Below are 57,261 nucleotides of genomic sequence, written 5' to 3'. Positions count from 1 at the left end.
CGGCGCCTTCCTCGCCCCACACGCGCGGCAGCCACTCGGCCGGCATGATGGATTCCGGGCCGATCGCGATGGCGGTCAGGTAGCCGTGCAGGGTGTCCATCGTCATCGCGCCTTCCGGGCTGCGGTCGGACAGCAGGAAGTTGTCGAGATCGTCGAATTCTTTGTCGGTGAGGGGCTGTTCGAGTTGCATGTGTGGTCCAGGGTGATTCTGTTTCGTTGAAGCCGCCAGTGTAACGCCTGCGGCCCCGGACCGGCGGAAAAAAGCGCCGGACAGCTGCTCATGCCGTCCGGCGCAAACGGAAAACCAGGTCCATGTTGCCCGCTATTGTCGAGCGCAGGCTTAATGCCCGCTTAGCCCATGGTAAGCCTGACCGATCAGGGGCTCGGTGCATCCACACACACATTGCGATGATCATCATTCATAAAGTCGGCAAATTTTCATGGGATTCGATTCTCTGCAGAAAAGATTTGCTGTCATGAAGCGTGCTGGTGCATAAATTCGGCAAAATCATGGGCGAGGGGTGCGCCGGTGTGCTGCCGGCCTTACAATGGCGGCATGGAATATGAATCGGAAACTCACCCCTTCTCGCGGCTCGATCCGCTGATGGTGCTGGACGCGGTCGAGAGCGTCGGCCTGCACGGCGACGGCCGCCTGCTGGCCCTGAACAGCTACGAAAACCGGGTCTACCGCGTCGGCCTGGAAGAGGGCCAGCCGGTGGTGGTCAAGTTCTACCGGCCGGAGCGCTGGAGCGATGCCGCCATCCTCGAAGAGCACGCTTTTACCGAGGAACTCGCCGAACAGGAAGTACCGGTGGTGCCGGCGACCGTGCTGGACGGGCGCACGCTGCACCACTTCGGCGGCTTCCGTTTTGCCGTCTTCCCCAGCCGCGGCGGCCGCGCGCCCGAGCTGTCGGACCCCAAGGTGCTTGAGTGGATCGGCCGCTTCATCGGGCGCATCCATGCGGTGGGTGCGCGCAAGCCCTTCATGGAGCGTCCGGCGCTGAACCTCGACACCTTCGGACGCGAACCGCGCGCCTGGCTGATTGGACACGGCTTCATTCCGGACGAGCTGCTGACCGCCTACGCCAGCGTGATCGACCAGGCGCTGGACGGCGTCGCGCGCTGCTTCGACCGGGCCGGCGAGGTCGCGACGGTCCGCCTGCACGGCGATTGCCACGCCGGCAACGTGCTGTGGACCGCCGACGGTCCCCATTTCGTCGACTTCGACGACAGCCGCATGGGCCCGCCCGTGCAGGACCTGTGGATGCTGCTGTCGGGAGAGCGCCAGGAGATGGTGGGGCAGCTCGCCGACGTGCTGGCCGGCTACGAAGACTTCTGCGAATTCGACCCGCGCCAGCTCTACCTGGTGGAAGCCTTGCGCACCCTGCGCCTGATCCATTATTCGGCCTGGCTGGCGATGCGCTGGGACGACCCCGCCTTTCCCGCCGCCTTCCCCTGGTTCAATACCCAGCGCTACTGGCAGGACCGCATCCTCGAGCTGCGCGAGCAGGTTGCGCTGATGGACGAGCCGCCGCTCTGGCCTGTTTGAAACAATCCGCTGAATTGCAGCGGTTTCACGCTTCAGTTCGGCGTGACGCGTTTTCCAGCCATGACGCATAATCACGCTGAGCCCCAGTCCGCCCGCACCGATGAGCAGCCCATGACCGATCACCCCGACCACCACGACGATGCCGATTTCACGATCGACCTGATGCCCGCGTCCCAGGAGCACGCCGCACCCGGCGTCGAGCCGCAGCGCGAACAGCTCGAGAAGCGCGCCATCCAGGAGGGCATCGCGCGGGTCGAGGCCGAGGCCAAGGCGGCGGTGGCGGCCGAGAACCGCGCCCATGCCGAAGCCCGCGCCCGCAGCCTGGCCGAGGAGCGCGCCGCGATCGACGCCGAAGCCGCCGCCGCCGCACTGGCGAATGTCCAGGCCTCGGAAGAGGCGATCGAGGCCAACCGCGACCGCATCGACACCCTGCGCGCCGCCGCCAGGGCCGCCGCCGAGCGCCTCGACGCGATGCGCCAGGAAACCGCCGAGCTGCGCGCCCGCGTCGAAGCCGATACCCAGATCCGCCTCGACGCCGAGTCGCGCGCGCGGGCCCAGGAAGAGGCACGCCGCCGCGCCGAGGAACAGGCCCGGGCCGACGCCGAGATCGCCGAGCGCGTGGCGCGTCAAGCCGAAGAGCTGGCGCTGCAGTCCGAACAGGCGCGCCTGCAGGCCGCCGAGCGGGTCGCCGCCGTGCACGCCGCGCGCGAAGAAGTCAGCCACAGCGCCAGCGCCGATGCGCGCGTGGCGATCCTGGCGCGCGAACGCGAGCGCGCCGAGAAGGCCGCGCGCCAGACCGCGGAAAAGCTGGCCGAAGCCGAAGCCGAGGCGCTCGAGCTGGCCCTGCAGCGCGAGCGCGCCGACCAGGTCGCGCTGGCGTCCAGCTTCGCGCGCGCCGCCGCCGAGGCGAGGGCACTGGAAGAAGCGCGCGCCCTGGCCCACATCGAACAGGAGCGCGAGGCTATCGCCCAGGCCCAGGCCGAGTACGAGCGCACCGCCGCGCAGTCGCTGCGCATGCGCCTGCAGACCGAGAAGGAATTGCGCGACGCCGCCGTGCACCGCGAGCGCATGGAAGAGATGGCGCTGGCCGCGCTGGCGGCGCGGCGCGATGCGGAAAGCCGGATCCTGGCCGCCACCGAAGCGCGCATCGAAGCCGACCGCAAGCTGCGCGAGACGGCGCTCGCGCGCGCCCAGGCCGAGGAGGACGAAGCAACCCAGGCCCAGGCCCGCCTGGATGCCGAACGCGCGGCCGCCGAACAGGCGCGCTTGCGGGCCGAGGTCGACCGCCGGGCGGTCGAGGCGGCCGCACTGGAAGCCGAACAGCAGGAACGCGAACGCGCGCTGCTGGATGAGCGCGCAGCGGCATCGCGCGCCGCGGCCGAGGCGCGCGCGGCGGAAAACGGCGCCGAACAGGCCCGCCTGGCGCATGAAGCCGAACAGGCCGCGCTGCAGCGCGAAGCGGCCCGCCTGGCCGAGCGCCGCGCCCTGGAAGCCGAGGCGCTGGCCGGCGCCGAGCGCGAACGCCTGCGGGTCGAGGAAGAAGCGCTGGCCGCCCTGAACGAGCGCCAGGAAGCGGAACGCGCACTGGCCGCCGCCGCCCAGGCGCGCATTGCCGCCGAACAGGAAGAAGCGGCGCTGCTGCGCGCCCAGCTTGAATCCGAACAAGGTACGCTGGCGGCCCGCCAGGCGGCGGTGGAAGCCCAGCGCCAGGCGGCACTCCATGCCGAACAGCAGGCCGCGCATGAGGAAGCGGCCGCCGCTGCCGAGCACCTGCGGATGGAGCGCGCCGCCGAGCTGGCACGGGCCCAGGCCGAACGCGCCGAACACGAAGCCCGCCAGCAGGCCCTGGCCGAGGAGCTGCTGGCCGCCGAGCAGGCGGGGGCCGACGCCGCCCGCGAAGCCCTGCTGCTGCTGGAACAGAAGCTGTCGGCCCAGCGCCAGCAGGCCGCTGCCGACGCCCGCGCCAACGAGGCCGCCGCGGCCCGCCTGGCGTCCGAACACGCGGCCGTGCTTGCTGCCGAGGCGCGCGCCAAGGCCGAGGAAGAACGGGCCCAACTGGCGCAGACCCGCGAGCAGGCCGAGCAGGCCGCCGCCCGCGCCGCGATGGACAAGCGCGACGCCCAGCGCGCATTGCTGGAACACGCCCAGCAGGCCGCCGACATGCAGCGCAAGTCGCTGCAGGCGACCCAGGAAATGGCCGATGCCAAGCGCCGCCTGGTGGAACTGGAATCGGTGCGCCAGGAAGAGCAGGTGGCGGAACTGGGCGCGCTGCGCGAACAGATCGACGCCCGCCAGGCCGAGGCCAAGCAGCGCGCCGAATCGGCCGACCTGGCGCGCGAAGTGCTGGGACGCTTCTCGCAACTGCCGTCGGCCCAGCAGGCGGCGGCGCGGCTGGCCGAGGCGGTCGCCAAGCAGCGCGGCGAGAGCTGAGTGCGCGTAGGGTGGGCACGGGGTGCCCCTACCTACCTGTCGGATCTTCCAGTTCAGGCGGAACAGGTCCTGACCTAGAATCGCGGTTTTCACACGAACGAGGAGAACCGGAATGGACGTCGCCATCGTCACCCTGCCGCCGGTGCGGATCGCCACCCTGCGCAAGATCGGCCCCTACGGCCCGGAGATCGGCCGCTTCTGGGGCGAGACCGTCACCCCTTGGCTGGAGCGCCAGGGCCTGCTGGGCGAGCCCACCTATGGCATCGCCCTCGACGATCCCACTACCACCCCGCCGCAGGACTGCCGCTACGATGCCGGCGTCGAGGTCGGCGAGGACTATGCGGCCCCGGCCGGGACCGCGCTCACGGTGCTGCCGGGCGGGACCTATGCGGTGGCGCAGTTCGCCGGCCAGGCCTGGGAGATCCCGGCCGCCTGGCAGACCCTGTTGCGCGAATGGCTGCCGGCCAGCGGCTATACCTGCGACACAAGGCCCTGCGTGGAATACTATCCGCGCAACTGGCGCATGGAGGCCGACGGCAGCTTCGCCTGCGAGCTGAGGATGCCGGTCAGCGGGGGCCGTTGACCCGTTTGTCCTTGAAGAAGTTCCAGGCCTCTTCGGCCGTATCGACGTCGTGGTTCATATTGCCGACGATCTTGCGCAGGATCCACGGCAGTTCCTCGACCTTGGACGAAGCCGTGTGGCCGCCGCCGTCGATACGCATGAACTGGATCTGCAAGCGCGCCGGATCGTTGCCCCAGACATAGCGCGTGGCCGAGGTCGGGTCGGACGATTGCAGGTGCGGCATGCGGAAGCTGAGCGGCGTCTCCGGCAGGCCGGCCAGGCGGCGCCACACGGCCACCGATTCCTCGGCGCTGATGCCGCTGCCGCGGTCGCGCAGCAGCCAGTGGCCGACCCGGCCGCCATTGTAGGGCGCGATCTCGTCGGCGGTGCCGTGCGAGGCGAACACCGAGATCGGATGCGCGGGCGCCCGGCAGCGCGTCTGCATCGCCATCAGGGCGCTCTGCACGCCGATCGCCGCCAGCCGCGGCGCCAGTTCGATGCCGAGGCGGTAGGCCATGCCGCCGCCGTTCGAGCTGCCGTACACGTAGATGCGCTCGGGATCGGCGCCGAGCTCGTTGACCGCGGTGTCGATCAGGGCGGCGATGAAGCCGACGTCGTCGCTGGTGGCGTTGCTGGCGGCATCGAGGCGGCAATCGTTCCAGGCCTGCTTGCCGTCGCTGCCCTTGATGCCGTCCGGCGCGATCAGCATCACGCGCTCGCGTTCGGCGAGCCGGATCCAGTCCTGGGAGCGATAGGTGCCGAAGGAAGCGAGGCCGACCATGAAGGCGGCCGAGGCGCCATGTCCGTGCAGCAGGATGACGGTGGGGCGGTTGTCGCGCGCCAGCCGGTCGGGTTCGACCACGAGGTAGTGGCGCCGTCCTTCTGGACGCAGCAGCGCGTAGTCGACGATGGTGGAGGCCTGCGCCGCATCCATCGCCGCCCATGCCAGCGCCATTCCCGCAGCCCACTCTTTCATCCTGCGCCCTCTTGCTTGCCGCGTTGCCACAGATATATCGAAAAGCTTGGGAAGATGGCTCTGTGATTCTTTTTTCGTATCAGCTGCCGGGGTTCGGCGATACCGGATTTTGGCCGCCGACCACGGCTTTCTCGACGAAATAGCTGGTTTCGCCGAAGCAGCTGGTCGGGAGGCCGACGTGCTGGGCATAGCTGAGCTGGACGCGCTGGCCCATGGCCGCCTGCAACTGCTTGACCACGTTTTCGTCGCGCACCGTGAAGGCGAAACGCTCGGGGATGGCGCCCGGCATGCTGGACAGCAGGATCTCGCCCTCCCAGGTCTTGCACAGCCAGCCCTTGCGCGACAGTTTCTGCAGGTAGCCGGCGCGTTCGCCTTCGGAATACGACCAGTGCAGCACGATCGCCATGTAGAGCGCGAACAGCACGATGGCGGCAACGACGACGGAGGCGAGGAGGACGCTGGTGCGGCGCGGGAAGGTCGATGGCATGGTCGCGAGGGTAAGTGAATCCGGCGCCCATTCTGACGATGAGCGCGCGAATTGTCAAAAGCTCATGTCCGGCAGGCGTGCCGGACGGTGTTTCAGACCCTGAAGCTCAGACGTTGACGCCGAAGGAGCGTGCCAGCGGACCCAGGCCGCCGTTATAGCCCTGGCCGACGGCGCGGAACTTCCATTCGCTGCCGTAGCGGTAGAGTTCGCCAAAGATCATCGCGGTCTCGGTCGAGCTGTCTTCGGACAGGTCGTAACGCGCGATCTCGCGCTCGCCCTCGGCGTTCAGGCAGCGGATGAAGGCGCGCCCCACCTGGCCGAAGTTCTGGCGGCGCTGGTCGGCTTCGTGGATGGTCACGGAGAAGGCGATCTTCTCGATCTCCGGCGGCACCCGGGTCAGGTCGACCAGCAGGCGTTCGTCGTCGCCTTCGCCCTGGCCGGTGCGGTTGTCGCCGGTGTGCTTGACCGAGCCGTCGGTGGACTGCAGGTTGTTGTAGAAGATGAAGTCGGCATCGCCGCGCACCTTGCCGTCGCCGCGCAGCAGGAAGGCGCTGCCGTCGAGGTCGAAGGTGGCGCCGTCGCTGGCGCGCGGATCCCAGCCCAGGCCGATGATGACTTTCTTGAGGGTCGGGTCTTCCTTGGACAGGTTGACGTTGCCGCCTTTTTGCAGACTGATCGCCATATGGTTTCCTTTCGTTTTGGGTTGAATGTGGGTTGAACTCAGGCCGATCCGAGTTCCTCGCGCCGCTTGTAGCGGATCGAGGACCACAGCGAGACCAGGATGAAGGCGATGCCGGACAGTCCGGTGAACCATTCCGGAATCTCGTATTCGACGCTGGCGAACATGATCAGGGCCAGGATGCCGATCGCGTAGTGGGCGCCGTGCTCGAGGTAGACGAATTCTTCCAGCGTGCCCTTGTGCACCAGGAACACGGTGAGCGAACGCACGAACATCGCGCCGATGGCCAGGCCCAGCATGATGATGACGACGTCGTTGGTGATGGCGAAGGCGCCGATCACGCCGTCGAAGCTGAACGAGGCATCCAGCACCTCGAGGTAGAGGAAGCCGCCGATGCTGCCCTGCGAAATCAGCTTGCCCACCGCCGGGTCCGATTCCTCCTCTTCGAGCAGGCCGCTGAACCAGTTCACGCCCACGTAGACGATGACGCCGACCACGCCGGCGATCAGCACCGGCAGCTTGGCTTGCTGGGGCATCAGGCTCATGCAGCCGAACACGGCCAGCAGGGTCAGCAGGACGGCCAGGCCTTCGCTGCCGAACTGGCCGACTTTTTCTTCGATCCAGCCCAGCCAGTGGAGTTCCTTTTCCTCGTCGAACAGGAAGTTGAGGAAGACCAGCAGCAGGAAGGCGCCGCCGAAGGCCGCCACCTCGGCGTGCTGGGCGGTCAGGATGCGCGCGTACTCGTCGGGTGTTCTGGTGGCCATGTGCCAGACGTCGATCAGGCCGAGGCCGGTCGCCACCGAGACGATCAGCAGCGGGAACAGCAGGCGCATGCCGAATACGGCCACCAGGATGCCGGCCGTCAGGAAAAGTTTTTGCCAGAATGCGTTCCAGTTGCGCAGCACGGAGGCATTCACCACCGCGTTGTCGAAGGAAAGCGAGACTTCAAGCACGCCCAGCACCGCCGCGATCCACAAGGCCTGCAGCAGACCGCCGGTGCCGCCGTGGCTGTAGCCCCACCAGGCGGCCAGCGCCAGCAGGACGACCGTCACCACGAATGACAGCTTGAAATGTTGCATCGACTTCTCCCTGTATGCTGCGTTGTCTGATAAACCACACTGGACAGGATATTACAAGTTTCTCACTGTGGCAGGCGCATAGCTTCTGCGATAATGTTGCCCGGCATTATTTTTGTACTAACCTTCGGAACTCACATGGATTTCACTTACCTGCTGACCCCGCTGTTGACCTGGCTGGTGGTCGGACCGATCAAATTCCTGATCAATAGCGCGCGCCAGCGGCGCTGGGCCTTCAACCTGGTCGGCAACGGCGGCTTCCCGAGCAACCACAGCGCCACCGTGACCAGCATGGCGACCCTGATCGCCCTGCGCGAGGGCATCGGCCACCCGGCCTTCGGCGTGGCGGTCACCCTGTGCTTCATCGTGATGATCGACGCCAACAGCCTGCGCCAGCACGTCGGCCGCCAGGCCGCCGCCATCAACCGCCTGGCCGCAGGGAGCGGGGACAGCGGCCACCGTACGCTTCGCGAGCGCATGGGGCATACCCTGGTCGAGATCGGGGGCGGGATCGTTACCGGGGTTTTGATGGGGAATGTGGTTTATCACTTGTTTGTGAAATAAAAGCTTAGAGTCAACTTGGCGGAAGAGTGCCGGGGACACTCTTCCGCCTTCGCGGGGACGACAATGCTCGAGCCGTCGTCCCCGCGAAGGCGGGGACCCAAGTTCGTCGAGCTTCCGCAACGTTTCACCCGGACGTCCGCCTGTCCGCCCACTGTCCACTTCCGGACGCATTTCATCTCTGCCAACTGCAGTTCGTCGCACGAATACGCAGTTCATCCCACGAAAACCACGCTCTGCCGATCCCCGATTGACGGCCCAAACCGCCTCACGGATACTGCGCGCTGGTTTTTCATATTCTTATATTTACAGCGTACGAGTCCACCCGGGAGATCCACGAAATGCTGCGCAAAACCCTACTCGTCCTTGCCATTGCCTCGGCGCTCGCCGCCTGCGGTAAAGGTCCCAAGGAACCCGCCAAGCCGGAAACCGCGACTGCGCAGGCCGATGCCAAGAAGGATGGCAAGGCCGTGCAGCTGCTGGTGTCGCCGGAAGACGTGCTGACGGTGCAGAGCAATGCGCTCGCTTCGGGACCCGTGATCACCGGCTCGATCCAGCCGGAACGCAAGGCCGACCTGCGCGCGGAAGTCTCGGCCGTCGTGCTGCAGGTGCTGAAGGAAAACGGCGAGCCGGTCAAGCGCGGCGACGTACTGGTCAAGCTCGACGAGACCTCGATCCGCGACACCCTGATGTCGGCCGAAGCCTCCGCACGCGCGGCCGACCAGGCTTTCGAGCAGTCGACCCGCGCACTGGACCGCCTGAAGACCCTGCGCGCCTCCGGCATGACCTCGGCCCAGGCCCTGGACGACGCCGAAGTGCGCCGCAACACCGCCCAGAGCGAAGTCTCGGCCGCGCGCGCGCGCGTGGCGACGGCCCGCCAGCAGGTCGGCCGCACCGTGGTCCGCGCACCCTTCGACGGCATCGTGTCCGACCGCAAGGTGTCGGCCGGCGACACGGCCGCCATCGGCAAGGAACTGCTGAAAGTCATCGACCCGACCTCGATGCGCTTCGAAGGCCGCGTCTCGGCCGACAAGATCGCCGCCGTGAAAGTCGGCCAGCCGGTCATGTTCCGCGTCAACGGCTATGGTGAGCAACAGTTCAGCGGCATCGTCAAGCGCATCGACCCGTCCGCCAACGACGTCACCCGCCAGGTCGAGGTGCTGGTCGGCTTCAACGGCGGCAAGCAGCCGAGCGTGGCCGGCCTGTACGCCGAAGGCCGCGTCGACGCCGAAATGAGCGACGCCCTGACCCTGCCGGAATCGGCGATGGTCAAGGCCGGCGACAAGACCTATGCCTGGAAGCTCAAGGGCAATGCCCTGGCCAGGGCCGACCTGACGGTGGGCACGCGCGATCCGCGCACCGGCGACTTCGAGATCAAGGGCGGCCTGGCGGCCGGCGATGCCGTGCTGCGCCACCCGAGCGCCAGCCTGAAGGACGGCCAGAAGATCGAGCTGGCGGCCGCCAAGGCGCAAGCGCTTGCGAGCGCCGGCAACGGCCAGGCCCAAGGGAAACAATAAGGATAAGCCTCCATGTTCCTTTCCAATTTCAGCGTCAAGAAGCCGGTTGCCACGATCGTGCTCATCATCGCGATGATGTGCATGGGCCTGTACGCCCTGTCCAAGCTGCGCGTGAACAACGAGCCGGACGTGCAGATTCCGATCCTGGTCGTGACCGTCCCGTATCCGGGCGCCTCGCCCGAGACCAGCGAACGCGAGATCGTCAACCGCCTCGAGAAGCAGATGCAGGCCGTCAGCGGCGTGACCGAAGCGCGCGCCTACGCCAACGAGGGCAGCGCCACCATCGTGCTGCAGTTCGACTTCAAGCGTAACCTGATCGAGGCGGCGGACGACGTGCGCAACGCGATCGCCGCGGTGCGCTACAAGCTGCCGATCGAGATGCGCGAGCCGGTGCTGCGCCGGGTCGATCCCTCGGCCCAGCCGATCATGAACCTGTCGCTGACCTCGACCACCCAGAGCCACGCCGAACTGTCGCGCCTGGCCGAGGACGTGCTGGCCGACCGCTTCCGCGGCATCGACGGCGTGGCCGACGTGCAGGTCGGCGGTTCGCTCAAGCGCGAACTGTCGGTGCTGCTGCATGCGCAAAAGCTGCGTGAATTCAATGTTTCGGTGACCGATGTCACGAATGCGCTGGGACGCCAGAACACCAATGCGCCGGTCGGCAAGGTGCGCGGTCCGCTGGACGAGAAGGGCATCCGCCTGGTCGGCCGCATCGACCGGCCCGAGGACTTCTCGCAGGTCGTGGTCAAGCGCAACGGCGATACCGTGGTGCGCCTGAACCAGGTGGCCGACATCAAGGACGGCTTCGCCGACGTCGACAATCTGTCGATCCGCAGCGGCAAGCCCGACGTCGGCATCTACATCGTGCGCTCCCGCGAAGCGTCCACGGTGACCATCGCCAAGAAGGTCAACGCGATGATCGAAGAGGTGCAGAAGGAGTTGCCGCCCGGCACTAAGCTGGAAGTCACCTGGGACGGCGGCAAGTCGGCCCAGGACAGCCTGAACAACGTCATCGAGTCGCTGGTATTCGGCGCCGTGCTGACCATCTTCGTGGTGTACGCTTTCCTGAACTCCTGGCGCTCGACCCTGATCACCGCGCTGTCGCTGCCGACCTCGGTGCTGGCGGCCTTCATCGCGGTCTGGCTGTGCGGCTTCACGCTCAACTTCATGACCCTGCTCGGGCTGTCGCTGGCGATCGGCGTGCTGATCGACGACGCGATCGTGGTGCGGGAAAACATCGTGCGGCACATGGAGAACGGTGAGGACCGCCGTACCGCGGCCCTGAACGGCACCGCCGAGATCGGCATGGCCGTGGCCTCGACCACCTTCTCGATCATGGCCGTGTTCATTCCGGTCGCCTTCATGGGCGGCATCGCCGGCGAATGGTTCCGTCCCTTCGCCCTGACCGTGACCTGCTCGGTTGCCGTGTCGCTGCTGATCTCGTTCACGCTGGACCCGATGATGTCGGCCTTCTGGGGCGACCCGCCGGGCCACCACCATGCGCCGAAGCGCGGCCTGGAAAAATACCTGGCGAAATTCAATACCTGGTTCGACCACCAGGCTGACCGCTACGGCAACGTCATCGCCTGGGCCCTGCATCACCGCCGCTCGATGGCCGTGATCGCGCTGCTGTCGCTGGCGGCCGCCATCGGTTTGCACATGTGGAAGGGCGGCGTGGCCTTCCAGCCGAAGATGGACCAGGGCCAGATCAAGATCGAAGTCCGCACCCCGGCCTCGTCCTCGGTCGAGTATGCGCGCCTGAAGATGGAAGAGGCGGCCGCGATCGCCCGCACCCTGCCGGAAACCAAGGATACCAACAGCTCGATCAACGTGAACGGCGGCTCGATCTACGTCGACATCGGCAAGCGCCGCGAACGCAAGCGCAGCGCGTCCGAGGTTGCGACGGCCCTGCGCGACAAGGTCAGCCGCCTGGTGGGCGCCGAGTATGTCGTGATGGACGACCTGTCCGGCAACGGCAAGCCGGTGTCGCTCGACTTCACCGGTCCCGATTCGCGCAAGCTGATGGAACTGACCTCCCGCTACATGGAGAAGCTGCGCCAGATACCGGGTGCGGTCGACGTCACCCTGTCCCAGCAGGATCCGAAGGACGAGCTGCAGATCGAAATGGACCGCGGCCTGGCCAACTCGATGGGCATCTCGGTGGGCGACGCCGCCAGCGCACTGCGCGTGGCCTTCGCCGGCATCGAGGTCGGCGACTGGGTCGACCCGACCGGCCAGAGCCGCGACGTGGCGGTGCGCCTGCACCCGAGCGACCGCGTCGGCACCGACAACATCGAGCGCCTGCCGATCCCGGTGGCCGGCACGAATATGATGGTGCCGCTCGACCAGATCGCGAAGATCACGATGGGCAAGGGTCCGGCCTCGATCTCGCACCGTGACGGCAAGCGCGTGGTCACGGTCACCGCCAACGCCCAGGGCCGCTCGAATGGCGAAGTGATGCAGGACGCGATGAAGCTGGCCAAGACCATGGACTTCCCGCCGGGCTACGGCCTGGCGGTGGGCGGCCAGAGCAAGATCATGAACGAGGTGTTCACCAACCTGGGCATCGGCCTGATCTCCGGCATCGGCCTCATGTACCTGATCCTGGTGATGCAGTTCGGCTCCTTCACCGCGCCGCTGGGCGTGATGATGTCGCTGCCGCTGTCGCTGATCGGGGTGGTCCTGGCGCTGATCCTGACCGGCGGCACCCTGAACATGATGAGCTTCATCGGCATCATCATGCTGATGGGACTGGTGGCCAAGAACGCGATCCTGCTGCTGGATGCGGCGCGTTCCCGTGAAGCCGAAGGCATGGACCGCGAGGAGGCCCTGATGGCCGCCGGCCGCGCCCGCCTGCGGCCGATCCTGATGACCACCTTCGCGCTGATCGCCGGCATGCTGCCGGTGGCGCTCGCCCTCGGCGACTCGGGCGAGTTCTACCAGCCGCTGGCGATCTCCATCATCGGCGGCACCATCACCTCGACGATGCTGACCCTGCTGGTCGTGCCGACCTTCTACGACAGCATCGAGATCGCCCGCGACCGCATGGGCGCCAAGTTCCACCGCCGCGTGGCGCGCTTCTCGGCGCTGCCGGCCTTCGTGATGACCTTCGTCGAAGCGATCCTGACCATCGTGCTGGTGCGCTTCGTGTTCCGCATGATCGTCAAGGTGGGACGCTTCGCGACCGGCCGCCGCGGTCCGGTGGCTGCCTGATCCGCTGCGCCGGTTCGCCGGCGCAAGCGTCGTGTCTCAATGCAAAAGGCCTGCTCGCGCAGGCCTTTTTTCGTCGTGTCCGGCGGACGGCTGGCACTCGAGCCGCTTTGCCTCCGCCGCCTGGGTGGCCGCTCAATGGCCGATTAGTGGCCGCTGGTGCCGGTGCCCGTCGTACCGGTGCCGGTGGTGCCGGTGCCCGTGGTGCCCGTGCCGGTTGTGCCCGTGCCGGTGCCGGTGCTGTCGACCGGCGGCGTGGTGCCGGTGCCGGTGGTGCCGGTGCCGGTTGCGCCGGTGCCGGTATCGCCCATGGTGCCGGTTGCGCCGGTGCTGCCGGTGCTGCCTGCGCCGGTGCCGGTGCTACCCGCTGCGCCGGTGCTGCCGGTGCCGCTGGTGCCCGAAGTGCTGCTCGGCGCGGTGGCCGACGTGTCGCCGGTGCCGGTCGTGCTGGTGGTGTCGTTTTTCTTGCAAGCCGCCAGGCTTGCCATCAGGGCTGCGGCAAACAGAATCTTCGATGCGTTGCTAAGAGCTTTCATTTGTTTTACTCCTCGTTCACGTCTACTTTTTTTGCCGCCGTCTCCAGGGTGAGGCGCTGGAGGGTCGACGACGCCAGTTTGGTTTCCAGCGGAACTTTTAGTCCCGTCAGGGAACCTCAGGGAGCCGACGCAATACGCGGCCCCGTGTGGTGTACGAATTCGACTCCGGCTTCCCTGCATGGTTCTGCCGGTGCGCCGAATTGCACACTTCTTTCAGATAAGAGCCGAACCGTCAGGGTTCAGCCCTTCCCCCCGGCGAAACTGCCGGATGGCCGTGATGCCGCGTCGGCAGCATCGCCGGCGGCTTGTTCGAGCAGCGCGGGGACTTCGTCCGCCAGTTCCCGCGCCAGATAACCGAGCCTGCCCAGGCGCGCCGCGAGCCGGTTGCCGGCGCGCGCATGCAGGACCACGCCCCAGCCCGCCGCCTGGGCGAGCTCGGCGCCGCGTGCCGCCAGTCCGGCGATGATGCCGGCCAGGACGTCGCCCGAGCCCGAGGTGCCGAGCCCGGCGTTGCCGCCTTCGTGCTGCCAGCGCTCGCCCTGCGGCGTGGCGATCACGGTGCGCGCACCCTTCAGCGTGACCACCGCGTTCCAGCGCAGCGCCATCTCCAGGGCGAGCCGGTCGTCGCCGTCGGCGATTCTTTCCTTCGGGATGCCGGTCAGGTGCGCCATCTCGCCCGCGTGCGGCGTCACCAGGACAGGAACGCCGAAGCGGAAGGGCGGGTTGGCGCCGGACGGCGGATGCAGGATCGCGCCCATCGCATCGGCGTCGAGGATGATGCTGGTTTCCGTGCCTTGCAGGCGCGGCAGCAGGGCATGCACCAGGCGCGCGGTGGCGGCCTCGTCCTGCATGCCGGGACCGATCAGGATGGCGTTGATGCGGTCGGCCAGCGGATCGAGGGCGGCCACGGCTTCGACCGTGAAGCCGCCGGCTTCGTTCTCGGCCAGCCCCAGCACGCGGGATTCGGGAATCGCCAGCGCGACCAGCTGGGCCACGCTGTTGCCGGTGGCGACCGTCAGCTTGCCGGCGCCGGCGCGCAGGGCGGCGACGGCGGCCAGGATGACGGCGCCCGGCATCTCGCGCGAGCCGCCGAGGATCAGCACGTGGCCGCGCTCCTCCTTGTCGGCATCGAAAGACGGCATCGGCAGCGGCCAGCTGCGCAGCAGGCTTGCATCGAGGTCGCGCGGCCGGGCATGGGTGTGCAGCGTCATGGTGGAGGTCGCCTCAAGCCTTGGCCGCCGTCGGCACATCCTTGCCGGTGGTGACGGGGGTTCCGGTAGCTTCGAGCGGCGCGACAAAATTGACCAGCCGCACGGCGAGCTTGCCGCGCTTGCCCAGCGACGGGTCGAAGGAATAGGAGGTGACCGAGCAGTTCGGCACGTCGCCGGCGCGATCCTGTTCGAGGATGGCGGCTTCGTCCATGCGCTCCAGCAGATAGCGGAAGCAGTTGACGATGACCTGGTGGCCGACGATCAGCACGCGCTCGCGGCAGTATTCGCGGGTGAGGGTGTCGAGCACGCTGCGCAGGCGCAGGATGACGTCGCACCAGCTCTCGCCGCCGGGCGGTCGGAAATAGAACTTGCCGACGTGGCGGCGCTGTTCATACAGGTCGGGATATTGCTCCTTGATGCCGAGCACGGTCAGGCGGTCGAGGATGCCGAATTCCTTTTCGCGCAGGCGTTCGTCGGCGTGCACCGCGAGCAGTTCGTCGCGGTCCAGGCGCTGCATCAGGATGGCGGCCGTCTGCACCGCGCGCACATAGGGCGAGTGCAGCACGACGCTGGGCTGCTCGTGCGGAGGCAGGGCCGCGAACCAGGCGCCCAGCGCTTCCGACTGCTGCCGGCCGAGCTCGGAGAGCGGCACGTCGACATCGCGCTCGGCGATGTCGATGTGCAGTCCGGCCGCGGCTTCGGCGGCATCGCGCGCGACGTTGCCCGCACTCTGCCCATGCCTGACCAGCCAGATTTCCTGAGGCCACTTTTGGTCCATCACCAACCTATTTGTGATTTTGACATGTGGGCATCATAGACGGATTCGTCGGGACCTTCGCGCACGATTCCGCCCGAAAACGTCGCGTGCGGAGGCCCGTCGACAGGAGGTTTGCTGTCAACAAGTGCACGCCAGGAAAACGGTTTTGCTTCGGGAAAGCCGAGGCCGCGCATGCCGGCGGCCGGCCGGCATGCGGGGGAGGCAGGGTCAGGCGACCTGTTCGTCGCCGTCGAGATTGACCGCGGCGTCGCTGTTGAAGACGCGCATGTCGGTCTGGCCGAGCACGCGGCTGGCCAGGGTGCCGGCCGTGATGGAGCCGCTCACGTTGAGGGCGGTGCGGCCCATGTCGATCAGCGGCTCGATCGAGATCAGCAGGCCGGCCAGCGCCACCGGCAGGTTCATCGCCGACAGCACGATCAGCGCGGCGAAGGTGGCGCCGCCGCCGACCCCGGCAACGCCCACCGAGCCGATGGTGACGATGCCGATCAGCGGCAGGAGGAAGCTGCTGGTGAACGGGTCGATGCCGACGGTCGGCGCGATCATCACCGCCAGCATGGCCGGGTAGATGCCGGCGCAGCCGTTCTGGCCCATCATCGAGCCGAAGGAGGCGGCGAAGTTGGCGATGCCCTCGGGCGTGCCGAGGCGCGCGGTCTGGGTCTGCACGCTCATCGGGATGCTGCCGGCCGAGGTGCGCGAGGTGAAGGCGAAGGCCAGCACCGGGAAGATCTTCTTCACGTAGCGCACCGGGTTCAGGCCGACGCCGCCGACGATCAGCAGATGCACGCAGAACATCAGGATCAGGGCGCTGTACGAGGCCATCACGAAGCCGATCAGGTTGAGGATGTCCTGCAGGCTGGAGCTGGCCAGCACCTGGGTGATCAGGGCGAACACGCCGAAGGGCGTCAGGCGCAGCACCAGGGTCACCATGCGCATCACGATCACGTGGGCGACGTGCACGAAGTGGCTGAAGGACTCGAACACGTCCGGCTTCTTGCCTGCGATGCCGGTGCTTGATACGCCGATGAAGATCGAGAACAGGACCACGGCGATGGTCGAGGTCTTGCGCGCGCCGGTCATGTCGAGGAAGGGGTTCTCCGGCAGGAAGGAGAGGATGGTATTCGGCACCGACAGCTGCTGGGCGGTGGCCAGCTTGCCTTCGAGGTAGGCGCCGCGCGCGACTTCGGCCGCGCTCGAGGTCAGGCCGACCGCGGACAGGCCGAACAGCTTGGCCATCAGGATGCCGATGCCGGCGGCGATGGCGGTGGTGATCATCAGGGTGCCGATCGTCAGCGCGCTGATCTTGCCGAGCGAGGAGGCGTCGCGCAGCTTCAGGATGGCCTGGATGATGGAGACCATGATCAGCGGGATGATGATCATCTGCAGCAACTTGACGTAGCCGGTGCCGAGCACGTCGAGCCAGGCATCGGTATCGGCGATGACCGGCGAACCTAGCCCGTACACGGCCTGGAAGCCTGCGCCCAGCACGATGCCGAGGCCGAGGCCGGTGAACACCCGCTTGGTGAAGGAGACATGGCGCTGCTGCATGAAGAACAGCAGGGCGCAGACGGCGAGGGCAATGGCCAGGTTCAGGATCAATTGGATGTGCATGGTGTCTTCGGTGGATGCCTGTCGTCGTATATGCGTACAGGAAATATAACAGACGCATTTTATAGCCATTCATGCATAGCGTGCATAGGCTGTCTTTTTTTACGGTTGTAAATGTTGTTGACAGGGTTAGCCTTTATGGCAAGATCGGCTGGCTTCGGACAGGAGGAAAAAGATGCGCGGCGTGAGCTTGCTGAGGGGGCTGTACCTGGGGGTGCTGTGCTGGTGGCCCGCCACCGCCGCGCTGGCGCAGACGGCGCCGCCCGGCATCGAGATGTTTTCTCCGGAAGGGACCGTCAGCCAGGTGCGCCAGGCCACGGCGCGCTTCTCCGTCCCCATGGTGCCCTTCGGCGACCTGCGCGCGCCGGCGCCTTTCGAGGTCGACTGTCCGGTGCCCGGCAAGGGACGCTGGGTCGACGACCGCACCTGGGCCTACGACTTCGAACGCGACCTGCCCGGCGCCGTGCGCTGCCGCTTCCAGCTGCGCGCCGACCTGCGCGACCTGGCTGGGCAGGCGCTGGCGGGCCGGCGCGAATTCGTGCTCGCCACCGGCGGGCCGGCCGTCCTCCACGCCGCGCCCTACGACGGCAGCAGCGCGATCGACGAGCACCAGGCTTTCGTGCTGGCGCTGTCGGCCCCCGCCACGGCGCCGTCCGTCAGCGGCCACGCCTGGTGCCAGGCCGACGGCATCGCCGAGAAGATCGGCGTGCGCATCCTGGGCGGCGAGGCGCGCGAACAGGCGCTGCTGGCGAGCCGCTGGATGGTCCAGAACACCCTGCGCGGCGATGGCGATGGCGGGCAGGAACGCGGCAAGCCCTATACGCCGGCCCGGCTGCGCGCCGACGAACGCGCGGGCAAGCTCGATCGCCTGCTGGTGCTGCAATGCCAGCGCACCCTGCCGGCCGATACCAAGGTGGCCCTGGTCTGGGGCAAGGGCATCGCCGCCGCCAACGGCGCCGCCACCAGCGCCGACCACATGCTGGCCTACAAGACCCGGCCCGACTTCAGCGCCAGGCTGCGCTGCGACCGGGTCAGCGCGCGGGCCCAGTGCATTCCCTTCCTGCCGATGCGCCTGGAATTCAGCGCGCCGATCGCCGTGGCCGATGCGCGCGGCATCTACCTGGAAGAGGCGAACGGCAAGCGCCATCCGGTGGCCTTCGGCAAGGACGAAGAGCGCGGCGCCACGGTGAGCATGGTCAGCCTGCCCGGGCCCTTCCCGGAACAGGCGCGCCTGAGCCTGCACCTTCCGGACGGCCTGAAGGACGATGCCGGCCGGCCGCTGGTGAACCGTGCGCGCTTCCCGCTGCCGATCCGCACCGGCGAGGCGCCGCCGCTGGTGAAGTTCGCGGCGCCTTTCGGCATCCTCGAAGCGAAAGGGGACCGCATGCTGCCGGTCACGGTGCGCAACGTCGAACCCAGGCTGGCGGGCAAGCTGCACGGCAGTGGCGCCACCCTGCAGCTGAAGGGCGGCCGCGAGCAGGACATCATCGCCTGGCTGCGCAAGCTGTCCCGGCCGGGCACCGGCTGGACGCCGGACCAGCCCTCCGGCAAGCAGCTCGAGACGTCGGTATTTGCCGGGGCCAGGCCGGATACCCTGCAGCGCTTCATCCTGCCCAAACCGAACGGACGGCGCGCCTTCGAAGTCATCGGCATTCCGCTGCGCGAGCCGGGCTTTTATGTGGTGGAGCTGGAAAGCCCGCGCCTGGGTGCGGCCCTGAATCCGAAAGGGCGCAGCGCCTGGGTCCGCAGCAGCGCCCTGGTCACGAATATGGCGGCCCACTTCAAGCTGGGCGCGCAATCCTCGCTGGTATGGGTGACCTCGCTCGACCAGGGCAGGCCGGTGGGCGGCGCCCGGGTCGAGGTGCGCGATTGCGCGGCGCGCCTGCTGTGGAGCGGGACCAGCGATGCGCAGGGCATCGCCCGCATCCGCAAGGAACTGCCGGCATCGCGCTGCAAGGGCATGGACGGCTACTTCGTCAGCGCGCGCCGCGGCGAGGACTTCAGCTTCACGCTGTCGGACTGGCATGAGGGCATCGAGAACTGGCGTTTCAACCTGCCGACCGGCGGCCGCTTCGAGGACAGCCGCATCGCCGCCACCGTTTTCGACCGCACCCTGCTGCGCGCCGGCGAGACCGTGCACATGAAGCACTTCCTGCGCCGCCACACGAGCGCCGGCTTCGCCATGGTCAAGGTGAATGACAGGCCGCCGGCTTCGAACCAGGACTGGCGCGCCCAGGAACTCGGCGTCGACAAGACCGCCTACCCGGTCCGCGGTTTCATCGTCCACCAGGGCAGCGGCGAGAAGACCGGATTCGCGCTCGACTGGGATGCCGCCGGCGCGGCCCAGGGCGAGTGGAAGATCCCGCAGGACGCCAAACTGGGCGTGTACGAAGTGCTGGTCGGCGGCCAGGTGTCGGGCTCCTTCCGCGTCGAGCAGTTCCGCGTACCGACCATGAAAGCGGTGCTGAAATCGCCGGACCAGGCCCAGGTGGCGCCGAACGCGGTCACCTTCGATGCCCAGGTGGGTTATCTGTCCGGCGGTCCGGCGGCCCAGGTCCCGGTCAAGCTGCGCAGCGTGGTGCAGGAGACCGGCGTGCAGTTCCCCGATTATGAGGAATTCGGCCTGGGGCTGGGCGACGTCAAGGAAGGCGTGGTGGCGATGGGCGGCGGCGACGAGGAGGAGGACGCCGGCAGCGAGGAAGGAGACGGGCAGCTCGAAGCCGCGCGCACCCAGTCGCTGACCCTGGACCGTGCCGGCGGCGCGCGGATCGCTGTGGACAGGCTGCCGCCGCTCGACAAGCCGAAAAGCCTGCTGGCGGAACTGTCCTTCCAGGATCCGAACGGCGAGACCTCGACCGTGGCGGCGCGGGTGCCGCTGTGGCCCTCGGCCTACGTGGTCGGCATCAGGCCGAACGGCTGGATGCAGACCAAAGATGCGGTCAAGTTCCAGGCCGTGGTGCTGGACGCCGCCGGCAAGCCCGTGCCCGGCGTCGCGGTCGGCGTCGACTTCTTCGTGCGCCGGACCACCTCGCACCGCCGGCGCCTGGTCGGCGGCTTCTACGCGTATGAGCACAGCAGCGAGATCAAACGCCTGGGCGAGGCCTGCGGCGGCAAGACCGATGCGCAGGGCCTGCTGGCCTGCGAGGTGTCCGCTCCGGCCGAGGGCGACCTGATCCTGCGTGCCCGCGCCAGCGACCCGCAGGGAAGGGTGGCCGCGACCCGGCGCGAGATCTGGATCGGCGGCGCCGAGGAACAGTGGTTTGCCGCCGGCGACCATGACCGCATCGACCTGCTGCCGTCGAAGAAGCGCTACGAACCCGGCGAGACCGCGACCCTGCAGGTGCGCAGCCCCTTCCGCAAGGCCAGCGTGCTGGTGACGGTGGAGCGCGAAGGCATCCTCGACGCCTATGTGCGCCAGCTGTCCGGCCGCGACCAGTCGGTCGGCATCCCGGTCAAGGACAGCTATGCGCCGAACGTCTTCGTGTCGGCCCTGGTGGTGCGCGGACGCGTGGGCGGCGTGCAGCCCACCGCGCTGGTCGATCTCGGCAAGCCGGCCTACAAGCTCGGTTACGCGCCGCTGCGCGTCGGCTGGGCCGCGCACGAGCTGAAGGTGAAGGTGACGCCGGAACGCAGCGTCTACAAGGTGCGCGAGCAGGCGAAGGTGACGCTGAAGGTCGAGGCGCCCGGCGGCGGCAGGCTGCCGGCCGGGACCGAGGTGGCGCTGGCGGCGGTCGACGCCGGCCTGCTGGAGCTGATGCCGAACACCAGCTGGAACCTGCTGGAGACCATGATGCGCGAACGGAACCTGCAGGTCGAGACGGCGACCGCGCAGATGCAGGTGATCGGCAAGCGCCACTTCGGCCGCAAGGCCTTCCCGCACGGCGGCGGCGGCGGGCGCAGCGCGACCCGCGAATTGTTCGAGACCCTGCTGCTGTGGAAGGGCAAGGTGGCGGTCGACGCCAACGGCGAAGCCAGCGTGCAGGTGCCGCTCAACGACACCCTGGGCAGCTTCCGCATCGTCGCCGTGGCCAGCGGCGGGGCCGGCCTGTTCGGCACCGGCTCGGCCGACATCCGCACCACCCAGGACCTGATGCTGCTGTCGGGGCTCCCCGCCAGCGTGCGCGAGGGCGACAGCTTCCGCGCCGGCTTCACGGTGCGCAATGCCTCGCAGCGCGAGCTGACGGTGCGCCTGGCGGCGAGCGTGGGCGCGGATGCGGGCAAGGGCCAGTCGCTGGCGCCCCTGAGCGTGACCCTGGCGCCGGGCGAGGCCCGCGAGCTGGGCTGGAACTGGAGCGTGCAGGCCGGCGCCAAAGCCCTGCAGTGGGAGGTCGACGCCAACGGCGGAGAAGGGGCGCAGGACCGCATCCGCATCCGCCAGCAGGTGGGCGTGGCGGTGCCGGTGCGCACCCTGCAGGCAACCCTGCTCCAGCTCGACGGCGAGAAGACCCTGCCGGTGCAGCGCCCGGCGGACGCGCTGCCAGGACGCGGCGGCGTCGAGACCATGCTGAGCGCGCGCCTGGGCGGCGACCTGCCGGGCGTGCGCGACTACATGCGCGCCTATCCCTACACCTGCTTCGAGCAGCGCACCTCGCGCTCGGTGGCGCTGCGCGACAAGACCATGTGGGAAGCCACGGTGGCGACCTTGCCGGCCCACCTGGATGCGGATGGCCTGGTCAAGTACTTCGCGCCGATGGAACTGGGCAGCGACACCCTGACGGCCTATGTGCTGTCCCTGACAGGCGAAGCCGGCTACGCTATCCCCGAAGACCTGAAGCAGCGCATGGAAGCCGGACTCACCGCCTTCGTCGACGGCAAGATCGCCCGCCCGCCCTACCTGGCCAGCGGCGAACTCACGGTGCGCAAGCTGGCCGCGCTGGAGGCCTTGTCGAGGAGCGGGATGGTGAAGCCGGCGATGCTGGAATCGATCACGGTCGAACCGAACCAGTGGCCGACCTCCGCCGTGCTGGACTGGTACCAGGTGCTCACCCGCACCCGCGACCTGCCGCAGCGCGAGCAGCAGCTCGCGCAGGCGCGCCAGGTGCTGCGCGGGCGCCTGAACCTGCAGGGCACGACCCTCGGCTTCTCGACCGAGCGCCGCGACGACTGGTGGTGGTTGATGGCCTCCGCCGACGTCAATGCCAACCGCCTGCTGCTGGCCGCCACCGGCGACCCGTTCTGGCAGGCCGACATCGGCCGCCTGGCGCGCGGCGCGCTGGGCCGCCAGAAGCAGGGACGCTGGAACACGACCACCGCCAACGCCTGGGGCGTGGTGGCGCTGGATGCCTTCTCGCGCAAGGTCGAGGCCGAGCCGGTGAGCGGCAATGCGCAGTTGACGCTGGGCGCCGCATCCTGGACCGGCACGGTGCCGTCGACGGTGCTGCAGGCCTGGCCGGAACGGCCGGCGACCCTGAAGCTGCGCCAGCTTGGCAGCGGCAAGCCATGGGCGACCGTGCGCAGCCTGGCCGCGGTGCCGCTCAAGGCGGCGCTGTCCTCGGGCTACCGGATCGTGCGCAGCATCACGCCAGTGGAACAGAAGACCAAGGGCCAGTGGTCGCGCGGCGACGTCTACCGCGTGCGGATCGACGTCGAGGCCCAGGCCGACATGACCTGGGTGGTGGTCGACGATCCGATCCCGGCCGGCGCCAGCATCCTCGGCACGGGACTCGGGCGCGACAGCCAGATCGCCACCGCCGGCGAGCGCTTCCGCGGCTGGGTCTTCCCGGCCTTCCAGGAACGCACCCAGGCCGCCTTCCGTTCCTACTATGAGTTCGTCCCGAAGGGCAGCTTCAGCGTCGAGTACACGGTGCGCCTGAATAACGAGGGCCGTTTCGCCATGCCCGTCACGCGGGTCGAGGCCCTCTACAACCCGGAGATGTTCGGCGAGCTGCCGAATGCCGGGGTGGTGGTGGGACCGTGATGCGTGCCTTGCTGCTGGCCCTGGCGATCGCCGTTCCGGCTGCGGCCGCAGTGCCGGCGCCCGAACAGGTAAAGGCCGCCTGGAAGCCTTCGGACGCCCAGCTGCTGGACCGCCACGGCGAGCCGCTGGAGAGCGTGCGCATCGACATGGCGGCGCGCCGCCAGCCCTGGGTGGCGCTGGCCGACATCTCGCCCAGCCTGGGCCGCGCGGTGATGCAGGCCGAGGACCAGCGCTTCATGGAACATGGCGGCATCGACTTCAAGGCGGTCGGCCAGGCGGCCTGGGACAACCTGTTGCGGGTCGGGCGCGGCGGCCCGTCGCGCCTGCGCGGAGCGTCAACCATCACGATGCAGCTGGCCGGCCTGCTCGACCCGGGGCTGGCGGCCCGCGCGGCCGGCCGCAGCTGGAGCCAGAAGTGGGACCAGGCCCTCGCCGCGCGCGAGCTGGAGGCCGGCTGGAGCAAGCAGCAGATCCTGGAGGCCTACCTGAACCTGGCAAGCTTCCGCGGCGAGCTGCAGGGCGTCGGCGCGGCATCGCGTGGCTTGTTCGGCAAGGCACCAATCAGCCTGGACATCGGCGAATCGGCGATCCTGGCGAGCCTGCTGCGCGCACCGGGCGCCCCCGGCCGCGAGGTCGCGCGCCGCGCCTGTGCACTGGCCGCGGAACTGAAGGCGGCGTCGAACTGCGCCACCATCGAGTGGCAGGTCGAGGTGGCCCTGAGCCGTCCGGGCGCGGCCTTCCAGCAGCCGCCGGCCCAGGTGGCGCGCCAGCTGCTGGACGGCGGCAGCGGCCAGCGCGCGGCCCGCAGCACCCTGGATGCGAAGCTGCAGCGCTTCGCCGCCGCAACCCTGCGCCGCCACCTGGCCGAACTGGCCGAGCGCAACGTCGGCGACGGCGCCGTGGTGGTGCTGGACAACGCCAGCGGCGAGATCCTCGCCTATGTCGCCAACACGGGCAGCAAAGAAGTGGACGGCGTGGCCGCCCTGCGCCAGGCCGGATCGACCTTGAAACCCTTCCTGTACGAGCTGGCGATCGAACGCGGCGTGCTGCATGCGGCGTCTCTGCTGGACGATACCCCGGTCGACATCCCGACCGTCGGCGGCCTTTACGTACCGCAGAACTACGACCGCCGCTACCACGAGGTGGCGAGCGTGCGCACCAGCCTGGCCGGCTCGCTGAACATCCCGGCGGTGCGCACCCTGATGCTGACGGGACTGGAACGCTTCCATGAGCGGCTGCGCGAAGTCGGCATCGCCAGCCTGACGGAGGCGGCCGATTTCTACGGCTATTCGCTGGCGCTGGGCTCCGCCGACGTCAGCCTGCTGGACCTCAGCAACGCCTACCGCACGCTGGCCAATGGCGGCCTGCAGGGCAGCGTCACGCTCAGGGCGCGCGCACCGGAGAAGCAGCGCCGCGTGCTGGACGAACGCGGCGCCTTCATCGTCGCCGACATCCTGTCCGACCGCGGCGCGCGCAGCGTCACCTTCGGCCTGCGCAACGAGCTCGCCACCAGCTTCTGGAGCGCGGTGAAGACCGGCACCAGCAAGGACATGCGCGACAACTGGTGCGTCGGCTTCACGGACCGCTACACGGTCGGGGTCTGGGTCGGCAATTTCGACGGTAGCCCGATGTGGGACGTGTCCGGCGTCTCGGGCGCGGCGCCGGTGTGGCGCGATGTGATGGACTACCTGCACCGCGACCGGCCAGGCCGCGCGCCGGCGCCGCCGTCAGGCGTGGTGCGACAGACGGTCGCCTTCACGCCCGCGGTGGAAGCGCCGCGCAGCGAGTGGTTCGTGCGCGGCACCGAGACCGCATCGGTGGAGCTGCTGGCGCCCTCGCAGCGCCAGCCGAAGATCGTGTATCCGGCCGATTCCAGCCTGATCGCACTCGACCCCGACATCCCCGAACGCCTGCAGCGGCTGCGTTTCGAGGCCCAGGGCGAGGGCGGCCTGGCCTGGGTGCTGGACGGTAAAGAAGTGGGCGCGGCCGAGCTGGAAGCCGGCTGGGCGCCGGTACCGGGCAAGCATGAACTGAAGCTGGTGGGGCGGGACGGGCGCACTTTGGCGAGCGCCCGTTTCGAGGTGCGCGGCGGTTCTCAGCTGGTTTCGAGCTTCTCGACCAGCAGCGGCGGATCGTCGGCCAGCTCTACCCCGGCCAGAGGCGAAAACAGCGGCGAGTCCGAGCGGTAGGGCACGCGGCCGGAAGGCACGTGCTTGGCGGCGGGATCGAGGTGCAGGTCCTGGTCGTCGAAGAAGATGTGGGCGCGGAAGGCCTTCACGACCTTCGACTTCGGCACGCCGCCCAGGAAGAAGATCTCGTTCACGTAGACCCCCCAGTGGCGCAGGGTATTGATGACCCGCATCTCGGCCGGCGCGCTGCGCGCGGTGACGATGGCGATGCGCACCGGGGACGCATCCGCGCCGAAGGGCAGGCGTTCCTGCAGCCTGGCCAGCTTGCGCAGCAGGATCGCATAGGGCCCGTCGTTCATCGGCTCGTTCTGCTTTTCGTCCTCGACCGTGTGGAAGCGGCCCAGGCCTTCGGTCTTGTAGACCAGCTCACTGGAATCGTCGAACAGCACGGCGTCGCCGTCGAAGGCGATCCGCACCTGGTCCTCGAGCGGCGCCTCGCCGGCGTGCGGCGGCGGCTTGAGCACGGCGGCGGCGCAGGCCTGGGCATCGATGATGCGCTGGGCGTCGTCGACGTTCGTGGTCAGGAACAGGTCGACCGCGAAGGCGTCCAGGTAATCGACCACCGACTGCCCGCCGGTGAAGGCGTGGCGCGAGATCGGCAGCCCGCGCGAGCGGATGTTGTTGAAGACGCGGACCCCGGTCTCGGGACTGTTGCGCGACATGACCACCACCTCGACCAGGGGCCGGGATTCGGAGGACGCAAAGCGGTTCAGGCCGAGCAGGGCGCGCACCAGCGGCATGCCGGTGCCGTCGCGTAGCGCTTCGTTTTCGCGTTCCAGCATGTAGGCGCGGTACTCCTCGAGCGCGCTCTGGGGATTTTTCGCGTGTCTGGCTTTGTAGACGGCATCCGCTTCGGCCAGGTCGAACAGGGCAGTGGCGGAAATGCCGACGACGAGGGTGTCTGAAAGATCGAGGGGCATGGCGGCTGAATGGCTGAATGGTTGAGTGGCGATACCGATCGATCTTACCCGACCCCACGGTTCCTTTGGGAAACGAATCGACGAGAATCTCCGGCTCCGTTGAGGTCGAGCAAGGGGTCATGGCCCGTACCCCCATTGCATGTGGCTGAGCAAACGCAAGCCGGGTCAGTCCCGTTCGAGTGACGATGAGACTGCCGGTCATGCAAGGAGACGGACATGGACAAGCAGGCAGTGCCGGAGCGGGGATCGTCTCCGGGCAATGGCGAAGTCCCATCGCAGGAAGAGCTGCTGGCGCGCCTGCGCGCGATCAGGGCGCTGGTCGAAGCGAACAACGAGTCCAGCCTCGGCACCGACATGATCGTCTCCCAGATTTATATGGAATCGCGCTTCGACCAGGCCGCCCAGGCCAGGGGCAGCAGTGCGCGTGGCCTGATGCAGATGCTGAAGGTGGCCAACCGGGAACTGTACCGGCTCGACAACCTGCGCAAGCCGCCGGGCGAACGCCGGCTTGAGGCCGAGCTGTACCGGGAAGCGGACGCCTTCCACGCCAGCCTGGCGTTCATCGACGAGGCGACCAATATCCGCGCCGGCACGCGCTACCTGCAGGCCTTGATCGACAAGGCGCGGCGGGAGGGAAAGACCGACCCGATTGCGGAAGCCTACAAGGATTATCGGGGTGTCAGGAATGGGATTTATTACCGGAAGATCCGGCTGGCTGCGGAAAAGTTGACGCTGGATCCGGAGGGGATCGAGGCGCTGAGGGGGCTCGAGAGCTAGTGCCTTGTTACGTACGATGCTTACGCTGCGTCACGGTGTGAGCTTGCGCAAGAAATTGCTTCTTACCTACTGTATCTTGGCAACGCCAATCAGTCGATAAGGAGTGCGTGCGGTCATGATCAACGCCCTGACGGAACAGCTCAGCGCCGCGCTGGCAGAATTCTCGGGCACGACCCGGCTGATTGAGCTGAGCATCGACGGGGCCGCCGACGCATTGCTGGTCGAAGCCTTCGCAGCTGACGACGCAATCGACGAAGTGGGCGTGCGCGACGTGATCGCCCTGTCGACCAGCGCGCATCTCGACCCGGCCTCCATGCTCGGACGCTCGGCCAGCCTGGAGGTGAGCCTGGCCGACGGCAGCCGCACCGGCTTCGCCGGCGAGGTCAGCGAAGCCGCGATGCTGGGCAGCGACGGCGGCTTCGCCCGCTATCGCATCCGAATCTCGCCCTGGCTGTGGCGCCTCGGCCAGGGCAGCAACAGCCGCGTTTGGCAAGACAAATCCGTCATCGGGATCGTCGACGACGTGTTCGAGCCATGGCTGCCGCTGGCGAAGTGGCGCTGGAGCGACGACACCAGCCCCTTCATCGCCGACGCCAAGCCGCGCAGCTACTGTTGCCAGTACCGCGAGTCCGATCTCGATTTCGTGCGCAGACTGTTGGCCGAAGAGGGCCTGAGCTGGCGCCTGGATGACACCGAACTGGTGATCTTCGCGGACAGCACCCAGCCCTGCGCTGTTCCCGAAGACCCCAGCAGCGCGCAGGACGGCGGCATCCGCTTCCACGGCGTCAGCGCCGTCGAAGCCTCGGATACGGTGCAGGCACTGGAATCGCAGCGGCGCCTGCACGCGTCCCTGGTCACGGTGCTGAGCAGCGATTACAAGGCCGGGCAGAGCGTCACCGGCAGCGCGCCTTCGCTTGTCCGCTACGGGCGCAGCCTGCCGGAGCTCGAAGCCTACGAGGTGCCGGGACAGTACGCCTACGCCGACCGCGGCCAGGCCCGTCGCGACGCCGACCTGCGCATGCAGGCGCGGGAAGCGCGCGGACAGCTATGGCGGGGCCGCTCGACGGTCCGCACGCTGCGCGCCGGCGCCAGGATGACGGTGACCGGTGCGCCGCGCCGTGAGCTCGGCAATGCGGCGGCGTTCACGGTCTTGCGTGTATGGAGTGTCGGGGTGAACAACTTGCCGCCGCCGGCCACGCAGGCGCTGGAGGAGCTGTTCGGACCGATTCCCGAGCTGCTGGAAGAGCTCACCGGCGCGCAGCTGTCCGGCGGCCAGGCGCTGGTGGTCGAACGCGCCCTCAAGTCCGGCTATGGCAACCAGTTTACGGCGATCCCGGCCGAAGTGCCGTGGTGTCCCGGGCTCCTGATCGACGATGATCCTACGCTTCGTAAGCCGACCGCCTTCGGTGCCCAGAGCGCCATCGTGGTCGGCGCGGACGGCGGCGACAGCCCGAGCGGCGCCGATGAGCTGTACTGTGACCGCCTGGGCCGCGTGCGCATCCGCTTTCATTGGCAGGAAAGTGGACGAATGAGCGGCAACGCCTCCTGCTGGGTGCGCGTGGCCCAGCGTTCGGCTGGCGGCGGCATGGGCAGCCAGTTCCTGCCGCGGATCGGGCAGGAAGTGCTGGTGCAGTTCATCGAGAACGACATCGACCGGCCGATCGTGGTCGGCGCCTTGTACAACGGGCGAGGCAAGGGAGGCATCGTGCCAACCCCGGGCGGGCAAGCGACTGCCGACAACGACACCTCGTGCTTTGCCGCCGCACATGACTGCCGTGCCTCGGGACAGGGGAATCTGGCAGGTGGACATAGCCCCGTCTGGCATGGCGCGTCAGCCGACAACGGCGGCCATCGCAACGCTGGCGCGCAGTGGGGCGTGCGTAGCAAGGAATTCGGCGGCCATGGCTACAACCAGCTGCTGTTCGACGATACCGATGCCCAGGGCCGCGTCCAGCTCAGATGCACCTACGCTGCTTCGGAACTGAATCTGGGGCATCTGATTCATGCTGCCGACAACTACCGGGGCAGCTTCCGGGGTCTGGGCGCCGAGCTGCGTACCGACCATTACGGCGCGGTGCGCGCGGGCGGTGGCTTGCTGGTCTCCAGCTACGGGATCGGGCATGCTGCTGCCGCCCGCGATCCGGCCGGCGAAAACGCGGCAGGCGCCGGCCTGCTCCAACAGGCCGTTTCACTAGCTGAATCGTTCAGTACGGCTGCTTCGACGCATCTGACCGTCGGCCTGGCGGCGCATCTTGGCGCCGCCAGGGCCAACGCGAGTGCGCTCGATGACAAGGCGCCGCCATTGAAGGCCATGCATGCATCGGTGTCGGCGATGGCCGAGCTTGCCGGCTCCGGCGAAAAGCTGGCGCATATGGCCGATCCGATCATTGCCGTATCCGCGAGGGATGGCTTCGGAGCGAATGCCGGGCAGAGTCTGCAACTGGCCAACGGCGAGACCGTAACAGTGATGAGTGGGCTGGATACACAGTTCGTCACTGGCGGACAGATGCGGGTGCATAGCGGCCAGGCGATCGGTGTGCTGGGCGGCGCGGTCAAGGCTGGGGAGGGCGGGCTTGGTCTGCAACTGCTTGCGGCGAAAGAGGCAATCGACATTCAGGCGCAGGGTGATGGACTTCGCGTGCAGGCGCGGGATGAGGTCAATGTGATCAGTGCCAATGCGCATATCGACTGGGCGGCGGCCAAGCGGATCAATTTGTCGACGGCGGGCGGGGCAAATATCACGATCGAAGGTGGGAATATTTTGGTGCAGTGTCCGGGGAAGATTGCTGTGCATGCGGGGAAGAAGAGCTTTGCAGGTCCAGAAAAGCGCACTTTCGATATGCCAGCGTTGCCGAGCAGCGTGTGTATCGCCTGCCTGAAAAAAGCTCTCATGGCGGGGTCAACTTTTACCATGGTGGAATGACATGCTCATTGACGCATTTACCGAAGATTGGATCGATATCCTGATTCGGCGTGCGAGTCAGTTACCGGCTTCGCGAAAAATGTATTTGCTGCTTGATGGCGCATTCGTTCCTGGGCTGCACAGGCGGCTTCCAAAGGAGAGCAAGGCGCTCTTGTTTGACGCGCTTCCGGGATGTTCCGAAGAGGCCGAAGACGTATCCCCGTTCCTGACTGCGTTCGTGCCTGATGACAGATTCTTGAAGCGGTTCCTCGGGCGCTGTAATCGTTGGCCCATGGTGAGTGCCATCGAGACATCGGAGACGCTGGAACAGTTGGCAGATCGATTGGGCGGTTGGTGCTTAGTGGAGTCAGACGGCCAACGCTTCAATTTTCGCTTTCCGGATACACGGAGGCTGTCGGCCATCCTCAAAGCGCTTAGCCCTGTGCAATGTGCACAGATAACCGGTCCTGCGGTGTGTTGGTCGTATATCGATAGGACTGGTTGCTGGTGCGACCTAGTCCTTCCTGGTTGTGACACAGATATAGCTGTACAGGCAGAACTGGATCAGCATCAATTTGCCTTTCTCGTCATGGACAGCGCGGCGGATGAAATATTAGTGATGTTGGCGAACCGCGGACACAAAGTATTTGAGCATCCCTCCCGAAGCCATGCACTTGTCACCAGTGCACTACACGCCGTCCATACCACGCAGTTGCTGGATAGTGCGCTCCTTGATTGGTGCGAGTGGCTTTGGCGTCAGCGCCGCCTTCACGATGTTTCGGATATGCGCTCGGTATTTCAGGCGTGGTTCGATGAATATTTGCGTGGAGACTGAGAATGTTTTCTTTACCAAGACTATTAGCGTTGCTGACCTGCTTTGTCGGTCCCTTATTTCTAGGGGGGTGCGAAAAGCCAACGGTCAACGTGAATCTACATGGGGTCAACTATTCCGGCGAGACGTTCAGCTACGACGTGGCCGATCCTGCCGCGCCAAACCAGGCGGCCGGTGGTGAACTGATCGACCCCTTCGGTGCGGGTGGCACAACCTGCTGCGTCACTTTGCCTAAGAAATGGCATCCAGGTATTAAATTACAGGTTCGTACGACGCATTGGTTGAAAAAGCCCCCTGATGGCAGTCTCCCGGAAATCAAGCAGGTCTATCTCGTCGATGTGCCTCGCTATATCGACGACAGGCCGGGGGAACTTTGGGTGCTACGCGAGGTAAGCGGAAACGTGAGCGTTATCTCGAGTGATTTTCAGCCAGATCACGTGAAGTGGCCGGGGAAGATTAAAGGATGGCCAGTTCCTTCACTGGAGTATCAACGTGAGCGATGGGAAGTGTATAGAAAGCACGAGGCAGGAGGCGTCCGTCTTTTTCAAGAATTATTGAACGAGCTTGAGAAATCTCCTGACGCTCGCGCTAAAGACGCTTGGGAGCACGCCACACAATACGAGCCAGACACAATCAAGAATTTCTCGGGGCCGCACGACCCTAAGTATCGAGCTAAGTTAAAGCAGGAGTATAAAGACGGTTTCGAACATAGTCGACTGCGCCTGAAGCAAATCATGGAGGCACGCCCATGACTGCTAAACTGGCGTCTCAAATTGAAGACAAATATGGATCTGCGAATGATTTTGATATTTTCTGGGGACGGGATCTAGGGAAAACAATCCGAGAGAGGGAAGAACAGCGCGAACAACCACCCATCGGCGTTCCAGGCGAATCCTGCGATACCAACCTGTTCTTCGGCTTTTTCTTCGACGGTACAAAGAACAACTACCGGTTGGCCGAAGCCAGCAAAAGCCATTCGAATGTCGCCCGCCTCTACGATTGCTATCCCGGACTTAGCGTTCAAGGTGTTTTGCCCTCATCAACGGATTGGCAACATAACCCCTCCAGGTACACCCATTTCTTCAAGATTTACGTGCCAGGTGTCGCTTCCCCTTTTCCACAAGTGAACGACAGTGGTGAAGGCTGGGAGTTGAAGGCCGGTGCGGCGACTGGCTATCTCGGCGGAGAACGTATTGTCTGGACGCTTCTCCAAGCGATTAACAACGTCCATCGCTATTTCCTAAAGGCGCCCCTCGTCCTGCCTGACGAGATCGATAGCCTGCTCTCCAAGATCGTCCTGAACAAACTGTCCCGTCGTTTAATGGAGGAGAGAGATTGGCAAAAGGTCCCCGTCCCCAACAAGGAAATCAATGGCATGGCGCGGTGCGAGTTCGAAAAGCTCCTCTCGAAATTACATCTGGCGATGTCCGGGCATTGGCCGAACCCGAAAACAGGCAAGCCGGCAAAGATCGATCCCGCCGTCGTCAAGAAAATTCATGTGTCGATCTTCGGATTTTCGCGTGGTGCAACTCAGGCCCGTGCCTTTACCAATTGGCTGCACTCCTTGTGCAGACTGGACGCACGATTGCGAGGCAAGACGGGTTCCATGTCGCTCGGCGGTTTTGAAGTGCAGTTCGATTTCCTCGGCCTGTTCGACACTGTGGCGTCGGTTGGCCTGGGTAATACGTTCGGTAACAACTTTACGGGACGTCTGCTCGATGGTCACGGCGCATGGGCTGACGCCGAGGATAGTCTTCGGGTGCCGGCCGGTGTCAAATGCCTCCACCTTGTGGCAGCACATGAAATTCGTCGGAGCTTTCCAGTGGACTCGATTTCGGTGAAGGGGATGCTGCCCAGTACCTGTGAGGAAATCGTCGTACCGGGTGCGCATTCTGATGTCGGTTGTGGTTATTGTCCGGGTGAACAGGGCCGCGGCCGTGACGGGGAGGGAGCAGATATGCTTGCGCGGATTCCTTTGCTCATCATGTATAAAGCTGCCAGGCTGAGCGGCGTGCCATTAAAGCTTGAACTGGCTAACCCACCAGCGCAAGCACGATTTGCTCTTAAGGCTGAGGCAATCAAAGCATTCAATACCTACATCGCGACATGTAGAGCAAAAAGCGGCCCTTTGCATCGCATCATGCGCGAGCAAGCGAGGAAATACATCGAATGGCGTGCGTTCAGGCGAATTCACGGCAAGAATCCGATACAGGCGACCGATAGCTTTTTGCGAGCATCGATCTTCGATCAAAATGACCTGTACAGCGCGACCAAGGAATTCGAAGATGAAATATCGGAATTTGTTGCTTGGCTAAAGGGGAAGGGGGGCCAATTCCGGCCAGCCAGCCAGCCAGCGGGCTTTCATAACGAGCATTACGCCGAGTGGGAGGAAATAGCGACTTGGTGGGAAAAGGGGCCGTTGCCATGCGCTGCCGTATTGGATCTCTTCGATAATTACGTCCATGATTCTCGCGCGTGGTTCAAGTTGATTCCGAAAAATCCGGATAATGAGAAAGACGCGCATGCTTTGCTGGCATCATGGATCCAGAGGCAGAAGGCGGTGCGAATGCACAACGAGATGCGACCGAAAATGCACGGCCGGGGAAACTCTGCATACCAGATGAAAGCGACTGACGGCCTAAGCGAGGACGAGCTGCGGGCAGTGGCCGAGTACGAGAAGACGGGCAAGATACCACGCATGACTACGCACGGTCGGGAGCCGTTCGATTCTTCCTGGGCCAGTTGGGGATTGTCGGGCAAAGCCGGTTATTTGCGGTTCCGTAAAATCTATGGCGGCTGGGATTCGGAACTGCTTTCTTGAAGAATTGGCCCTTAATATCGGGCTATTATTTGAAGGATCAATGATATAAAACAAAAAAGGCGCCACGATCACTCGTAACGCCTTTATTGCTTGCTACTGAATTCTGGTAGGCCGTGCTGGGCTCGAACCAGCGACCAACGGATTAAAAGTCCGCTGCTCTACCAACTGAGCTAACGACCCGAAAGAAGCAAGATTATAGGTTCAATCAGCCGGGCTGTCAAACGCTCATGAGCGACTTACTTCAGCGCAGCCAGGCGGTCCTTGGCTGTTGCCGCGGCGGCCGTGTCCGGAAACTTCGAGACCAGCTGCTGCAACACCTTCTTGGCGTTCTTCTTGTCCTTCAGCTCGATGTAGTTGCTGGCGATGTTCAGCATCGCGTCTGGCGCCTTCGGGCTGGTGCCGTAGTTCGAGACGACCGCTTCCTGGGCCGCGATCGCGTTCTTGTAGTCGCGCTGGGCGTAGTAGGCGTTGCCGAGCCAGTACTGGGCGTTGGCGGCGTAGGCCGAGTCCGGGAAGCGGCGCACGAAATCCTGCAGTGCGCCAGCGGCGGATTTGTAGTCGCCGGACTTGAACAGCTCCATCGCGGTGTCGTAGGACTTCTTCTCGGTCGGCAGCACTTCGGCGGTCTGGCCGTCGATGGTTTCCTGGCGCGGTTCGAGCTTCTTGATGCGGGCGTCGAGGTCGGCGTACAGGTCCCTCTGGTTCTTTTGCGAGGTGGCGATCTGGTTCGCCAGCACTTCAAGCTGGCCGCGCAGGCGGGCGATTTCCTGCATCGTTTCCTCTTGATGGTTCAGCATCTCGAGGGTCGAGGTCTTGTCCGATTTGGTGTCGATGCGCGCATTGAAGTCGCGGGACAGGGCGTCGACCTTGGCGCGCAGGTCGAGGATGGCGCGGCGTGCTTCATCGTCGTCGAGCAGGCCGGCGCTCGCGTGCAGGGGCAGCCAGGCGGCAAAGGCGAGGGCGATGGCCGCAAGGCGGGACTGGGACGGTTTGATCATTTATCTGACTCTTCCTAAGCATTACGGGGCGGGATGCAGTCTGCACCGCATCCCGCCCCGCTGTCAATCAGCCGAGTATGTCCGGATTATTGATAGACGATGTCGGCACGGCGGTTTTCAGCCCAAGCCGCTTCGTTGCTGCCGGTTGCTTTCGGCTTTTCCTTGCCCAGCGAGACGGCTTCCATCTGGTTCTCGGACACGCCCAGGGCGCCCATTGCCTTGCGCACGGCTTCGGCGCGCTTCTGGCCCAGGGCCAGGTTGTACTCGGTGCCGCCGCGCTCGTCGGTGTTACCCTGGATCAGCACTTTACGCTGCTTGTTCTTGGTCAGGTAAGCCGAGTGGTTCTCGACGACCGGCTTGCCGTCGTCGCGCACGGCGTAGCTGTCGAAGTCGAAGTAGACGCTACGGTTGGCCAGAACGCCTTTCGGGTCGTTCAGCGGATCCACGTTGCCGGTCTCGACCGGGCGGACCTCACGGCTGGTGTCGGCCGGCGGCGCTGCCTGAGCGACCGGGGTCTTTTCGACCACCGGGGTTTCTTGCAGTTTGGTCGACGAGCAGGCCGACAGCAGGGCGGCGGCCGAAACGATGAAGGCTACAGTTTTTACGTTGCGCATGGGTTTTCTCCTGGTCAAAAAATATTTACTTCATGAAGGGGCCCCAGCTGGGCTCCTTGATGTTTCCCGCCTGAGTCGACAGTCGCTGCTTTACACGTCCGTCGACGGACACCACGGCCAGCGAGGCTCGCCCGCCGCCCTTGTTGGCATACATGATGTACTTGCCGTTTGGCGAAAAACTCGGTTCAGTGGCCCCATCGGCCAAGCGCTGTTCCTGGCCGCTTGCCAGGTCCATCGCATACAAGGAGAAAACCCCATCGCGTTGGGAAATCCACGCCAGCGTCTTGCCGTCCGGGGATACACGTGGGCTGATGTTATAGCTTCCATTGAACGTGACGCGGCTAGCCTGGCCACCGTTCACGCTCATTTTGTAAATCTGCGGACCGCCGCTGCGGTCGCTGACGAAATACACGCTCTGGCCGTCGGCCGAGAACTGCGGCTCGGTGTCAATGCCATTGCTGGTGGTCAGGCGATGCATGCCGCTGCCGTCGGCGTTCACGATGAACACCTGGGTATTGCCGGTCTTCGACAGGGCGAGGGCGAGTTTGGTGCCGTCAGGCGACCAGGACGGCGCCGAGTTGCTGCCCTTTTCGTTGGCGATGATGGCGCGCTGGCCGGTCACCAGGTTCTGGACGTAGATGATCGGCTTCTGCTTTTCGAAAGAAACATAAGCGACCTTGGTGCCGTCCGGCGACCACGCCGGCGAGATGATCGCTTCGCGGCCGAAGGCGGCTACCTGTTCGTTTTCGCCGTCGGCATCCGCCACCACCAGCTCGTAGCTGTGGTTGCCGTTGCCGTGGTTCACCTTCACATAGGAGATACGGGTCGAGAAGATGCCGCGCACGCCGGTCAGTTTTTCATAGACGTCGTCGGCGATGCGGTGGGCTTCGAGGCGGGTGTTGCGCGGACCGACCGCATCCGACAGTTGCGACAACTGGGTTTGCTTGACGGTGTCGAGCAGCTTGTAGCGGACCTGCAGGCGACCGTCCGCCAGGCGGCTGACCGAGCCGACCACCAGCGCATCGGCGCCGCTGGCCTTGAAGGCGCCGAGGTCGATGCTGGCGGTGTCGGAGATGGCCTGGCGCGCATCGATCACCTTGAACACGCCGCTGCGTTCGAGGTCGGCGCGGATGATGGCGGATACCTGTTCCGGCGCGACCGATTCGTCGGCGAAAGCCGCGACCGCGACCGGGATCTGGGTACCGCTCACGCCGGCGATTTCGACGCGCACCTGGGCATGCGCGGCCACGCCCATCAGCAGGGTGGCCGAAAACAGCAGGGAATGTAATTTCTTCATAAATGTCTCAGCTAAGGTTTGAGTCGAGCGGGTCAGTTCATTTCTTTCAGTTTGAAACCGACCTGAACAGAACGCTCTACCGTACCATCTTTCTTCTTCGGTAGCGGTGACGATTTGTTAATACCGCGCTCCACGGCTTCGTCGAAAGCGGGGATGCCGCTGCTCTTGGTCTTGCGAACCGACAGGATTTCACCGGTCGGCAATTGCTCCACCTGGAAAACGACTTCCGGATTGCCCGGCACATCCGTGCTGCCCGGGTAGCTCGTATTACCCTTGATCTTCGCCGCGATGCTGGCGATATAACCCTTGTCGATGCGCGGCGCGGTCGATTTCTCGGCACTGCCGGTGCTGCCCGGGTTACCCGCGCCCGACATCAGGCGTTTCATTTCCTCGTTACGCAGTTTGTCCAGCTTGGCCGCTTCGGCTTTTTCGGCCTTTGCCTTGGCGGCTTTATCGGCCTTTTCCTTGGCCAGCTTTTCCTTCTCGGCCAGTTTCTTCTTCTCGGCCTCTTCTTCTTTTCTCGCCAGTTCCTCGGCTTTTTTCTTTTCTTCTTCGCGCGCCTTTTTCTCGGCCAGCGCCTTTTCTTTCTTCTCTTCTTCGCGCTTCTGCTGGGCGAGTTCGCGTTCGCGCTCGGCCTTTTCTTCTTCTTTACGCTTCAGTTCTTCCTTGCGTTTCTTCTCGCGATCGAGCGCGATGTCCGGCTGCTTTGGCGGCGCCGGTTCGGCCACTGGCGGCGGCTCGGCCACGCGCGGCGTCGGCGGCGGGGTTTCCGGCTGCGGCTCCGGCTGGGGTTCCGGTTCGGGCTGCGGCGGCGCCGGCGGGGCGGCCTGCTGCACGCTCGTATCCCAGACCTCGGCCTCGACCGCTACCGGCTGGTTATTGGTCCAGTTAATGCCGACCACCAGGAAGGCGAGCAGCAGGGCGTGCACACCCACCGCCAGGCCGATCGAGGGCCAGCGGTTCGGTTCCGGCGGCACCTGGTAGGGCGATCCGCCGATGGCATTGCTGTTCTGCTTCGTTGCCGACATCAACTTTTCTTTTTCGTTACTGAGTGGCCAGTCCAACCCGGTTGATGCCCATCTTCTTGGCTTCCGAGATCAGCTGGATCACATTGTCATACTTGCTTTCGCGGTCGCCGGAAATCATGACGGGATAGTCCGGATGCTCGGCGTGGATCGCGCGCAGGCGCTCGACCAGGGCTTCGCGGCTCGACACTTCCTCGAGCGCCTGCGCCTGTTTGCCGTTGATGCCGATCTGCAGCCGCGAATCGCTCTTCACCGCGATATTGATGTAGTCGTCCGGCGGCTGGGTCGAGCGCTCGGCGCTGGGCAGCTTGATTTCGCTGGGGTTCTGCGTCGGCGGCACCGCCATGAAAATGATGAGCAGCACCAGCATCACGTCGATATACGGCACGACGTTGATTTCGGACTTCAGCTTGCGGCGTCCGCTGCGCAGGTTGCTGTTGAATGCCATGTTCTTACCTTAATCCCATCGATCAGCGCGACTGGCGCTGCAGGATGTTCGAGAATTCCTCGACGAAGCTTTCGAAGCGGATCGCTAGGCGGTCGATATCGTGGGTGAAGCGGTTGTAGGCGACCACGGCCGGGATTGCCGCGAACAGGCCGATCGCGGTGGCGATCAGCGCTTCGGCGATGCCGGGGGCGACGGTGGCCAGGGTTGCCTGCTGCACGTTGGCCAGGCCGCGGAAGGCGTTCATGATGCCCCACACGGTTCCCAGCAGGCCGATGTACGGCGACACCGAGCCTACCGAGGCCAGGAAGTTCAGGTGGGTGTCCAGGTGATCGAGTTCGCGGTGGAAGGCGGCGCGCATTGCGCGGCGGGCGCCGTCCAGCACGGCGCCGAGGTCGAGGGCGTCGCGGGCAGCCTGCTTGCCCTTGATGAACTCGCCCATGCCGGCTTCGAAGATGCGGGCCAGCGGACCGCTCTGGTCGCGCTGGGTGCTGGCGCTCTGGTGCAGGGTATGCAGGTTGCCGCCGGCCCAGAAGTTGCGTTCGAACTGTTCGGTCAGGCGGCGCGCGGCGCGGATCGCGAACAGCTTGCGGAAAATATAGGTCCAGCTGATCACGGAGATCGCGAACAGCAGGAGCATGATCAACTTGACCAGGAAGTGCGCGTGGGCGATCAGTTCAATGAAAGAGAGGTCTTGGACTGCGTTCATCAGTAGTTTTGGTCAAATGTATTTCAGTTGGGCAGCATTTTAGCAGCGGCGGAGTCGGGAAGGGGGCGGGGGCGCATTGTTTTTGCATCGACGCAGCCGACTTTCACGTTGGCGGTCGAGAGCAGGGTGTCGCCGCACCAGGCCTGCTGCGCGAACTGGACCGATGCGCGGCCGAGCTTTTCCACGGTAAGACGGAGCGTCAGTTCGTCGTCCAGACGGGCAGACGACAGGTAGTCGACGCTTGCGCTGCGAACCACGAACGCAGCGCTTTCCTCGTCGAGCAGGGTTTGCTGGTGAATGCCGAGCGAACGCAGCCATTCAGTGCGCGCCCGTTCGAAGAACTTCAGGTAATTGGCGTAGTACACGATGCCGCCGGCGTCGGTGTCTTCGTAATAGACCCGTACTGTCCAGGTGAAAACTGAAGGCATTTCAGCTGCCATAAATGAAAATGGGAAACATTTTACGCGATTTTCAGCAGGCCTATGTACGCTGGCGAACATAGGCCGCTGGAACCCGTTGCGGCCCAATGGCTAGGCCGTTATCAATCGGGCATTAGTAGACGTGAGCCATGCATACTCAGCCAACAACTGTAACACTTTCTCACAAATAGTGTCGCTCCGGTTACATGGCTGACCCAGCGCAAACCGCGGTCCAATCAAGCCTGGGTGCGTTTGATGTTGAAAGGCGAGAAGCCCTGGCAGGTCGGCATCATCTCGATCAGGTTGATGTTGATGTGCGGGGGCAGGGTGGCGATCCAGTAGGCGGTTTCGGCGATGTCTTCGGCGGTGAGCGGCTGGGTGCCTTCGTAGACCTTGGCGGCGGCCTGGTCGTCGCCCTTCAGGCGCACGTTCGAGAATTCGGTGCCGCCGCACAGGCCGGGCGCCAGGTTGGTGGCGCGCACGCCGGTACCGACCAGGTCGGCGCGCAGGTTCAGCGTGAACTGCTCGACGAAGGCCTTGGTGGCGCCGTACACATTGCCGCCCGGGTAAGGATAATGGCCGGCGACCGAGCCGAGGTTGATGATCGTGCCGCTGCCGCGCTCCACCATCGACGGCAGCAGCGCGTGGGTCATCGTCACCAGGCCGCGGACGTTGGTGTCGATCATGGTGTTCCAGTCTTCCAGCGGGACCTCGTGGGCCGGCTTGGTGTTCAGCGCCAGGCCCGCGTTGTTGATCAGGACGTCGATCTGGCGCCAGGATTGCGGCAGCATCGACAGCGCTTCCTCGATCGAGGCCTTGTCGGTGACATCCATCGCGACCGGCAGCGCCGATTCGCCCAGCTCGCGGGCCAGCGCCTCCAGGCGCTCCTTGCGCCGCGCCGCCAGCACCACCTGGTGGCCGTTCTTGACGAAGGTGCGCGCCATCGCGGCACCGAAGCCGGCCGATGCGCCGGTAATGAATACGATCATGATGGATCCCGGTTGGTGTGAGTTGAACTGCGAGATTGTAGCCGAAATGACCATCCGCGGAGAGACGGGGCGCCGGCTCGCCATACTTGCCGGCCAGTCATCGGGTTCCTTGCACGCCGAGCGTGACTTCCCTTACAATCGGGAGTTCCATTTACGTCTCACGTAACTGGCGAAAACCGCCCAAGGGCGGCGAAGGTGGAGATCCACCGTGGAGCGTGAGATGTCGTTTGCCGTTCGCCTGGGCAGCCTTCGACTGGTACGCTTCGTATCGCGGCTGCCTTGTTTCTCGCTCCCGCCTTGGTTCAGCGCTGCCTGTTGCCTGGTACTCTTATCGATTGGAGTTTTTTCATGTTTGCAAAAGATCACACGCTCGCCAACGTCGACCCGGAACTGTGGGATGCGATCCAGAAGGAAAACACCCGCCAGCAAGACCACATCGAGCTGATCGCATCCGAGAACTACACCTCGCCGGCAGTGATGCAGGCCCAGGGCTCCCAGCTGACCAATAAATACGCCGAAGGTTATCCGGGCAAGCGTTACTACGGCGGCTGCGAATACGTCGACATCGCCGAGCAACTGGCGATCGACCGCGTCAAGCAACTGTTCGGCGCCGAGGCCGCCAACGTGCAGCCGAACTCGGGCTCGCAGGCCAACCAGGGCGTGTTCTTCGCCATGCTGAAGCCGGGCGACACCATCATGGGCATGTCGCTGGCGGAAGGCGGCCACCTGACCCACGGCATGGCGCTGAACATGTCGGGTAAATGGTTCAACGTCATTTCCTACGGCCTGACCGAGCAGGAAGACATCGACTACGAGCAGATGGAAGCCCTGGCCCGTGAGCACAAGCCGAAGCTGATCATCGCCGGCGCCTCCGCCTTCTCGCTGCGCATCGATTTCGAGCGCTTCGCCAAGGTCGCCAAGGAAATCGGCGCCTGGTTCATGGTCGACATGGCCCACTACGCCGGCCTGATCGCCGCGGGCGAATACCCGAACCCGGTGCCTTACGCCGACTTCGTCACCTCGACCACCCACAAATCCCTGCGCGGCCCGCGCGGCGGCATCATCCTGATGAAGGCCGAGCACGAGAAGGCCATCAACTCGGCGATCTTCCCGGGCATCCAGGGTGGTCCGCTGATGCACGTGATCGCCGGCAAGGCCGTCGCGTTCAAGGAAGCGCTGTCGCCGGAATTCAAGGAATACCAGCAGCAGGTGGTCAAGAACGCCAAGGCCCTGGCCGACGCCCTGATTTCGCGCGGCCTGCGCATCGTGTCCGGCCGCACCGAGTCGCACGTGATGCTGGTCGACCTGCGTTCGAAGGGCCTCACCGGCAAGGAGGCGGAAGCCATCCTGGGCCAGGCACACATGACCTGCAACAAGAACGGCATCCCGAACGACCCGCAGAAGCCTTTCGTGACCTCCGGCATCCGCCTCGGCAGCCCGGCCTTCACCACCCGCGGCTTCAAGGAAGAGGACGCTACCAAGGTGGGCAACCTGATCGCCGACGTGCTGGACAACCCGCACGACGCCGCGACCATCGAGCGCGTCAAGGCCGAAGTCAAGAAACTGACCGACAAGTACCCGGTCTACGCAGCATAACGCGTCAACAGCGCAGCAGCCCCGGCGACCATGAAATGTCCGTTCTGTCAGCATGAAGACACCCAGGTCCTCGATACCCGCGTATCCGAGGAAGGGGACTCCATCCGCCGCCGGCGCCGCTGCGCCCAGTGCGACAAGCGCTTCACCACCTACGAGCGCGTCGAACTGTCGATGCCGATCATCGTCAAGAAGAACGGCAGCCGTACCGAATTCGAATCCTCCAAACTGCGCGGCAGCCTGATGCTGGCCCTGCGCAAGCGTCCCGTGGCCGCCGGCGCCATCGACGCCGCCATCGCCTCGATCGAGGAAAAACTGCTGACCAGCGGCCGCCGCGAGGTCGACAGCGTCCACGTCGGCGAACTCGTGATGCAGGAACTCAAGCGTCTCGACAAGATCGCCTACATCCGTTTCGCGTCCGTCTACAAGAACTTCGAAGACCTGGCCGAGTTCCAGGAAGCCATCGCCGAAGTCGGTCCGGGTGCGAAAACGCCCTCCAGTTAAAGTTCCGTTCGTTCGTTTGAGCCGTCCCCACGGCTGACTTGAGCCCGCCTGATAACTTCTGGTCTCCCTGATCGAGACCTGGAGGTATCGTATGCGCGGCCGTCGTGCCCTCGGCACCAGCGCCGGCTTTACGCTGGTGGAAGTGCTGGTGGCCCTGTTCGTCGTCGCCCTCGGCGTCGCCGGGGCGGCGGCCGTGCAGACCGGCGCCGTGCGCCTGGTGGACGAGGCCGCGCGCCTGTCCGACGGCCTGCGCCTGGCCGCCTCGCTGGCCCAGCGCATGCGCGCGAATCCGGTCGCGATGGCGCTGCCCGATGCCGCCAATCCCTATCTCCAGTTCGATGCCGAGGCCGGCGCGGCCATGCCGGCCCCGGTCTCCTGCCATGGCGACGCCGATTGCGATCCCATGCAGATGGCCGGCTTCGACCTCGGCGAAACCGCGGCCCTGCTGGCCAGCCGCTTTCCCGGCGCGCGCATGCGCGTGTGCCGCGACGGCCAGCCTGCGGATGCGGACGGCTTGCCGGCCTGGACCTGCACCGGAGAGCCGGGCGCGCCGGTCGCCATCAAGCTGGGCTGGCGCAGAAAACGGGGCGAGCCGGCCGCGCCGGCCGTGTTCCTGATGCTTGGGACGGGTGCGCCATGAGGCGGCGTTTCCGTCCGCCGCAGGCCGGCCTGACCCTGGTCGAGATGATGGTGGCCCTCGCAATCGGCCTGGCGGTCGTGCTGTCCGCGGCCCGCCTGCTGGGCCTGGCCAACGGCGCCTACGCCGCCCAGATGGAAAGCGCGGCCCTCGACGACGCCGGCCGCAATGCCCTCGAACTGGTCGGCCGCGCGGTGCGCCTGGCCGCGTACGCCGATCCGATGCAGCTCGACCTGTCCGCACCCGTCGACGGTTTGCCGGCCCGCCTGGCGGGGCTCGATGCGCGCTCGCTCGGCGGCACGACGGCCGGCATCGCCGTGCCCCTGGCGGCGGTGGCGAACGGCAGCGACGTGCTGGCCGTGCGCTTTCCCGGTGCCGGGACGGCCAGCGGCGACGGCAGCGTGGTCGATTGCGCAGGCTTCACGGTCGCCGCCGGCGAAGAAGGCTGGAGCATCTTCTATGTGGCGAAGAACGGCGACGGCGAACCCGAGCTGCGCTGCAAATACCGCGGCGCCGGCAACTGGAGCGCGGACGCCGTGGTTACCGGCGTCGACAGTTTCCAGGTGCTCTACGGCCTGGACACCGATACCCCGCGCGACGGTGCCGCCAACCGCTATGTGAATGCGGATGCGATCCGCGCGCTGGACGCGGCACTGCCGGCCGGCCTGCCGCCCCAGGAATTCAATCGCCGGACGCACTGGAAACGCGTGGTCAGCGTGCGCGTCGGCCTGCTGCTGCACGGCGCAAGGCCGACCCGGCAGGACCACGAGAGCCGCGAATATCAGCTGTTCGGGCCGCTCCACGCGGCCGGCGCGGCGAAGAGCGATGTGGGCACGGTACTGCGCGAGGATGCGCTGCCGAACAAGCTGCGGCGGCGTGAGCGCAGGCTGTTTTCCACGACGGTGGCGCTGCCGGCGGAGGCTCCATGAGCTTGCCGTTGTCACTGCATCCTGAGCGCCGGCGCGGCGCCGCGCTGGTGTGCGCACTGGTGCTGATGCTGGCGGCCATGCTGGTGGGCATTTCGGTGTCGCGTACCGCGTTCGCGTCCATTGCCGCAGCCCGCGCCGAGCGCGAGCGCGGCCTTGCCTACGAAGCCGCCGAAGCCGCCTTGCTGGATGCCGAGCGCGATATTGCTGCGGCATCTGCCGGCGCCGATCCGGCCCGCGCAGCGCAGTTCACGCCTGCCGGCGCCGGCGGATTCGCCGAGGGATGCGGCCGTGCCGGCAGCTCGCGCGGACTCTGCCTGGCAAGCTCGCCGCCGGCCTGGCAGGCCCAGGATCTGGCGGATCCCGGCAATCCGGCCATGGTGCCTTACGGACATTACACCGGCGCGAACATGGCGACCGGCAAGGGCTTGCTGCCGGCCCAGCCGCCGGCTTACCTGATCGAGCGGATCGCACCGCCGGGCGCCAGCGCATCCCTCGGCAGTTTCTACCGGATCACCGCGATCGGTTTCGGCAGCCAGGCATCGGCGCGGGTCGTGCTGCAGTCGGTGTACCGCAAGCCGAAACCGGCGCCGCCGGGTGGCGCATCGCCTGGCCGTGACGCCGGCGAGCCGGATGCCAGCGAGCCCGAGCCGGGCGGGGCCGGTCCGCCGGACGATGCCGGCCCGCCGAACGGGGCGGGGCGGCCGAATCCTGGTCCACCCACGCCGCCCGCCGTCCAGCTACCTGCCGGACGCATCGCCTGGCGCGAAATCGCCAACTGGCCGCGGCTGCATGCCGAGGCCATCGAATGAAGAACCCAGCCAACCATGAGGAAACGAGAACCATGAAGGTGCAGCCCGGCTTTACCCTGATCGAGATGCTGATCGTGATGGCCATCCTGTCCATCCTGGCGGCGGTGGCTTACCCGAGTTATGCAAGTCACATCGTGCGGACCAAGCGTACCGAAGGACAGATCGCCCTGATCGAAGCGATGCAGCAACAGGAGCGCTACCACATGCAGCACAACAGCTATATCGCATTCTCTTCCAGCAGCGAGGACGCCCAGGCCCAGGGATTCCGCTGGTGGTCCGGCGTGAGCGCAGCGGCAAGCTTCTACGAGCTGGATGCACGCGCCTGCCCGGACCGCGATATCGCCGACTGCGTCCAGCTGCGCGCCCGTCCGGGCACCGAGAAGGTCGATAGCCGCTTCCGCGATCCGCAGTGCGGCGCCCTGACCATCGACAGCCTCGGCGTGCAGGCGGCGCAGGGCAGCGGCCGTTGCTGGGAATGAAGGCGTGGCGCCGGCGGCACGGCGGCTTTTCGCTGATCGAGCTGCTGGCCGTGCTGGCGATCGCCGCCATCCTGCTGGGTGTGGGCGCGCCGAATCTGCGCGAGCTGATCCGCACCCAGCAGCTCAAGACCGCCACCGGCGACCTGTTCGCCGCCATCGGCATGGCGCGCGCCCAGGCGCTGGCGCGCGGCGAGGTCGTCACCGTGTTGCCGAAGGGGCAGGACGGCGCCGACTGGCGCCGCGGCTGGACCGTTTTCGTCGACCGCGACGGCGACCGCCAGCCCGGGCCCGGCGACACGATCCTGGCCGAGCACGGTCCGCTGGCGCAGGGCCTGGCGGTCGGCTTTTCCTTCACCACCTCGGCGCCGCCTTTCTATATCGCCTACAATGGCGCCGGGCGCAGCTGCCGCGACAGCAACCCGGCGGCGGCGCGCTATGGCACGCTGTCGCTGTTCCACGGCGGCAGCATCCGGCGTATTAAAATCAATATGCTGGGCCGGGCCCGCAGCTGCGATCCGGCGCGCGACAAGTCCTGCGAGGGACCCGCCGCGCCGCCATAACGAACCGAATGAAACCAACGTGTTGATACTGAGCGATACCGAAGGCATGGCCCTGGCGCTGGAATGGGCGGCCAGGGGCATGTACATCACCGCGCCGAACCCGCGCATCGGCTGCGTGATCGTGCGCGACGGCGAAGTGATCGGCGCCGGCCACACCCAGCCGGCCGGGCAGGCGCACGCCGAAATCCAGGCCCTGCGCGACGCCCAGGCGCGCGGCAAGGACGTAGCCGGCGCCACCGCCTACGTCACGCTGGAACCCTGCAGCCACCACGGCCGCACGCCGCCGTGTTCGAGCGCGCTGATCCAGGCCGGTCTCGGGCGCGTGGTGGCGGCTATGGTCGATCCGAATCCGCTGGTGGCCGGCCGCGGTCTGGCGCAGCTGGAAGCGGCCGGCATCGCGGTCAGCTCGGGCATCATGGCCGACCAGGCCTACGAACTGAACATCGGCTTCTTCAACCGCATGCGGTTCAAGAAACCCTGGGTGCGCCTGAAGACGGCAGCCAGCCTGGATGGGGCGACGGCGCTGGCGTCCGGCGAAAGCCAGTGGATCACCAGCCCGGAGGCACGCGCCGACGGCCACGCCTGGCGCGCCCGCGCCCAGGTCATCCTGACCGGCATCGGCACCGTCAAGGCCGACGATCCGCAGCTGACCGTGCGTGGCATCGATACGCCGATGCAGCCGCGCCGCGTGATCGTCGACAGCCGGCTGGACATCGATCCGGATGCGCGCATCCTGCGGGGCGAGCCGTGCTGGATCGTCGCCGCGCAGGCCGGGGCGGGGAAAAGCGCCGGGAAGGCAGCCCTTCTGCGCGCCGCCGGTCACGAAGTCATCATGCTGCCCAATAGTGCCGGCAAGGTCGATCTGCCGGCCCTGATGCTGGAACTGGGCCGGCGTGAGATCAACGAGGTGCACGTCGAGGCGGGCAGCAAGCTGAACGCCTCGCTGGTGCGCGAAGGCTGCGTCGACGAACTGCTGGTCTACCTGGCGCCGAGCCTGATCGGGCCGGGGCAGGGCATGTTCGCCCTGCCGCCGCTGGCGCAGCTGCAGGACAAATTCGCATTGCGCTTCCAGGGCGTGCAACAGGTCGGCCCCGACCTGCGCATCCTGGCGCGCTTCAATCATCAAGAGAAGGAATAAGGATGTTTACTGGAATCGTCGCTGCGGTGGGCAGCATCCAATCGGTCAAGCCGCTCGAAGGCGGTTCGTTCGCCGGCGTGCGCCTGCAGATCGAGGCCGCCGGCCTGGGACTGGACGACGTCGCGCTGGGCGACTCGATCGCCATCAACGGCGCCTGCATGACCGTGGTCGAGAAAGCTGGCAATAACTTCGCCGTGGACGTCTCGCGCGAAAGCCTGAACCGCACCGCCGGCCTGGACCAGCCGGGCGAAGTGAACCTGGAAAAGGCGCTGACCCTGGCCGAGCGCCTCGGCGGCCACCTCGTCTCGGGCCACGTCGACGGCCTCGGCACGGTGCACAGCTTCGAGCCGATCGGCGAATCCTTCAAGCTCGTCATCGACGCGCCCGTGGAGCTGGGCAAGTACCTGGCGTACAAAGGTTCGATCGTCGTGAACGGCGTTTCGCTGACCGTCAACAGCGTCGAAGACCTCGAAGCGAATGGCGAAAAAGTCTGCCGCTTCTCGATCAACCTGATCCCGCACACGATCGCCGTCACCACCCTCAAGCACCTGCATGCCGGCGCCAAGGTGAACCTCGAGATCGACCTGATCGCGCGCTACGTCGAGCGCATGCTGTCGGCCGCCAAGGCCTGATCCGCGCCCGGCGCCTGCCGGGCGGATTTTCTCCGAATACCCCTCAAATGGCGTAGACTGCCTGCTGGCAATAAGTCCAGTAGGCAGGGCATTCGCTCGCCTGTATTTACCGCAGAATAAAACAGACACAGGGGACCCCAGGATGAAGCATACGGAATCCATCGAATTGAAGACGGTACTCAAGGGCGCGGCGCTGGTCGCCCTGCTGACCGCGGCCGGGCTCAGCTCGGCGGAAGGCATGCGCAGTTACCGCTCGCTGGCGATTTCCGGCAACGGCGAACGCCTGGCCGCGATCGAGGCCAGCGAAGGCGAAGCGAAGACCGGCCCGCGCATCGTGGTGCGCGACACCGCGACCGGCAAGATCGTCTCGACCTTCGTACAGTCCGATTGCATCCAGTGCCGCATCGAGGCGCCGGTATGGTCGCCGGACCAGAAGGCGATGGCCTTGATCAGCACCGATGCGAAAGCCGGCACCGCCACCGTCAACGTGCTGCGCGACGGCAAGCTGACGCCGGTGGCCGTCGTCAAGGGCGTGGCGAACACCGTGCGTTGGTCGCCGGATGGCCGCCAGCTCGCCTTCCTCGCCACCGTCGGCGCCAAAAAGCTGACCGGTGCGGTGGAGGCGGGTGCGCGCCAGATCGGCGAGATCGGCATGGCCGAACAGGAAGACGAACAGCGCATCGCCGTGGTGTCGAGCGGCGGCGGCGACTTCAAGCTGGTGTCGCCAAGCGATACCTTCATCTACGAATACGACTGGACCCCGGACGGCAAGGGCTTCGTCGTCACCAGCGCCAAGGGCAATGGCGACAACAACTGGTGGATCGCGACCCTCGGCCATGTCGAGCTTGCTACAGGCAGCCTGCGCGTGCTGGCGGCGCCGAAGATGCAGATGAACATGCCGCACGTGTCGCCGGACGGGAAGACGGTCGCCTTCATCGGCGGCCTGATGAGCGATTTCGGCTCGGTCGGCGGCGACGTCTACACGGTCTCGATCGATGGCGGCGAGCCGGTCGACGTGACCCCGGGCTTTGCCGGCACCTTCAACGGCATCGCCTGGCGCGGCACGCAGGTGATGGCCTCCGTTCTGGCCGGCGCCGACGCCGCCGTGGTCGCGGTCGACCCGGCCGCCAGGAGCAGCCGGGTGCTGTGGAAGGGCCCGGTCACGGCCTCCGCCTCGCGCGACGGCCGCTTCGTGTTCAGCGCCGACGGCAAGGTCGCGGCTTCGGTGCATGAGGACTACGAGCACGCGCCGCGCATCGTCGCCGGCCGCCTGCCGGAGATGAGCCCGATCACCCACGACAATGATGCCTTCGGGCCGGTGGTGTCCGCGCAAAGCGTCGCCTGGACCAACGAGGGCTTGAAGGTGCAGGGTTGGCTGGTCGGTCCGCGCCAGCTCGACGCCGGCAAGACCTACCCGATGATCGTGCAGGTGCACGGCGGTCCCGCTGCGGCAGCTACCCCGCGCTACATCTCCGGTGGCGAGGGCGGCAACGCGCTGGTGCGCGAACTGGTCAAGGAAGGCTATTTCGTGTTCATGCCGAACCCGCGCGGCAGCTACGGCCAGGGATCGAGCTTCACCAGCGCCAACCGGAAGGATTTCGGCGGCGGCGACTGGCGCGACATCCTGGCCGGCGTCGACGCCGCCATCAGGCAGGCGCCGGTGGACGGCAAGCGCCTGGGCCTGATGGGCCACTCCTACGGCGGCTTCATGACGATGTGGGGCGTGACCCACAGCCAGCGCTTCAAGGCCGCGGTGGCCGGCGCCGGCATCGCCAACTGGATCAGCTACTACGGCCAGAACGGCATCGACCAGTGGATGGTGCCCTTCTTCGGTGCCACCATGTACGACGACCCGGCCGTGTACCGCGCGGCCTCGCCGATCGAGTCGATCAAGGCCGCGAAGACGCCGACCCTGATCTACGTGGGCGAACGCGACGTCGAGTGCCCGCCGGCGCAGTCGCTGGAGTTCTGGCATGGACTGAAAGCGATGGGTGTGCCGACCACCTTGGTGATCTATGAGGGGGAGGGGCATGCTTTGCGCAAGCCGGAGCACCAGAAGGACCTGCGCGCGCGCGAAATCGGTTGGTTCAACAAATATCTGAAGTAAGCACGAGATGAAAAAGCTTTTACCTGCCGCCTGCCTTGCCATGTGCGGGGCCGGCGGCGCCTTCGCGCAAGACAGCGTCAAACAGGAGCCCGTCAAGGCCGAAGGCCAGCCGCAGCAGGTACTCGTCAGCGGTACCCGCGCCGACGATATCGAAACCCGCCGCCTGTCCACAGCGTCGAAGCTGGTGGTGGGGCGCGAGGAGCTCGAACGCAACGGCGACACCAGCCTCGGCGAAGTGCTCAAGCGCCTGCCCGGCATCACGATGTCCGGCGCGCCGGGGACCGGCGGCAGCGTCCAGATGCGTGGCCTCGGCAACGGCTACACCCAGGTGCTGGTGAATGGCGAGCGTCCGCCGCCAGGTTTTTCGGTCGAATCGATTCCGCCCGACCAGGTGGAGCGCATCGAGATCATGCGCGGTGCGGTTGCCGACCAGAGCACCCAGGCGATCGCCGGCACTGTCAACGTCATCCTGCGCCAGGGCTACCGGCAGAAGGACACGCAGCTGCGCATCGCCGACAATATCCAGCAGGGCCGCCATGGCGCGAATGTGTCCGTGACCGTGCCGGGCAAGCGCGGCCAGCTCACGTGGACGCTGAACGCCACCGTGTCGGAAAGCCGGCCGCACACCGATGTCACCGCCCGCGACGCCGACCTGCTGGCCGACGGCAGCTTTCAACGCTTGCAGCTGATCCGCAGCTATGGCGAGGGCAGGTCGCGCGCGCTGAACCTGGCGCCGCGCCTGTCCTGGAAATTCGACAACGGCGATACGCTGAACTTCCAGCCCTTCGTGTCCGCCAATCGCAACCACAGCGTGAACGACGCGCCGGTCGACCAGGTCGTCGGCGTCGTTCCGCCGGAGTTCGTGCTCCAGCACGCGGACTCGCGGACGACCGGGACGATGGCGCGCGGCCTTGGCGACTGGAGCCACAAGATGGACAGCGGCGCGAAGCTGGAACTCAAGTTCAGCGCCGGCATCAATCGCAGCGACAGCGACAGCCTGCGCAACAACTACGGCGAAGGCGGCACGCTGAATCGGGTCCTGAGCGACGTCGATCGCGAGCGCCAGCGCAGTTTCTCGAATAGCGGCAAGTACAGCCGCCCGCTGGGCGAAGGCCATCACTTCGCGGCGGGCTGGGACGGCGAGGCCGGGCACCTGGCGCTGGTCCACCGGGCCGAAGGCGACAACAATCCCCTGTACGAGGCCTCGGGCGCGAACCTGTCCGCCGACACCCGCCGCCTGGCCCTGTTCGCACAGGACGAGTGGGACATCACCAGCCAGTGGTCCGGCTACCTGGGCCTGCGCTGGGAAGGCATCCGCAGCACCAGCGACAGCCCCGGCTACGCGGTGAAGAACACCAGCAGCGTATGGAGCCCGGTGCTGCACACCGTGTACCGCATTCCCGGTTCCAAACGCGACCAGGTGCGCGCCAGCCTGACCCGGAGCTACAAGGCGCCCGTTCTGGACGACCTGATCGCGGCGCCTTCGTTCACCAGCGATAACCACCCGACCCGTCCGGACCGCACCGGCAATCCGAATCTGAAGCCGGAACTGGCAACGGGCATCGACCTGGCCTATGAGCACTACCTGAGCCGCAGCGGGATCCTGTCGGCCAGCGCCTTCCTGCGCGACATCGACGACCTGATGCGTCGCCAGACGGCGCTGCAATCGACCAGCATCGGTCCGCGCTGGGTGTCGACGCCGGCGAACATCGGCCATGCTGTTACCCGCGGCGTCGAGCTGGAAGCCAAGTTCCAGCTGGCCGAAGTGCTCGCCGGGGCGCCGGACCTGGACCTGCGCGCCAATTACAGCCGCTACTGGTCGAGCGTCGACGACATCCCCGGACCCAATAACCGGCTCGAGCGGCAGGCCAGGCAGACCGCCAACTTCGGTCTCGATTACCGCGTGAAGAACGCGCCGCTGACGGTTGGCGGCAACCTCAACTGGACGCCACCGACCGTGGTCCAGAGCAGCGTGGCCGAGCTGTACACGACCGGCATGAAGCGCCAGCTCGACCTGTATGGATTGTGGAAGTTCAGCGCCAATACGCAGTTGCGGATTTCGGGGAACAACCTGCTGCCGCGCAGGTATGAGACTGCGCGGGTGGATGATCTCGGTGAACTGGTGCAGGCGCTGGATACGTCGGTGCGCACTTACACGACGCTGGCTGTGCGGCTCGAACTGAAGATCTAAGGAAGCTGGGTGGGCACTCCATACCCACCCAGCGAATTCACTGCGGGGCCTTCTGCGTTCTCGCTGCAACGGCTACCTGCGCCGCCGCCTTCTCCGGATTCAACACCACCTGCACGTAGTTGTCCGGCTTCAGGTAGCGCTGCGCCGCCGCCTTCAGGTCCGCCACGCTCAGCTTCTGCACTTCCTTGTCGAAGGTGAGGATGGTGGCCGGGTCGGTGCCCTCGGTCAGCGAGGTCTGCAGCGCGGCCAGCCAGTAGCCGTTTTCCTTGAGCGACTTGCGGTAGGTCTGCAGCCAGTTGGTCTTGACCTTGTCGAGGTCGGCCTGGTCCGGGCCCTGGGTGCGCATGCGCTCGATTTCGGCGAAGGTTGCGCTGAGCACCTTGTCGACGTTTTCCGGACCGGTCGGCAGGGTTACGCCCACCGTGTAGTGGCTGTAGGGGATGCGCGTCATCGAGGCTTCCATGCCGCCGCCGTAGATCAGGCCCAGCTTCTCGCGCAGCACGTCGATGATGCGGATGTTCATCACCTCGGTCAGGGCCGACAGGCGCAGCTCTTCGAGCTCGTTGACCTCGGCGGCGCCGGTGAAGGTCAGCGAGACCGTGCTCTTGTCTTCCGAACCGCTGTTGACTTCCTTCTTGACCACGCCTTTCACGGGGCGGATGCCGAGGTCGCGGAAAGCGACCGGAATGCTAGGGGTCGGCAGGCTGGCCAGGTAGGTGGACAGCAGGGGCTTGATGGCGTTGACATCGAAGCTGCCGACGAAGATGAAGGTCAGGTCCTTGGCGCTCGAGAAGCGCTGGCGGTAGATGGCGATCGCGCGGTCGAGGTCGATGCTGGCGAAGTCCTCGGGCTTCAGGGCGCGCGGGGCGCGCGGATTGTCGCCGTACAGGGTCTTGACCAGCACGTCGCCGAACAGCGCGCCCGGCTGCGAGGCGCGGTTGCGCGCCAGTTCGATCTGCTTGCCGATGAAGGATTTGTACAGGTTTTCGTCGCGGCGCACGCCGGCGAACTTCAGCCACACCATCTGCAGCATGGTCTCGATGTCGGTGGCGCCCGCGGTGCCGGCGACCACGTCGGTGTTGTTGCCCAGGCCGGCGCTGACGGCGGCCGCCTTGCCGGCCAGGATCTTGCGCATGTCGAGGGGCGAGAAATCCTTCAGGCCCATCGCGGCGACGATGGTGTCGGCGTAGCGCGCGTTGAACATGTCCTTGGTGTCGAACAGGCTCTGGCCGCCGAAGCGGGCGGCGCTCATCAGCACCTGGTCGTTGCGGAAGCTGGTCGGCTTGAGGATCACCTTCACGCCGTTCGACAGCACCAGGCTGGTGGTGCCGAGGCGCTCGTCGCGGCTCTCGGCGACGATGCTGCCGGGAGCGGGCGGCTTGTCCATCAGCTGCGCCGCCACCGCCTTCTCGGCGTGGGCTTTGACGTCGCGGCGTTCGGCGGCGGCGACCGCGGCCAGCAGCTGCTCGCCGGTCGGTATCGCTGCGGCTTCCTTGGCCGGGCCGGTATAGATCACCAGCTTGCCCGAATCGGCGGGGATGGTGCGGCGCGCGTAGGCGTTGATCTCCGCGGCCGTGATGCCGGGCAGGAGTTCGCTCACGTAGCGGTATTCGTTCTCGATGCCGGGGATTGATTCGCCTTCGAGGAAGTTGCGGATGTATTCGGCGGCCAGGCCGCCCGAGTCGGTCTTGTCGCGTTCGTTCCAGGCGCGCTCGTAGGTGCGCATCACGCCTTTCTTCATGCGATCGAGTTCGGCCTCGCTGAAGCCGAAGCGGCGCGCGCGTTCGTTCTCCTGCACCAGGGCGTCGATCGCCGGGTTGGCGCCGCCTTCGCCCAGCGCCGCCATTGCGTTGTAGGAGCGGTAGCGCGGCGTCAGGCGGCCCAGCGCGCTGCTGGCGCCCATGAAGGGCGGCGAGGGCAGCTGCGCCAGTTCGGACAGGCGCTGGTTCAGCATGCCGGCGAACAGGCCTTCGACCAGCTGCTCGCGGTAGCCGCCGATGGTGGCGCGCTCGCTGAAGGACATCACCGGATAGCGGATCAGGACCGAGGCCGGGCCGGCTTCCTTGTCGGTCACGACCAGCGCCTCGGTTTCGAGACGGGGCGGGATCTGGGCATAGGCGCGCGGGCGCGGCGAGGCCGGGTTCTTCAGGCCGCCGAAGTGGCGCTTGATCAGCTGCTCGGCCTGGACCGGGTCGATGTCGCCGACCGCCACCACGGCCATCAGGTCGGGACGGTACCAGTCGCGGTAGAAGCGGCGCAGGGCTTCGGGCTTGAAGCTGCGCAGGGTGTCTTCCTTGCCGATCGGGAGGCGCTCGGCATAGCGCGAGCCGTTGTACATCTTCGGCATCAGGACCTTCTGCATGCGGTCGCCCGCGCCTTTGCCGAGGCGTAGCTCTTCGAGCACGATGTCGCGCTCCTTGTCGATGTCGGCATCGTTCAGGGTCAGGCCCTGGGCCCAGTCCTGCAGCACCTGGAAGGCTTTGTCGAGATCCTGCTTGCCCTCGGCCGGCACCGGCAGCACGTAGACGGTTTCGTCGAAGGAGGTGTAGGCGTTCAGGTCGGCGCCGAATTTCACGCCGATCGACTGCAGGTAGGACACCAGCTCGTGCTTCTTGAAATGGGTCGAACCGTTGAAGGCCATGTGCTCCGTGAAGTGGGCCAGGCCCTGCTGGTCTTCGTCCTCGAGGATGGAGCCGGCCTTCACCACCAGGCGCAGCTCCAGCTTGTGCTCGGGCTTGCGGTTCTTCTGGATGTAGTAGGTGAGGCCGTTCGGCAGCTTGCCGACCTTGAGCTGGGGCGCGACCGGCAGTGGGGCATTCAGGTCGAGGCTCGCAGCGACAACCAGCGGCGAGGTGAGCAGGATGGCGGTGAGCAGGGTGGTGCGGGCAAGGCGGACGAACATGCGAGATGCTCCGGTTGAGCAATAAAAAATCATTCTACCCTGCGCGGCCCGCAGCACAGTGGTTGTCGAACACCATAGTTGCACCGAAAGAGTGCAGTGATCGTTGTCAATATGCAACAAGCTTCCGAGCCCGGCGGTGGCCGGCTGCGCCCCGGGCTGCGATTGCCGCCATCCGGCCCGGTGCAAGGCTGGCAAATCCATTAAAATAGCGGGTTTCCGCACTGCCCCCGAGGAACCCGCATGCCCATGTCCACCACCCAGGAAATCGTCGACGAACTGCGCGCAGGGCGCATGGTCATTCTGGTCGACGAGGAAGACCGTGAGAACGAGGGCGACCTGGTGCTCGCCGCCGAACACGTCACGCCCGAAGCGATCAACTTCATGATCCGCCACGCGCGCGGCCTGGTCTGCCTGACCCTGTCGGAAGAGATCTGCGACCGCCTCGAACTGCCGATGATGACGACCCGGAACGGTACCTCCTTCGGCACCAATTTCACGGTCTCGATCGAAGCGGCCGAAGGCGTCACCACCGGCATCTCGGCGGCCGACCGCGCCCGCACCATCCAGGTGGCGGTGGCGAAGAACGCGAAGCCGGAAGACCTGGTGCAGCCGGGCCACATCTTCCCGCTGCGCGCAGTGAAGGGCGGGGTGCTGATGCGCGCCGGCCATACCGAGGCGGGCTGCGACCTGACCGAGATGGCGGGCCTGACGCCGGCTTCCGTGATCTGCGAGATCATCAAGGAAGACGGCACCATGGCGCGCCTGCCGGACCTGCTCGAGTTCGCCGAGGAGCACAAGCTGAAGATCGGCACCATCGCCGACCTGATCCACTACCGCAGCCAGACCGAATCGCTGGTCGAGCGCGTGGCCGAGCGCCAGCTGTCGACCGTGCACGGCGAGTTCAAGCTGGTCGCCTTCCGCGACAAGCCGAGCGCAAGCGCCCACCTGGCGCTGGTGCACGGCACGCCGGAAGCCGACAAGGAAACCCTGGTGCGCGTGCACCAGCCGGTCTCGATCGTCGACCTGCTGGACAACCGCGCCACCTCGCACTCGTGGAACCTGTCGACGGCGATGCAGGCGATCAAGGCGGCGGAAGCCGGCGTCATCGTGCTGCTGAACTGCGGCGAGACGGCCGACGAGCTGTTCGCCCAGTTCGCCGACAAGTCGGCGCCGCGACAAGGCGGCCGCGCGGCGAATCTCGACCTGCGCACCTACGGTATCGGCGCCCAGATCCTCAAGCAGGTGGGCGTGTGCAAGATGAAGCTGCTGGCGAATCCGCGCAAGATGCCGTCGATGGTCGGCTTCGACCTGGAAGTCACGGGTTACCTGGCCAAGCCGGAAGCGTAAACATCGAGCGTATCAGGCGCGAGCGATGCGCCTGACGCGCTACCATTCAAACATTTACAGTAAACAGAAAAAGAGGCAGCCATGACGGTAGGAACTTTTGAAAGCAATATGCAGGGTGAAGGCCTGCGCATCGGGATCGTGCAGGCACGATTCAATGCCGACGTCGGCCATGGCCTGCTGTCGGCCTGCCTGGCGGAGCTGAAGCACCTGGGCGTGGCGGACGAGGACATCCTGCACGTGACCGTGCCGGGCGCCCTGGAAATCCCGCTGGCCCTGCAGAAGATGGCCGAAACCCAGCAGTTCGACGCCCTGATCGCACTGGGCGCCGTGATCCGCGGCGAGACCTACCACTTCGAGCTGGTCTCGAACGAGTCGGGCGCCGGCATCACCCGCATCGGTCTGGACTACGGCATGCCGATCGCCAACGCCGTGCTGACCACCGAGAACGACGAGCAGGCCGAAGCGCGCATGGCCGAGAAGGGCACGGACGCCGCCCGCGTCGCCGTCGAGATGGCCAACCTGCTGCTCGGCCTCGACGAGCTGCAGGCCGAAGAAGAATAACCGGTAGCAAGGTAAGAACATGATTGACAAGAGCATTCACGCCAACCCGAACAAGAACCGCACGCCGCGTCACCGCGCGCGCGAGTTCGCGTTGCAGGGCCTCTACCAATGGCTGCTGAACAATGAGCCGGCCTCGACGGTCGTCAACCACATCCGCGCCGCCCACGGCTTCGACAAGGCCGACGCCGAGTACTTCACCGAGCTGCTGAACGGCACGATCGCCCAGTCGGTCGAACTGCGCGAGACCCTGGCCCCGACCTTGGACCGTCCGATCGCCGAACTGTCGCCGATCGAACATGCGGTACTGCTGCTGGGCGCCTGGGAGCTGAAGAACAAGATCGAGATCCCGTACCGCGTCGTGATCAACGAAGCGGTCGAGCTGACCAAGTCCTTCGGCGGCATCGACGGCCACAAGTACGTGAACGGCGTGCTGGACCGCCTGGCGGGCAAGCTGCGCCCGGACGAGGCGGCGGCGGACGCAAAGCGCTGATTGCCGTACCGCACTATATATATGTGCACAAGTGAAACGCCCCGGGAGACCGGGGCGTTTTTTTTGGCGCTGTTCGCGCTAAGTGTTGAATCTGCCGAGCGCCGCTCTCAAAAAGGCGCCGGGGCTGGCAATACGCTGGCCATCCAGCGCCCAGCGCCAGCCGAAGTAGTGGCCCAGGTATCGGCTGGCGATGCCGCGGAACGGCAGCAGCCAGGTGCGCATCCGGCTGTGATAGGCGTTCACGTTCTGGATGTGCAGCGCACCGCGCTTTCGTTCGCCGGCGCTCGCGTTGATGGCCTCATGTGAAATCCCGACCTCCCGCGCGAATGCCGGGTAGGCCGCATGGCTATC

Annotated in this window: 46 protein-coding genes, 1 tRNA gene, 1 pseudogene and 1 riboswitch (1 of these 49 only partly in view); of the genes and pseudogenes, 27 read left to right on the top strand and 21 right to left on the bottom strand. The window is 66.0% G+C overall.

The genetic code is table 11. The features are described from left to right. On the bottom strand, window positions 1-190 hold the beginning of the coding sequence (locus tag AC1DOP_RS17635; RefSeq protein ID WP_442121642.1) for a UPF0149 family protein. Its footprint begins 500 nt before the window's first position; only the first 190 of its 690 coding nucleotides appear in the window; it begins with the start codon at window positions 188-190; the stop codon falls past the left edge of the window. A 366-nt stretch (window positions 191-556) separates the two neighbouring features. On the opposite strand from AC1DOP_RS17635, the gene AC1DOP_RS17630 reads away from it, so the two are divergent. The 3 genes from AC1DOP_RS17630 (at window position 557) to AC1DOP_RS17620 (ending at window position 4,562) form a co-directional block, all read left to right on the top strand. After that, window positions 557-1,549, top strand: coding sequence for a serine/threonine protein kinase (locus AC1DOP_RS17630; RefSeq protein WP_442121641.1), 993 nt, complete (start codon window positions 557-559; stop codon window positions 1,547-1,549). Between the two features lie 111 nt (window positions 1,550-1,660). Beyond that, entirely contained in the window at window positions 1,661-3,979 is a 2,319-nt protein-coding gene (locus AC1DOP_RS17625) for a coiled-coil domain-containing protein (RefSeq protein WP_477252481.1), read from the top strand. 112 nt (window positions 3,980-4,091) lie between these two features. Continuing rightward, window positions 4,092-4,562, top strand: a complete 471-nt coding sequence (locus AC1DOP_RS17620) for an AraC family transcriptional regulator (RefSeq protein ID WP_442121639.1) — start codon at window positions 4,092-4,094, stop codon at window positions 4,560-4,562. On the opposite strand, the gene AC1DOP_RS17615 is transcribed toward AC1DOP_RS17620, so the two are convergent. From AC1DOP_RS17615 to AC1DOP_RS17600, 4 genes are all read right to left on the bottom strand, one after another. Then, window positions 4,546-5,517 (bottom strand): CE1 family esterase, encoded by a 972-nt coding sequence (locus AC1DOP_RS17615; protein WP_477252479.1) that lies wholly within the window; start codon window positions 5,515-5,517, stop codon window positions 4,546-4,548. The two genes, AC1DOP_RS17620 and AC1DOP_RS17615, sit on opposite strands and share 17 nt — an antisense overlap. Before the next feature lie 79 nt (window positions 5,518-5,596). Then, entirely contained in the window at window positions 5,597-6,004 is a 408-nt protein-coding gene (locus AC1DOP_RS17610) for a hypothetical protein (protein ID WP_442121637.1), read from the bottom strand. Window positions 6,005-6,110: 106 nt separating this feature from the next. Further along, the gene (locus AC1DOP_RS17605; RefSeq protein ID WP_442121636.1) at window positions 6,111-6,686 is read right to left on the bottom strand and encodes a TerD family protein; all 576 of its coding nucleotides are present in this window, start codon (window positions 6,684-6,686) and stop codon (window positions 6,111-6,113) included. A gap of 38 nt (window positions 6,687-6,724) precedes the next feature. Next, window positions 6,725-7,762, bottom strand: a complete 1,038-nt coding sequence (locus AC1DOP_RS17600) for a DUF475 domain-containing protein (RefSeq protein ID WP_442121635.1) — start codon at window positions 7,760-7,762, stop codon at window positions 6,725-6,727. A 135-nt stretch (window positions 7,763-7,897) separates the two neighbouring features. Here AC1DOP_RS17600 and AC1DOP_RS17595 point away from each other — a divergent pair, with 135 nt between their 5' ends. From AC1DOP_RS17595 to AC1DOP_RS17585, 3 genes are all read left to right on the top strand, one after another. Continuing rightward, window positions 7,898-8,323 carry a divergent PAP2 family protein gene (locus tag AC1DOP_RS17595; protein ID WP_442121634.1) on the top strand — a complete coding sequence of 142 codons (426 nt, stop codon included), beginning with the start codon at window positions 7,898-7,900 and terminating at the stop codon, window positions 8,321-8,323. Window positions 8,324-8,661: 338 nt separating this feature from the next. Next, complete coding sequence (locus tag AC1DOP_RS17590) at window positions 8,662-9,837, top strand: efflux RND transporter periplasmic adaptor subunit (protein ID WP_442121633.1); 1,176 nt, start codon at window positions 8,662-8,664, stop codon at window positions 9,835-9,837. A gap of 12 nt (window positions 9,838-9,849) precedes the next feature. Further along, window positions 9,850-13,050 carry an efflux RND transporter permease subunit gene (locus AC1DOP_RS17585; RefSeq protein WP_442121632.1) on the top strand — a complete coding sequence of 1,067 codons (3,201 nt, stop codon included), beginning with the start codon at window positions 9,850-9,852 and terminating at the stop codon, window positions 13,048-13,050. Between the two features lie 143 nt (window positions 13,051-13,193). Here the strand turns inward: AC1DOP_RS17585 and AC1DOP_RS17580 are convergent, their stop codons facing one another. The 4 genes from AC1DOP_RS17580 to AC1DOP_RS17565 form a co-directional block, all read right to left on the bottom strand. Next, window positions 13,194-13,583 carry a hypothetical protein gene (locus tag AC1DOP_RS17580; RefSeq protein ID WP_477252475.1) on the bottom strand — a complete coding sequence of 130 codons (390 nt, stop codon included), beginning with the start codon at window positions 13,581-13,583 and terminating at the stop codon, window positions 13,194-13,196. A 239-nt stretch (window positions 13,584-13,822) separates the two neighbouring features. Further along, window positions 13,823-14,794, bottom strand: a complete 972-nt coding sequence (locus tag AC1DOP_RS17575) for an NAD(P)H-hydrate dehydratase (RefSeq protein WP_477252473.1) — start codon at window positions 14,792-14,794, stop codon at window positions 13,823-13,825. 13 nt (window positions 14,795-14,807) lie between these two features. Further along, window positions 14,808-15,572, bottom strand: a complete 765-nt coding sequence (locus AC1DOP_RS17570) for a histidine phosphatase family protein (RefSeq protein ID WP_442121629.1) — start codon at window positions 15,570-15,572, stop codon at window positions 14,808-14,810. A 207-nt stretch (window positions 15,573-15,779) separates the two neighbouring features. Next, on the bottom strand, window positions 15,780-17,180 hold the full coding sequence (locus AC1DOP_RS17565) for an L-cystine transporter (protein WP_442121628.1): 1,401 nt from the start codon (window positions 17,178-17,180) through the stop codon (window positions 15,780-15,782). A 172-nt stretch (window positions 17,181-17,352) separates the two neighbouring features. Between AC1DOP_RS17565 and AC1DOP_RS17560 the strand changes: the two genes are divergently transcribed. Further along, window positions 17,353-23,094, top strand: a complete 5,742-nt coding sequence (locus AC1DOP_RS17560) for an alpha-2-macroglobulin family protein (RefSeq protein ID WP_477252470.1) — start codon at window positions 17,353-17,355, stop codon at window positions 23,092-23,094. Then, entirely contained in the window at window positions 23,094-25,283 is a 2,190-nt protein-coding gene (gene pbpC / locus AC1DOP_RS17555) for a penicillin-binding protein 1C (protein WP_477252589.1), read from the top strand. The genes AC1DOP_RS17560 and pbpC overlap by 1 nt, the downstream gene beginning before the upstream one ends. Here pbpC and AC1DOP_RS17550 read toward each other — a convergent pair. Further along, window positions 25,190-26,203 carry a 5'-nucleotidase gene (locus AC1DOP_RS17550; RefSeq protein WP_477252467.1) on the bottom strand — a complete coding sequence of 338 codons (1,014 nt, stop codon included), beginning with the start codon at window positions 26,201-26,203 and terminating at the stop codon, window positions 25,190-25,192. The genes pbpC and AC1DOP_RS17550 overlap by 94 nt on opposite strands. A 216-nt stretch (window positions 26,204-26,419) precedes the next feature. Here AC1DOP_RS17550 and AC1DOP_RS17545 point away from each other — a divergent pair, with 216 nt between their 5' ends. The 5 genes from AC1DOP_RS17545 to AC1DOP_RS17525 all read left to right on the top strand — a co-directional run bounded on the left by AC1DOP_RS17545 (window position 26,420) and on the right by AC1DOP_RS17525 (window position 33,535). Continuing rightward, window positions 26,420-26,980, top strand: a complete 561-nt coding sequence (locus AC1DOP_RS17545; protein WP_477252465.1) for a lysozyme family protein — start codon at window positions 26,420-26,422, stop codon at window positions 26,978-26,980. Window positions 26,981-27,095: 115 nt separating this feature from the next. After that, a complete protein-coding gene (locus AC1DOP_RS17540; protein ID WP_477252463.1) occupies window positions 27,096-29,903 on the top strand; it encodes a type VI secretion system Vgr family protein in 2,808 nt (935 codons plus the stop codon). Between the two features lies 1 nt (window position 29,904). Further along, window positions 29,905-30,717 (top strand): DUF4123 domain-containing protein, encoded by an 813-nt coding sequence (locus tag AC1DOP_RS17535; protein WP_442121623.1) that lies wholly within the window; start codon window positions 29,905-29,907, stop codon window positions 30,715-30,717. Between the two features lie 2 nt (window positions 30,718-30,719). Next, window positions 30,720-31,466, top strand: coding sequence for a DUF3304 domain-containing protein (locus AC1DOP_RS17530; protein WP_477252461.1), 747 nt, complete (start codon window positions 30,720-30,722; stop codon window positions 31,464-31,466). Next, window positions 31,463-33,535 (top strand): T6SS phospholipase effector Tle1-like catalytic domain-containing protein, encoded by a 2,073-nt coding sequence (locus AC1DOP_RS17525; protein ID WP_477252459.1) that lies wholly within the window; start codon window positions 31,463-31,465, stop codon window positions 33,533-33,535. Before AC1DOP_RS17530 ends, AC1DOP_RS17525 begins: the two co-directional genes overlap by 4 nt. Window positions 33,536-33,639: 104 nt before the next feature. Here the strand turns inward: AC1DOP_RS17525 and AC1DOP_RS17520 are convergent. The 9 genes from AC1DOP_RS17520 to AC1DOP_RS17480 all read right to left on the bottom strand — a co-directional run bounded on the left by AC1DOP_RS17520 (window position 33,640) and on the right by AC1DOP_RS17480 (window position 40,031). After that, window positions 33,640-33,715: transfer RNA gene (locus AC1DOP_RS17520), tRNA-Lys, on the bottom strand. A 56-nt stretch (window positions 33,716-33,771) separates the two neighbouring features. After that, window positions 33,772-34,533: a tol-pal system protein YbgF gene (ybgF, locus tag AC1DOP_RS17515; protein ID WP_442121620.1), complete on the bottom strand. Its 762-nt coding sequence runs from the start codon at window positions 34,531-34,533 to the stop codon at window positions 33,772-33,774. 86 nt (window positions 34,534-34,619) lie between these two features. Beyond that, on the bottom strand, window positions 34,620-35,147 hold the full coding sequence (gene pal, locus AC1DOP_RS17510; RefSeq protein ID WP_442121619.1) for a peptidoglycan-associated lipoprotein Pal: 528 nt from the start codon (window positions 35,145-35,147) through the stop codon (window positions 34,620-34,622). 25 nt (window positions 35,148-35,172) lie between these two features. Beyond that, window positions 35,173-36,444: a Tol-Pal system beta propeller repeat protein TolB gene (tolB, locus tag AC1DOP_RS17505; protein WP_442121618.1), complete on the bottom strand. Its 1,272-nt coding sequence runs from the start codon at window positions 36,442-36,444 to the stop codon at window positions 35,173-35,175. 32 nt (window positions 36,445-36,476) lie between these two features. Then, window positions 36,477-37,472 (bottom strand): cell envelope integrity protein TolA, encoded by a 996-nt coding sequence (gene tolA, locus AC1DOP_RS17500; protein WP_442121617.1) that lies wholly within the window; start codon window positions 37,470-37,472, stop codon window positions 36,477-36,479. Between the two features lie 16 nt (window positions 37,473-37,488). Next, window positions 37,489-37,917: a biopolymer transporter ExbD gene (locus tag AC1DOP_RS17495; protein ID WP_442121616.1), complete on the bottom strand. Its 429-nt coding sequence runs from the start codon at window positions 37,915-37,917 to the stop codon at window positions 37,489-37,491. A 22-nt stretch (window positions 37,918-37,939) separates the two neighbouring features. Further along, complete coding sequence (tolQ, locus tag AC1DOP_RS17490) at window positions 37,940-38,623, bottom strand: protein TolQ (protein WP_442121615.1); 684 nt, start codon at window positions 38,621-38,623, stop codon at window positions 37,940-37,942. 23 nt (window positions 38,624-38,646) lie between these two features. Further along, window positions 38,647-39,051 carry a tol-pal system-associated acyl-CoA thioesterase gene (gene ybgC / locus AC1DOP_RS17485; RefSeq protein WP_442121614.1) on the bottom strand — a complete coding sequence of 135 codons (405 nt, stop codon included), beginning with the start codon at window positions 39,049-39,051 and terminating at the stop codon, window positions 38,647-38,649. 227 nt (window positions 39,052-39,278) lie between these two features. Next, window positions 39,279-40,031 carry an SDR family oxidoreductase gene (locus tag AC1DOP_RS17480; protein ID WP_477252455.1) on the bottom strand — a complete coding sequence of 251 codons (753 nt, stop codon included), beginning with the start codon at window positions 40,029-40,031 and terminating at the stop codon, window positions 39,279-39,281. A 152-nt stretch (window positions 40,032-40,183) separates the two neighbouring features. Continuing rightward, a riboswitch (ZMP/ZTP riboswitch) is annotated at window positions 40,184-40,282 on the top strand. 97 nt (window positions 40,283-40,379) lie between these two features. On the opposite strand from AC1DOP_RS17480, the gene glyA reads away from it, so the two are divergent. The 11 genes from glyA to AC1DOP_RS17425 all read left to right on the top strand — a co-directional run bounded on the left by glyA (window position 40,380) and on the right by AC1DOP_RS17425 (window position 51,610). Then, window positions 40,380-41,627, top strand: a complete 1,248-nt coding sequence (gene glyA, locus AC1DOP_RS17475) for a serine hydroxymethyltransferase (RefSeq protein WP_442121612.1) — start codon at window positions 40,380-40,382, stop codon at window positions 41,625-41,627. 30 nt (window positions 41,628-41,657) lie between these two features. Further along, a complete protein-coding gene (nrdR, locus tag AC1DOP_RS17470) occupies window positions 41,658-42,128 on the top strand; it encodes a transcriptional regulator NrdR (protein WP_442121611.1) in 471 nt (156 codons plus the stop codon). 91 nt (window positions 42,129-42,219) lie between these two features. Next, window positions 42,220-42,768, top strand: coding sequence for a type IV pilus modification protein PilV (gene pilV / locus AC1DOP_RS17465; RefSeq protein ID WP_477252452.1), 549 nt, complete (start codon window positions 42,220-42,222; stop codon window positions 42,766-42,768). After that, a complete protein-coding gene (locus AC1DOP_RS17460) occupies window positions 42,765-43,694 on the top strand; it encodes a PilW family protein (protein WP_477252450.1) in 930 nt (309 codons plus the stop codon). Before pilV ends, AC1DOP_RS17460 begins: the two co-directional genes overlap by 4 nt. Then, window positions 43,691-44,503, top strand: a complete 813-nt coding sequence (locus AC1DOP_RS17455) for a pilus assembly PilX family protein (RefSeq protein ID WP_477252448.1) — start codon at window positions 43,691-43,693, stop codon at window positions 44,501-44,503. Before AC1DOP_RS17460 ends, AC1DOP_RS17455 begins: the two co-directional genes overlap by 4 nt. A 32-nt stretch (window positions 44,504-44,535) precedes the next feature. Then, window positions 44,536-44,982: a type IV pilin protein gene (locus AC1DOP_RS17450; RefSeq protein ID WP_442121607.1), complete on the top strand. Its 447-nt coding sequence runs from the start codon at window positions 44,536-44,538 to the stop codon at window positions 44,980-44,982. Further along, on the top strand, window positions 44,979-45,542 hold the full coding sequence (locus AC1DOP_RS17445) for a GspH/FimT family pseudopilin (RefSeq protein WP_477252446.1): 564 nt from the start codon (window positions 44,979-44,981) through the stop codon (window positions 45,540-45,542). The genes AC1DOP_RS17450 and AC1DOP_RS17445 overlap by 4 nt, the downstream gene beginning before the upstream one ends. 46 nt (window positions 45,543-45,588) lie before the next feature. Continuing rightward, window positions 45,589-46,680, top strand: coding sequence for a bifunctional diaminohydroxyphosphoribosylaminopyrimidine deaminase/5-amino-6-(5-phosphoribosylamino)uracil reductase RibD (gene ribD / locus AC1DOP_RS17440; RefSeq protein WP_477252587.1), 1,092 nt, complete (start codon window positions 45,589-45,591; stop codon window positions 46,678-46,680). Between the two features lie 2 nt (window positions 46,681-46,682). Further along, window positions 46,683-47,312, top strand: coding sequence for a riboflavin synthase (locus AC1DOP_RS17435; RefSeq protein ID WP_442121605.1), 630 nt, complete (start codon window positions 46,683-46,685; stop codon window positions 47,310-47,312). Window positions 47,313-47,454: 142 nt separating this feature from the next. Then, window positions 47,455-49,419 carry a S9 family peptidase gene (locus AC1DOP_RS17430; protein WP_442121604.1) on the top strand — a complete coding sequence of 655 codons (1,965 nt, stop codon included), beginning with the start codon at window positions 47,455-47,457 and terminating at the stop codon, window positions 49,417-49,419. 7 nt (window positions 49,420-49,426) lie between these two features. Continuing rightward, window positions 49,427-51,610: a TonB-dependent receptor plug domain-containing protein gene (locus AC1DOP_RS17425; RefSeq protein WP_477252444.1), complete on the top strand. Its 2,184-nt coding sequence runs from the start codon at window positions 49,427-49,429 to the stop codon at window positions 51,608-51,610. Window positions 51,611-51,647: 37 nt separating this feature from the next. On the opposite strand, the gene AC1DOP_RS17420 is transcribed toward AC1DOP_RS17425, so the two are convergent. Continuing rightward, the gene (locus tag AC1DOP_RS17420) at window positions 51,648-54,512 is read right to left on the bottom strand and encodes a M16 family metallopeptidase (protein ID WP_477252442.1); all 2,865 of its coding nucleotides are present in this window, start codon (window positions 54,510-54,512) and stop codon (window positions 51,648-51,650) included. A 240-nt stretch (window positions 54,513-54,752) separates the two neighbouring features. Between AC1DOP_RS17420 and ribBA the strand changes: the two genes are divergently transcribed. The 3 genes from ribBA to nusB all read left to right on the top strand — a co-directional run bounded on the left by ribBA (window position 54,753) and on the right by nusB (window position 56,910). Beyond that, on the top strand, window positions 54,753-55,859 hold the full coding sequence (gene ribBA, locus AC1DOP_RS17415; RefSeq protein WP_442121601.1) for a bifunctional 3,4-dihydroxy-2-butanone-4-phosphate synthase/GTP cyclohydrolase II: 1,107 nt from the start codon (window positions 54,753-54,755) through the stop codon (window positions 55,857-55,859). Window positions 55,860-55,940: 81 nt separating this feature from the next. Beyond that, window positions 55,941-56,420, top strand: coding sequence for a 6,7-dimethyl-8-ribityllumazine synthase (ribH, locus tag AC1DOP_RS17410; RefSeq protein WP_442121600.1), 480 nt, complete (start codon window positions 55,941-55,943; stop codon window positions 56,418-56,420). Window positions 56,421-56,439: 19 nt separating this feature from the next. Then, window positions 56,440-56,910 (top strand): transcription antitermination factor NusB, encoded by a 471-nt coding sequence (gene nusB, locus AC1DOP_RS17405; protein WP_442121599.1) that lies wholly within the window; start codon window positions 56,440-56,442, stop codon window positions 56,908-56,910. A gap of 78 nt (window positions 56,911-56,988) precedes the next feature. On the opposite strand, the pseudogene AC1DOP_RS17400 reads toward nusB, so the two are convergent. Continuing rightward, a pseudogene (locus tag AC1DOP_RS17400) lies at window positions 56,989-57,261 on the bottom strand (hypothetical protein); the annotation flags it as partial.

Source organism: Massilia sp. 01N410 (genome assembly GCF_056399665.1).
The sequence above is the reverse complement of the archived record's forward strand: the minus strand, read 5'-3'. Positions and strand labels throughout refer to the sequence as shown.

Coding starts and splice junctions, on each gene's coding strand:
- AC1DOP_RS17610 (WP_442121637.1), bottom strand. CDS start 6,004: ATGCCATCGACCTTCCCGCGCCGCACCAGCGTCCTCCTCGCCTCCGTC.
- tolA (WP_442121617.1), bottom strand. CDS start 37,472: ATGTCGGCAACGAAGCAGAACAGCAATGCCATCGGCGGATCGCCCTAC.
- tolQ (WP_442121615.1), bottom strand. CDS start 38,623: ATGAACGCAGTCCAAGACCTCTCTTTCATTGAACTGATCGCCCACGCG.
- AC1DOP_RS17580 (WP_477252475.1), bottom strand. CDS start 13,583: ATGAAAGCTCTTAGCAACGCATCGAAGATTCTGTTTGCCGCAGCCCTG.
- AC1DOP_RS17450 (WP_442121607.1), top strand. CDS start 44,536: ATGAAGGTGCAGCCCGGCTTTACCCTGATCGAGATGCTGATCGTGATG.
- AC1DOP_RS17605 (WP_442121636.1), bottom strand. CDS start 6,686: ATGGCGATCAGTCTGCAAAAAGGCGGCAACGTCAACCTGTCCAAGGAA.
- AC1DOP_RS17560 (WP_477252470.1), top strand. CDS start 17,353: ATGCGCGGCGTGAGCTTGCTGAGGGGGCTGTACCTGGGGGTGCTGTGC.
- pbpC (WP_477252589.1), top strand. CDS start 23,094: ATGCGTGCCTTGCTGCTGGCCCTGGCGATCGCCGTTCCGGCTGCGGCC.
- AC1DOP_RS17535 (WP_442121623.1), top strand. CDS start 29,905: ATGCTCATTGACGCATTTACCGAAGATTGGATCGATATCCTGATTCGG.
- AC1DOP_RS17540 (WP_477252463.1), top strand. CDS start 27,096: ATGATCAACGCCCTGACGGAACAGCTCAGCGCCGCGCTGGCAGAATTC.
- pilV (WP_477252452.1), top strand. CDS start 42,220: ATGCGCGGCCGTCGTGCCCTCGGCACCAGCGCCGGCTTTACGCTGGTG.
- AC1DOP_RS17445 (WP_477252446.1), top strand. CDS start 44,979: ATGAAGGCGTGGCGCCGGCGGCACGGCGGCTTTTCGCTGATCGAGCTG.
- pal (WP_442121619.1), bottom strand. CDS start 35,147: ATGCGCAACGTAAAAACTGTAGCCTTCATCGTTTCGGCCGCCGCCCTG.
- ybgC (WP_442121614.1), bottom strand. CDS start 39,051: ATGCCTTCAGTTTTCACCTGGACAGTACGGGTCTATTACGAAGACACC.
- AC1DOP_RS17495 (WP_442121616.1), bottom strand. CDS start 37,917: ATGGCATTCAACAGCAACCTGCGCAGCGGACGCCGCAAGCTGAAGTCC.
- AC1DOP_RS17420 (WP_477252442.1), bottom strand. CDS start 54,512: ATGTTCGTCCGCCTTGCCCGCACCACCCTGCTCACCGCCATCCTGCTC.
- nusB (WP_442121599.1), top strand. CDS start 56,440: ATGATTGACAAGAGCATTCACGCCAACCCGAACAAGAACCGCACGCCG.
- AC1DOP_RS17530 (WP_477252461.1), top strand. CDS start 30,720: ATGTTTTCTTTACCAAGACTATTAGCGTTGCTGACCTGCTTTGTCGGT.
- AC1DOP_RS17435 (WP_442121605.1), top strand. CDS start 46,683: ATGTTTACTGGAATCGTCGCTGCGGTGGGCAGCATCCAATCGGTCAAG.
- AC1DOP_RS17585 (WP_442121632.1), top strand. CDS start 9,850: ATGTTCCTTTCCAATTTCAGCGTCAAGAAGCCGGTTGCCACGATCGTG.
- ribBA (WP_442121601.1), top strand. CDS start 54,753: ATGCCCATGTCCACCACCCAGGAAATCGTCGACGAACTGCGCGCAGGG.
- glyA (WP_442121612.1), top strand. CDS start 40,380: ATGTTTGCAAAAGATCACACGCTCGCCAACGTCGACCCGGAACTGTGG.
- AC1DOP_RS17625 (WP_477252481.1), top strand. CDS start 1,661: ATGACCGATCACCCCGACCACCACGACGATGCCGATTTCACGATCGAC.
- AC1DOP_RS17425 (WP_477252444.1), top strand. CDS start 49,427: ATGAAAAAGCTTTTACCTGCCGCCTGCCTTGCCATGTGCGGGGCCGGC.
- ribH (WP_442121600.1), top strand. CDS start 55,941: ATGACGGTAGGAACTTTTGAAAGCAATATGCAGGGTGAAGGCCTGCGC.
- AC1DOP_RS17620 (WP_442121639.1), top strand. CDS start 4,092: ATGGACGTCGCCATCGTCACCCTGCCGCCGGTGCGGATCGCCACCCTG.
- AC1DOP_RS17430 (WP_442121604.1), top strand. CDS start 47,455: ATGAAGCATACGGAATCCATCGAATTGAAGACGGTACTCAAGGGCGCG.
- AC1DOP_RS17615 (WP_477252479.1), bottom strand. CDS start 5,517: ATGAAAGAGTGGGCTGCGGGAATGGCGCTGGCATGGGCGGCGATGGAT.
- AC1DOP_RS17600 (WP_442121635.1), bottom strand. CDS start 7,762: ATGCAACATTTCAAGCTGTCATTCGTGGTGACGGTCGTCCTGCTGGCG.
- AC1DOP_RS17595 (WP_442121634.1), top strand. CDS start 7,898: ATGGATTTCACTTACCTGCTGACCCCGCTGTTGACCTGGCTGGTGGTC.
- nrdR (WP_442121611.1), top strand. CDS start 41,658: ATGAAATGTCCGTTCTGTCAGCATGAAGACACCCAGGTCCTCGATACC.
- AC1DOP_RS17590 (WP_442121633.1), top strand. CDS start 8,662: ATGCTGCGCAAAACCCTACTCGTCCTTGCCATTGCCTCGGCGCTCGCC.
- AC1DOP_RS17565 (WP_442121628.1), bottom strand. CDS start 17,180: ATGCACATCCAATTGATCCTGAACCTGGCCATTGCCCTCGCCGTCTGC.
- AC1DOP_RS17545 (WP_477252465.1), top strand. CDS start 26,420: ATGGACAAGCAGGCAGTGCCGGAGCGGGGATCGTCTCCGGGCAATGGC.
- AC1DOP_RS17460 (WP_477252450.1), top strand. CDS start 42,765: ATGAGGCGGCGTTTCCGTCCGCCGCAGGCCGGCCTGACCCTGGTCGAG.
- AC1DOP_RS17455 (WP_477252448.1), top strand. CDS start 43,691: ATGAGCTTGCCGTTGTCACTGCATCCTGAGCGCCGGCGCGGCGCCGCG.
- AC1DOP_RS17630 (WP_442121641.1), top strand. CDS start 557: ATGGAATATGAATCGGAAACTCACCCCTTCTCGCGGCTCGATCCGCTG.
- tolB (WP_442121618.1), bottom strand. CDS start 36,444: ATGAAGAAATTACATTCCCTGCTGTTTTCGGCCACCCTGCTGATGGGC.
- AC1DOP_RS17570 (WP_442121629.1), bottom strand. CDS start 15,572: ATGGACCAAAAGTGGCCTCAGGAAATCTGGCTGGTCAGGCATGGGCAG.
- AC1DOP_RS17550 (WP_477252467.1), bottom strand. CDS start 26,203: ATGCCCCTCGATCTTTCAGACACCCTCGTCGTCGGCATTTCCGCCACT.
- AC1DOP_RS17525 (WP_477252459.1), top strand. CDS start 31,463: ATGACTGCTAAACTGGCGTCTCAAATTGAAGACAAATATGGATCTGCG.
- ybgF (WP_442121620.1), bottom strand. CDS start 34,533: ATGATCAAACCGTCCCAGTCCCGCCTTGCGGCCATCGCCCTCGCCTTT.
- AC1DOP_RS17575 (WP_477252473.1), bottom strand. CDS start 14,794: ATGACGCTGCACACCCATGCCCGGCCGCGCGACCTCGATGCAAGCCTG.
- ribD (WP_477252587.1), top strand. CDS start 45,589: ATGGCCCTGGCGCTGGAATGGGCGGCCAGGGGCATGTACATCACCGCG.
- AC1DOP_RS17480 (WP_477252455.1), bottom strand. CDS start 40,031: ATGATCGTATTCATTACCGGCGCATCGGCCGGCTTCGGTGCCGCGATG.